The organism is Devosia sp. P1_H9 (assembly GCF_056405135.1).
Window position 1 is genome coordinate 1 of sequence record NZ_JBFUCQ010000008.1, and the last position, 57,428, is coordinate 57,428.

Below are 57,428 nucleotides of genomic sequence, written 5' to 3' on the forward strand. Positions count from 1 at the left end.
CTATGCCACCAGTGCCGGGGCGCATCCCCTGCCGCATCGCGAGAACGATGGGAAACTCGGTCGGCGGCCGGAGTGCCAGCACCGCCTTCGTTGCTCCCGCCCAGCTCATGCGTGCCAGGCTTCGTCCCTTGGGCCACTCCGCATCGAGCGACCCTCGCGTGATAGCGGCTTGACCGGCGAACCGGTCCTTGCCGTGATGGTTTCCGCCTGAACTGCAGCGACCCACAGCCCACCCGGTCTCCCCCGCACCAACCACTCGTCATGATCTCGCTTCGGTGCAGCGGATGGGTGGGAGAATCGCATGGCTGGGGAGTGGGGGGATAGAATCGTGCAAGATTCTCGCAACGCCTTGCCCGGCCTCGTGATTGTGGCTCCGCTCACCCCCTCCCATCCTCCCCCGTCAGAGGGGGAGGTGCCGGCTGGTGGCTGTGGCTTGATCGAACTCCAACCACGGCCGTCATCCCGGCGAAAGCCGGGACCCAGTGCTCAGTATGCTCCACCCGCGCGAGCACGTCCGACCTTGCTGTGATGGACCGGATGGGGTCGTGCCGAACCTACCCTCCGAGCAATGGGTCCCGGCTTTCGCCGGGATGACGGCCGGTGGGTGGAGACAAAGTGCCCTCCATCGACCCCCTCTCTTGCGAAAACTAAGGACTTAGCTGCGCTACGCCCAAGTTTTCGCTTTCCCCCCCAATGGGGGGAGGGGCCGGTGCGTAGGCACCATCTGCGCGGGAGATGGCGGCGGCCCGCTAGACCTGGCTGAGGCCGTAGTCCAGGTCTCTGATCAGGTCGTCCGCGTCCTCGAGACCGATCGACAGCCTGAGCAGCCCCGGCGTGATACCGGATTCCAGCCGCACTTCCTCGGTGAAGCGGGCATGTGTGGTCGTGCCCGGGTGGGTGATCAGCGATTTGGCGTCGCCGAGGTTGTTCGAGATCAGGATCACCGCCAGCGAATCCGACAGCGTGAATGCCGCATCGCGCCCGCCCTTCACGGTGAATGCGACCAGGGTCGAGCCGCTCTTCATCTGGCGCTTCGCCAGCTCATGCTGGGGATGCGACGGATGGAACGGATAGGAGATCTGCTCGATCTTGGGATGGTTGGCGAGGAAGTCGGCTACCTTGGCGGCGCTTTCGGTCATCTGCTTGACGCGGAGAGGCAGCGTTTCGATGCCTTTGAGCAGCACCCAGGCATTGAACGGCGACAGCGATGGGCCGGTCTGACGGAGCAGCGTGTGGACGTCCCCCTCGATCAGCGCCTTGCTGCCGAGCACGATCCCACCGAGCGTGCGACCTTGTCCGTCGATGTGCTTGGTTGCCGAGTAGGTGACGAGGTCGGCCCCGAGCTGCAGCGGCTTCTGGAACATGGGCGTGGCGAACACGTTATCGACGATCAGCTTGGCGCCATGCGCCTTGGCGATCTTGGCCACCGCCGCGATATCGACCAGCTCGAGCGTCGGGTTCGTCGGCGTCTCGATGAACACCACCTTGGTGTTCTTCTGCATCGCCCGCTCGAAATTCTCGGGGTCGCGGCCATCGACCAGCGTCGAAGGCACGCCGAACCGCGGCATCAGATCCTCGACCACATAACGGCAGCCGCCGAACAGCGCCCGCGCTGCGACGATATGGTCACCGGCCCGCACTTGGCTCATCACTGCATTGGTGACCGCCGACATGCCGGTGGAAAACGCGCGAGCCGCCTCGGCGCCTTCGAGCAGCGCCATCCGGTCCTGGAACATCTCCATGGTCGGGTTGGAGAAGCGCGAGTAGTTGTGCGCCGGCTTGTTGATCTTGTTGAGGAACAGGTCCTCGGCATATTGCGAGCTCGGGTAGGAGTAACCCGAGTTCATGAAGATCGCTTCCGAGGTCTCGTTGAACTGGCTGCGCTGCGTGCCGCCATGAACGAGCATCGTAGCCGCCGCGCGGCTCTTGGGGTCATTCAGCGGGTTCTTCGATTTCGACATATCTCGCCTCGAAAACAACAAAGCCGGCACGCGTTCGGGCGGCCGGCTCAACGGGTCTCTTTAGCGACTTGTTTTAGGTGGCTGCAATCAGACCGGCCAAATCACCACCATGTGCCTGAGCGTCACCGCAAAGGCGCATAGCGTCGATATACGACCCGAAGGTAGCGTGCGTCAATTCGGCTTGGCGTCAATCGCTGAGGTTGATAGGGGATGTGCCTAGGGTACGGGGTAGACCATTGGATAGTGAGCTTTGGGCCAAGGGCGTGTTTCCCGCCCGTTTCATCGAGCGACTGGCGGCACGCGGCGGCATCGTCAGCGATCGCCCGTTCGACGCTGACCAGGTCCAGCCGGCGAGTCTCGACCTGCGCCTCGGCAAGGTCGCCTACCGCATTCGCTCGAGCTTCTTGCCCGGTCCCGAGCACACCGTCGCCGAGCGCATCGAGACACTGAAGCTGCATGAGCTCGACCTGACCAACAGCGCCGTGCTCGAGCGCGGCTGCGTCTACCTGGTTCCGCTGCAGGAAAGCCTCAGCCTCCCCGACACCGTCTCCGCCGGCGCCAACCCCAAGAGCTCCACCGGTCGGCTCGACGTGTTCACCCGCGTCATCGGCGACCAAGCTCGCGGCTTCGACACGCTGCCGCACGGCTACAAGGGCCCGCTCTATCTCGAGATCAGCCCGCGCACCTTCCCGGTCCGCGTACGCACCGGCTCGCGCCTGAGCCAGATGCGGTTCCGCGTCGGCGACAGCCGGCTGACGGTGTTCGAGCACAAGTCGCTGCACAATGTCGAAACCCTGGTGTTCGACGCCAATGCTGAAGTCGGAGAGGGCGTGCTGCTGTCGATCGACCTGAAGGGCGAGGATCGTAACGGCCTCATCGGCTTCCGCTCGAAGCGCCATACGCCGGTCATCGACATGGACATCAAGGACAACCTCGATGTGCTCGATTACTGGGAGCCGCTGGTCAAGCGCGGCACCGACGAGTTCATCCTCGATCCCGATGAGTTCTACATCCTCGTGAGCCGCGAGAGCGTCCACGTGCCGCCCGCCTATGCCGCCGAGATGGTGCCGTTCGATCCGCTGGTCGGCGAGTTCCGCGTCCATTATGCCGGCTTCTTCGACCCTGGCTTCGGCCACTCCGCTGCCGGCGGCACCGGCAGCCGCGCCGTGCTCGAAGTGCGCAGCCGCGAAGTGCCGTTCCTGCTCGGCCACGGCCAGACCATCGGCCGGCTGATCTACGAGCGCCTCGCCGAGTCGCCCGACAGGCTCTACGGCACAGGCCTCGGCTCGAACTACCAGGCCCAGACGCTGAAGCTGAGCAAGCACTTCAAGCCCTTCGCGCTCTAGCGCAGGCGCATCGGCTTGCCGGGCGGCAACTCGGTGTCGTCGATGAAGCAGTAGCGCCAGTTCTCGCCGATCTCGTAGGACTGGATCACCGGGTGACCGGTGGCGTGGAAGTGGCGGCGGGCGTGGCGGTTCGGCGATTCGTCGCAGCAGCCGACATGACCGCAGACGAGGCACACTCGCAGGTGCACCCAGCCGTCGCCGCGCGCGACGCATTCGGGGCAGCTGTCGCGGGAGCTCGGCACGATGTCGCGGATCAGGCTGGCGTGAGCGCAGCCCCAGCTTTCATCGACACTGTCACTCATCGTGGGCAGGCTCCGTCACTGCCGGGCGGCTGAGCCGCAGCGGCAGCACGATGCGGAACTCCGTCCGCCCGGGCCGCGAAACGTAGCTGATGCGGCCGTGGTGGCGGTTGACCACGATGTTATGTGCGATGTGGAGGCCCAGCCCGGTGCCGACGCCCTGCGCCTTGGTGGTGAAGAACGGCTCGAAGATGCGCCGCCCGACGTCGTCGGGGATGCCCGGTCCGCTATCGGCGATAAGCACTTCGACCTCCTCGCCCAGCCGCTTGGCGCCCACCTCCAGCCGGCCCTCGCCGCCCATCGCCTGCACCGCGTTGTCGATGAGGTTGGTCCACACCTGGTTGAGCTCGCCGGCATAGGCCTCGATGCGGGGCAGGGCCGGCTCGTACATCCTCGTGACCGCAACGCCGTGCTTCAGCTTGTGGTTGAGGATCATCAGCGTGTCGTCGAGGCTCATGGCGAGGTCGACGTCCTGCACCGGCGCCTGGTCGAGATAGGCGTAGGATTTCACCGAGCGCACGATGCCGGAAATGGCCTTCGATGCAACTTCGATCTCCTCCATCAGCAGTTGTGCGGCGAGGCCCGACCCCAGCCATTGCAGCACCGGGGCCGCATGCGGCTGGGTGAAGGTGGCGAGCAGCGGCTCCAGCCGCTCGACCGACCAGCCATAGGCCGCCATCGCCGGCGCGATCTCCCAGGCGTCGGCGATACCAAGCGCCTCGAGCCGGTGGCTGAGCCGGGACTCCTGCTTCCGCGCTTCCGCGTCCGAACAGCGGGTCGCGCGGCAATCGGCGATGCTCCCCTCGAGTTCGACCAGCCCCTGCCGCTCTTCCGGCGTCATCTCCAGCATGGAGAGCTCGACCGTGCGGCGGCGCCACGCCTCGAACGCCTCGCTGAGATATCCGGTCGAGCGCTGGATTGCGGCCGCTGGATTGTTGAGCTCATGCGCCAGCCCGGCGGCAAGGGTGCCGAGCGCGGCTAGCTTGTCCGACTGCACCAGCGAGGCCTCGGTGCTCCGCAGCCGCGATGTGACCGTGCGCAACAGCGTCGCCGCCGCCTCGGGCCGGCGCGCCAGGAGCTGGCGAAAGGCCTCCTGGCCGATGGCCAAGAGCTCGCTCGGTTCGGTGGCGCGCACCGATGCCGTGCGCGGCGCCTGCTCGAGCAGCGACATCTCCCCCAGGAACTCTCCTGGTCCACGCGTCGCCAGGGTAACGTCGTGTTCGCCCTCGCGCTTGGTCACCTCCACGGCGCCCTTGAGGATGATGAACAGCGTGTCCCCATACGCGCCTTCCTCGATGAACACCTCACCGGGCCCCACGCCGACGCGGTGCCCCGCGTTCCAAAGTTCGCCCGCTTCGGCGTCGGTCAGCTCCGCGAACAGTGGCACCTGCCGGATCAGGTCGTTGGAACGCTCCGCGGTGGCGGCATCGGCGGGCATCGGTCAGCCGCCTTTCGGTCGCTGCGCCGGGGCAGGGCCGCGCAGATGCTGGTGCACGAAGGTCACTGCCATGGCGCCTTCGCCGACCGCCGAAGCGATGCGCTTGGTCGATTGCCGCCGCACGTCGCCGGCGACGAAGATGCCGGGCACGCTGGTCTCGAGCCAGAACGGTTCGCGCTCCGCCAGCCAGCCATTCGGTTTGCGGCCGGGTTCGCGCATCAGGTCCGCTCCGGAGAGGATGAAGCCCTGCTGGTCGAGCTGCAGCTTGTCCTTCAGCCAGTCGGTGCGCGGCGAGGCGCCGATGAACACGAATACGGCCCGCGCCGGCACCTCGGTCACCGCGCCGCTCGCACTATCGAGGACGGCCACTGCCTCGAGGCTCTCCTCTCCGATCAGCGCGTTGATCGAGGCGCCGGTCTGCACCGCCACGTTCTCGGCCTCGTCGATGCGCTCGACCAGGTATTGCGACATGCTCTCGGCCAGCGATTTGCCGCGCACCAGCAGCGTCACCGACCGGGCGTAGCGCGCGAGGTGCAGCGCCGCCTGGCCGGCGGAGTTGCCGGCCCCGACCACGAACACGTCCTGGTCCTTCACCCCCATCGCTTCAGTCATCGCCGCGCCATAGTAGAGCCCCGCGCCCGAGAGGCGCTCCGCACCCGGGACGTCGAGCAGCCGGTACGAGACGCCGGTCGCGACAATCAGCGCCTGTGCGGCGACCTTGCTGCCGTCGCTCAGCGTCAGGATGTGGTAGCCGTCCTGCGTTTCGAGGTTGACCGCCTCCACCGGCGTCAGGATTTCCGCCCCGAAACGCCGGGCCTGTTGCACCCCGCGACGCGTCAGGTCGGCGCCGCTGAGCCCTACCGGAAAGCCGAGATAGTTCTCGATCCGCGAGCTGGTCCCCGCCTGGCCGCCCGGAGCCTCGCGCTCGATCAGCAGCGTCCGCAACCCTTCCGACGCGCCATACACGGCTGCCGCCAACCCAGCCGGCCCGGTGCCGACCACCACCAGATCGTACGTCTCGGACACCGCATGGGTGTGCAGCCCGACCTTCTCGGCAAGTGCGGCGATGGTCGGCCGCGACAGCGCTGTGCCGTCTGCGAGGATCACCAGCGGCAAAGGCTCCGCCGCGGCGCCAGCGAGTTCGCGCAGCGTCGTCGCTTCCGCGTCGGTCTCGATATCGAGCCAGCGATAGGGGATAAGGTTGCGGGCAAGGAAATCGCGCACCCGGTGTCCGTCCGCCAGCCAGCGGTGGCCCACCACGCGCACCCCCTCGAACACCGGCTGGTAGTTGGCGCGCCAGTCGTCGAGCAGGTCGTCGAGCACGGGATAGAGCTGATCCTCCGGCGGGTGCCACGGTTTCATCAGGTAGTGGTCGAGCTTCACCTCGTTGATGGCCTTGATCGCTGCGTCGGTGTCGGCATAGGCGGTGAGCAGCACTCGCCGCGCGTCGGGGTAGAGCTCCATCGCCTTGGCGAGGAACTCGACGCCGCTCATTTCCGGCATCCGCTGGTCCGCCACGAACAGCGCCACCACCCGGTTGGCGAGCTTCAGTTCGCCGAGCAACTCTATCGCCTCGGCCCCGGATGCGGCGCGCTCCACGTCATAGGTCGCGGCGTAGTGCCGCCGCAGGTCACGCGTCACCGCGGCGAGAACCGAAGGCTCGTCGTCGACTGCAAGGATCACCGGTTTTTCCATCGGCTACGCCTGCATGACGTGCGGCTGGGGCGCAGTGGGCGGTGGGAGCCGGATCTCGTCGCGCAGGCTCGCCGCCTCTTCGCGTGCCTCCGCTGCTGCAGCTTGGTCGTGCAGCGCCTCGGCGATGTCGCCGAGAACGCTCAGCGCGTTGGCAAGGTAGGGCTTGAGATCCATGCGCCGGAAATAGACGATCGCGGCATCGATCGCCTCGCGCGCCTCTTGCGGCCGGTCGAGCCGCAGCAGCGCCCTGCCGAATGGCATGGCGAGGGCCGCCACGACGAAATCGTCGTCGGTCAACCGGGCGTTGTCGATCGCGTTGCGGATCTTGTCGACGGACTCCGCCGAACTGCCCTTCTCGAACTCGGCCTCGGCGACGCCGGCGCGGATCAGGTTGATGTAGTAGTCCATGCCCACCGCGTCGGCGATCTTCAGCGAGCGGCGGAACTGCGTCAGCGCGTCGTCGACCCGGTGCTTGTCGAGCTCGCCGCGGCCCACCCCGAAATAGCCGGCGCAGGCGCATTCGAGCCCATTAGCCGACATCGCCAGGTCCGCCCCGATCTTGGCGTGCTCGAGGCCCTTCTCGACCTCGCCCATATCGTAGTAGGCCATGCTTGCCCCGATATGGACGTCCGCCCGCTTCACCGGCGAGCCGATTGTCGACACCATCGCCAGCGCCTCGTCGATCAGTGCGTTGGCTTCGTCGAACTCTCCCAGCCGCGCCAGCGCCATCGCCCGATAGGTGAGAGCGTGGCCCAGCACGTCCGGCGCATCCTGCTTGCGCGCCATGTCGATCACCTCGGCGAGCTTCTCCTCGCCCGACCGGGCGTCGCGCTCGACCAGCGACCAGGTGGCGATGAACAGCGGCAGCAGCAGCACCTGGTCGTCGCCGGTCTCGGCTGCCAGGTCCTGTGCCTCCTGCAGGTACGGAAAGCCCTTGGACGGGAAGCCCGTGACCATGTGGACGTTGCCGTTCCAGGCCAGCGCCAGTCCCAGCCGCCGCTTGTCGCCCAGTTCCCGGGCGATCTGCACGGCCTGTTCGATCTTTTCCAGCACCCCCTCGAACTGGCCGCGCCGATTGCGCACCCAGGCCCATTCGAGGATCGCGTCGACGATGTCGGCCGGCATGGCGCCCGGCATCTTTTCGAGCGTGGCGAGAATCCGGTCGCGATGCTCCAGCTCCTCTCGCACGGCATATAGGCGCCGGGCTGTTTCCGCGGCGATCCGCGCGTATTTCAGCGTCCGTTCGAGGTCGCCCGCCTCTTCGAAATGGTGCGCCAGCATCGCGGCGAACTCATCGCGCCGCTCGGCAAACAGCAATTCCAGCGCGCCGCCGCAGCGTGCATGCAAATCCTTCCGGCGCGAGCGCAACAGCAGGTCGTAGGCTGCCTCGCAGGTCAGCGCGTGCTTGAAGATGTACTCCCGCTCGGGTTCGCGCGCCTTCTCGCGCACCAGCTGTTCGTAGGAGAGGGTGGCGAGGTGCGGCTCGACATGCTCGATCCGCTCCGCCTCCGGCCCGCCATGCAGCACCGTCTCCAGCACCCGGTGCTGGAACACCCGGCCGATCACCGCCGCTGTCTGCGCCACCCGCTTGGTGGCATCGGGCAGCCGGTCGATGCGCGAGCTGAGCACACCCGCGAGCGTGTCCGGGATCGTCGCTTCGAGGATCGCCCGCGTCGCCCGCCAGTGCTCGCCCTCGTGCACCACCTGACCGCCGTCGATCAGTGAGCGCAGCACCTCCTCGAGATAGAACGGGTTCCCCTCCGACCGCTCGAGGATCTGCAGCCGGATGCTCTCCGGAAGATCTTCGATATGGAGGAGGTTCCCCAGCAGCTCGCCCGACGCCGAGGCATCGAGCGGTTCGAGGTCGATCCGAGCAAAGCTGGAGCCCAGGCTCCCCTGCAGCCGGTCGATCAACTGCCAGCTCGCGGCCTTTCGGTCAGGCCGGAGGATGACGACGAGCAGCATCGGCTCGAACGCGGTGAGCGTTGCCACCTGCGCGATCAGTTCCAGCGTCGCGCTGTCCGACCAGTGGAGGTCGTCCAGCACCATGATGTAGGGGTGCATGCCGCCATCGGCGCGCATCACCGTCTTGATGGCGTTGACGATCGCCGCGGCCACCCCATTGACCACCTGGTCGCCGCTCATCGCGGAAAGTGCGATGCGGCTCGCCTCGCTTTCGACTGCCAGCATGGTCTCGTAGAACGGCACGTCGCTCTGCCGGAGCCCCAGTCGCTCGGCCCAGGCGGCGATCTTCTCGCGCACCTTGGGCGCCGCATCCATGTCGTCCGCGCCAACGATCTGCCGACCCAACTGCCGCCATGGGTAGTAGGGGATCGACTGCCCGTAGGAGATGGCGCGGGTTTCGCGCCAGATCGGCTGCGGCTCGGGCTTGGCGTCCCGCAAATGCTTGAGCTCAGCGATGAGCCGCGATTTGCCCAGCCCCGCCTCGCCCAGCACCGCGACGACCCCGCCGATCCCCCTGTCCAGGTCGTCCAGCTTGTCCTTGAGCAACCCGAGTTCGCGCTCGCGTCCCACCAGCGGTGAACTCAGGCCCTCGAGCCCGCGCATCGGCCCCGGCGCTGCCTTAACGCCCGTCACCTCGAAGCTCTCAACCGCCGCGGTCTTGCCCTTCATCTCGATCAGCCCGCGCGGCCGGAAATCGAACAGGGCATGCACCAGCTTGTGCGTATCGACGCTGATCAGCACCGTGCCCGGCTCGGCCGCTGATTGCAGGCGCGCCGCGACATTCGCCGCGTCGCCCAGCGCCGTGTACTCGGTCTTGATCGCATCGCCGACAAAGGCCAGCACCGCCATGCCGGTATTGATCCCGACGCGCAGGTCGAAGTCGATCCCGTAGCGCTGCTTGATCCCCTCGGCGTAGCTCATCGCCGCATTCTGGATTTCGAGCCCGGCCCGCACCGCGCGCTCGGCATCGTCCTCATGCGCAACGGGAGCGCCGAACAACGCCAGCACGGCGTCGCCCATCAGCCGCGAGACCGTGCCGCCATAGCGCGAGACCGCCGCGTTCATGAAGCCGAAGGCGCCGTTCATGATCTGCGCCCAGTCTTCCGGGTCGAGCTGTTCGGCGATCGAAGTCGAGCGCGCCACGTCGGCGAACAACACTGTTGCAAAGCGGCGCTCGCCTTCAAACTGTCGCGCCGCCTCCAGGGGGGATCCACAGTTGCTGCAGAAGCGTGCGCCTTCGGGATTACCGAATCCGCATTTCGAGCAAGTCAGCATTGCCATCTCGTTTCGGGCTCGAGATGTGTCACAGCGGCCGGAATTCTCGAGCGCAACCGGCCGAGATACTTGCGAGCATGATGCTAGCGCTCAACACCGGGCGGCACAAGCGGTGCGGGAATTCGCCGCAATTGACAAGACCGTGTTCGGGTGTATCGTTGCAAGCTAAGTATCGGTGGCTAAAGCAAATATGCCGCCGAATCGCGCTGACGTCTGACTATTCGGGCTGTATTCGGTCCTGCGGAATGCAGGGCGTGTGGCCGGAGACGGACAAGACACACGCCGCCGCATCTCTCGGTACATGGCCCGGACGCATGGGTTGTTGCCTTCTGTTTCATCGACGACCCAACCGGGTGAGGATGAACAAGAGATGGTCATAGCAGTCGTTCTCGTCCTGATCGTCGTCGGCTCGGTCGTGTTCCACTTCCTGAGCCCCTGGTGGTGGACGCCGATCGCCTCGAACTGGGGCTATATCGACAACACCATCATCATCACCTTCTGGATCACCGGCGCCGTGTTCGCCGCCGTGGTGCTGTTCGTTGCCTATTGTGTCTGGCGCTTCCGCCACAAGGAAGGGCAGAAGGCCGATTACGAACCCGAGAACAAGCGGCTCGAGAACTGGCTGATGGGCCTGACCGCAGTCGGCGTCGCGGCCATGCTGATCCCCGGCCTCTTCGTTTGGGGCCAGTTCATCAGCGTGCCCAAGGACGCCACCGAGGCCGAGGTGATGGGCGCACAATGGCAGTGGGCCTACCGGCTGCCGGGTGCGGACGGCAAGCTGGGGCTTTCCGATACCCGCCTGGTCGCCGCCGACAATCCCTATGGCATCAAGCCCGACGACCCCAACGGGCAGGACGACGTGCTGATCGAGGCCGACTACCTGCATCTGCCGATCGACAAGCCGGTCAAGATCCTCCTGCGCTCGGTCGATACCCTGCACGATTTCTACGTCGCCGAGTTCCGCTCCAAGATGGACATGATCCCCGGCGCCGTCACCTATTTCTGGTTCACCCCCACCCGCACCGGCCAGTTCGAAGTGCTCTGCGCCGAGCTCTGCGGCACGGGCCATCCCTACATGCGCGGCGGCGTGGTGGTCGACACCCAGGAAGACTACGACGCCTGGCTCGCCGGCCAGCAGACCTACGCCCAACTTTACGCTCCGGAGGTGCTCAAGACGGCCAATCTAGACTAAGGCCGCCGGCCTCCCGGGCGTTCCCCACATCAGACAAGTGCGAGGAGGCACTCTGATGGTCGACGCCACTCACGGGCCCGATGCCCACGCTGCCGAGTTTCCGGATGTCGAACTCTATCATCCGCGAAGCTGGTGGACGAAGTACGTCTTCTCGCAGGACGCCAAGATCATCGCGATCCAGTATGCGAGCACCGCGCTGGCGATCGGCATGCTGGCGCTGGTGCTGTCCTGGCTGATGCGCATGCAGCTGGCCTTCCCCGGCTTCCTCGAGTTCATCGACGCCGCGGCCTACTACCAGTTCATCACCATGCACGGCATGATCATGGTGATCTACCTGATCACCGCGCTGTTCCTCGGTGGCTTCGGCAACTACCTGATCCCGCTGATGCTGGGCGCCCGGGACATGGTGTTCCCCTACGTCAATATGCTGAGCTACTGGACCTATCTGCTCGCGGTGCTGGTGCTGGTGGCGAGCTGGTTCGCCCCTGGTGGACCGACCGGGGCGGGCTGGACGCTCTATCCGCCACAGGCGATCCTCTCCAACACGCCGGGGCAGGAAGCGGGCATCGTCCTGATGCTGGTGTCGCTCATCCTGTTCGTCATCGGCTTCACCATGGGGGGGCTCAACTACATCGTCACCGTGCTGCAAGGGCGCACCCGTGGCATGACGCTGATGCGCATGCCGCTGACGGTCTGGGGCATTTTCGTCGCCACCGTCATGGCCATGCTGGCCTTCCCGGCGCTGTTCGTTGCCTGCGTGATGATGCTGTTCGACAAGCTGCTCGGCACCAGCTTCTTCATGCCCGCGCTGGTCGAGATGGGCGCGCTGCTGCCGCACAATGGCGGCAGTCCGATCCTCTTCCAGCACCTGTTCTGGTTCTTCGGCCATCCCGAGGTCTACATCGTGGCGCTGCCCGCCTTCGGCATCGTCTCCGACCTGATCAGCACCCATGCGCGCAAGAACATCTTCGGCTATCGCATGATGGTCTGGGCCATCGTCATCATCGGTGCGCTGAGCTTCGTGGTCTGGGCCCACCACATGTATGTGAGCGGCATGAACCCCTATTTCGGGTTCTTCTTCGCCATCACCACGCTGATCATCGCGGTGCCCACCGCCATCAAGGTCTACAACTGGGTGCTGACCCTGTGGCGCGGTGACATCCACCTCAATCCGCCCATGCTGTTCGCGCTGGCCTTCATCGTCACCTTCGTCAATGGCGGGCTCACCGGCCTGTTCCTCGGCAACGTGGTGGTCGATGTGCCGCTGTCGGACACTATGTTCGTTGTGGCGCACTTCCACATGGTGATGGGCGTCGCGCCGATCCTCGTGATCTTTGGCGCCATCTACCACTGGTACCCCAAGATCACCGGCCGCATGCTCGACGACACGCTGGCCAAGCTCCATTTCTGGGTCACCTTCCTCGGCGCCTACCTGATCTTCTTCCCCATGCACTATCTGGGCATCATGGGCGTGCCGCGGCGCTACTTCGAGTCGGGCGACATCTCGTTCCAGCCGCCATCGGCGCACGATCTCAACGTCTTCATCACGGTGATGGCGCTGATCGTCGGGGCGGCGCAGCTGGTGTTCGTCTTCAACCTGATTTGGTCGATCCGGCACGGCAAACCCGCCGGCAGCAACCCCTGGCGGGCCACGACACTCGAGTGGCAGACGGCCGAGACGCCTCCGACCCACGGCAATTTCGGCCGCGAACTGCCGGTGGTCTACCGCTGGGCCTATGACTACAGCGTGCCCGGCGCGCCCGAGGATTTCATCCCGCAGAACCAGCCCGGTCCGACGCCCGCGCATCACGAGGGCAACAAATGACCGTGGTCATCATGCTGTTCGCGGGATTTGCCGCGTTCGCCGGCTGGTGGCTGGCGCGGCAGCGGCTCACCGCCAAACCCTGGCTGGAGCATGGCGTCCTCGAAGGCGTGCCCGATTTTGAGGCCTCGCACGATCCGGCCAAGCGCGCCGGCCTCGGCTTCTTCCTCGCGATCGTGGGCTCGCTGTTCGCACTGCTGACTGGTGCCTATTTCATGCGGCGCGAGCTCGGCGACTGGCAGCCGCTGCCGGTGCCGGCCATCCTGTGGTTCAACACCGGGGCGCTGGTGCTGTCGAGCCTCGCGCTCGAATGGTGCCAGCGGGCGGTGCGTCGCGGCGATCAGACCCAGCTTCGCGCCGGCCTCGCCGTGGCGGCGGCCTTTGCCGTGCTCTTCCTCGGTGGCCAGCTTATTGCGTGGCAGGAGCTTTCTGCGGCCGGCTACTACGTGTCCGGCAACCCCGCCAACAGCTTCTTCTACCTCGTCACTGGCCTCCACGGCCTCCACATCGTCGGTGGGCTGGTGGCGCTCGGCTGGGCCACGTTCAAGGCCTGGGGCAGGGGCCCCATCGCCAGCGTTCGCCTCAACGTCGAACTCTGCGCCACCTACTGGCTGTTCATGCTGTTCGTCTGGATGGTGCTGTTCAGCCTGCTGGCCGGTTGGGCCAGCGATTTCATCGAGCTATGCCGCCAGCTGCTGAGCTGATCGAGGGGAATGTCGACCATGTCTGATCCAGCCCTGACCCAACACCCCGACCCGCAGCCCGGGCTCGCCGGCTTCGTCTCCGATTGGTCGTCGGACAAGACCGCCTTCAAGACCGCGTCTTGGGGCAAGGCGATGATCTGGATATTCCTGCTCTCGGACACCTTCATCTTCAGCTGTTTTCTCCTCGCCTACATGACCGTTCGCATGTCGACGGCGGAGCCGTGGCCCAATCCCAGCGAGGTGTTCGCGCTCGAGATCTTCGGGGTGCATATCCCGCTGATCCTGATCGCCATCATGACCTTCGTCCTCATCTCCTCGAGCGGCACTATGGCGATGGCGGTCAACTTCGCCTATCGCCGCGACCGCAAGAAGACCGCCATCCTGATGCTGGTGACCGCCGCCTTCGGCGCCACCTTCGTCGGCATGCAGGCCTTCGAGTGGACCAAGCTGATCAGCGAGGGCGTTCGGCCCTGGGAGAACCCGTGGGGGGCGCCGCAGTTCGGCTCGGTGTTCTTCATGATCACCGGCTTTCACGGCACCCACGTCACCATCGGCGTGATCTTCCTCCTGATCATCGCGCGAAAAGTCTGGCGCGGCGATTTCGACACCGAGAAGAAGGGCTTCTTCACCTCGCGCAAGGGCCGCTACGAGATCGTCGAGATCACCGGCCTCTACTGGCACTTCGTCGATCTGGTCTGGGTGTTCATCTTCGCGCTGTTCTATCTGTGGTGAGATCCAATCATGGCTGAAGCACACATGAGCTCGGAAACCCTCGCTGCCCCCGCGGCCCATGCCGAGGGCCAGCAGCATCCCATCCGGCTCTATCTCATCGTCTGGTTCTGGCTGTTCGTCCTCAGCGCCTGCTCGTACCTGGTCGACCTGCTGCAGTTCCAGGGCTACCTGCGCTGGGGGCTGATCCTCATGCTGATGCTCGGCAAGGCCGGGCTGATCATCGCGGTGTTCATGCACATGGCCTGGGAACGGCTGGCGCTCATGTACGCCATCCTGGTGCCGCCAGTGCTGGTGCTGATCTTCGTCGTGATGATGGCCTTCGAGGCCGACTACACCTTCTTCACGCGCGCCGAGTTCTTCGGCGCGGGCCCATCTGTGCCCGCGCATGCTGTCGAGTGATGCTGGTGTGGACCGCCTACTGGGCGGGCGGCGCCGGCTTGAAGTCGGGCGAGAACGTCTGCAGATAGGCGATGACGTTGGCGATATCCTCGGGCTTGGCCAACCCCATGAAGCTCATCTTCGTGCCTTTGACGAAATCCTTGGGCTTGACCAGGAACTGTCCTACCGTTTCCGGCGTCCACACCAGTCCACCGGCTCCGGCATCCTTCATCGCCTGCGAGTAGTTGAAGCCTTCGAACGTCCCGGCGGTCCGCCCGAACACACCATTGAGCACAGGGCCAACCTTGCTCTTGGCGCCTTCGCCAACCGAGTGGCACACGGTGCACTTCTTGAACACCTGCTCGCCGGCCGCCATGTCGGCCTGGGCCAAAGCCCCGCCGGCGCTCAGCAAGAGAGCGGCAATTGCAATCGCAGTCCGAACCATCTCACGACCTCCCTGCCTGTCCCCGCGAAGCGAGATCAGCTCCCGGATCGTCGGTCAGCGCGAGCAGTATACCGCAAGCCGGTGTCCGACGCCAAAACACTGGAGCACGCCGGCATAACGGCTCCCGCAGTGGACGTGGCATAGGCCGCACCTTGACGACGCCATTCGCTTTCGGCACATACAACCCCGTCGCGGGTGTAGCTCAATGGTAGAGCAGAAGCTTCCCAAGCTTACGACGAGGGTTCGATTCCCTTCACCCGCTCCAGCTTCCTCCAGCAAATTAGAGCACCAGCGCATCAGGATGCGGAGATCTCTGCTCCCATGCCCGGCATGCGCCTCGCCCCGCAGATAGCGGCTCGCCCTTTGCAGGAGGAAGTGGCCCTGTTTGTGGTGAAAGGGCGACTGCAAGCACCTTTACCGTGCCCTCTTCCAACGGCGCCGATCTATCAGGCATAAGCAACGGATGAACCGATATTCCCGGCGGCTGCTGATCGCCGACCAGTCACTACGTGACCTCGATGGCCACCACTTCGAGTACGATTTCGCTGTCGCGGAGGCGGCCAAAACCCTTGGGCTTGAGCCCGTCATTCTCGCCAACCTTGGCTATCGGGCTGGCGATGCGCTTGGGGCGCCGGTTGTGCCATGGTTCCGACAGGACTGGCTCGCCGCACGGCGGAGCCCAGCCGCGCGCTATGTGCTCTATCTGCTTGCCCGGCTGCCGGTCGGCCTTCGTCGTCCGCTGATCGGAATCGGCGGCGGTGCCAAGCGCCTATTGGCGCGAAACAGCAGTCTTCGAAAGGCGCCAGCACTGCCGTCATTTGGGCGAGAGCTTCACGCGGGGCTCACTGCACAGGCAGTCGGCGCGGACGATCATGTCCTGGTCCACACCGTCGCCATCAGTGAATTGCACGCCATGGTCGAGGCACTCGAGGGGCAGTCGGTGCTTCCTCATGTGCACGTCGTACTGCGCCGCGATGCCGACGAGCCATTCGTGCGAGACGATCCGTGGGGCGGTGTCCGCGCAGCAATCCACCGTGCCAGGGCAACGCCAGAGTTGCGGCGCAAGATCCGTTTCTATTCCGACACGCAACAGCTTGCAGACCAGTACAATGACATCATCGGCGACAGCGACGTCGCCGTGTTGCCGGTTCCGCATGCCCTACCGCACTCGCCAGTTCCAGAACGGACCGCCCAGCCGCCGCTTCGCCTGGTCTACTTGGGCAACGCCCGGACCGAAAAGGGATTCCACCTGCTTGCCGCGGCAATGGACGAGCTGCGGGACACGCACCTCCGGTCGGGACGTATTCGGCTGATCGCCCAGGCAAATTCGCCCTCCAGCCTTGACCAAGAGCTGATCCTCAGCGCCCGGCGGCGATTGTCTTCGTACACCGACGAGCAGGTCCAACTGCTTGATGCGCAGCTTTCCATCGCGGATTTCCAGGATCTGCTGTTCAGCGCGGATATCGTTCTGCTCCCCTATGACGCGCGGCTCTACCGGCGGCGCAGCTCGGGCATCCTGGTCCAGGCGATGGTTGCAGGAAAGCCGGTCGTCGTACCGGCCGACAGCTGGCTGGCCTCGGAGGCGGGCCCGGCGATGAGCACGCAATTCTCGCCTTCTGTCCCCCTTTCGGCCGCCATTGCCGAAGCGGTGGAAACGTTTACCGAGCGTAGTGCGATGGCGCAGCGCGGGGCTGCGCAGGCCCGGGTGAAACATAGTGCCGAGGCTTTGGTAACGCAGCTGATCAGGGCCGCGCGCTAGCCTGAAAGGCGGTCGACAATCCGTCGGAGCAGCGTGCGCATCGAGCGCGACTGGGCAGTGGCGCTGAGCCGCTCGCGGATCCCTTCGAGCAACTCGGAGTCGCGGGCCAGCCGTTCGATCGCCGTGGCGAGGGCGTGCACATCCTGCCCCGGCGCGAGAACACCCGTCTCGCCGTCTGTCACCTGCTCGACGATCCCCCCGACGGGAAACGCGATAACCGGCAGGCCTGCCGCAAATGCGAGCGCTGCGACGCCCGATTGGCTTGCTTCGCGATAGGGCAGCACGATCGCGTCATGGGTATCGAGGAGTTCAGTGATCTCGGTTTCGCTGAGCCATCTGTCGATGAGGCGCGTTCCGGTCGCTGCCACGAGGGAGGCGAGCGGTTTCGCATCACCTTGTCCCGCAATGGTAAGGCGCGCCACCGGGTCGCTCGTGCCGAGTGACAGCATGGCCTCAAGCAGGGTGTCGACGCCCTTGTAGGCGTGGATACGGCCCAGAAAGAGCAGCGCGAGGGGGCCGCTGCGAGGCGGCCGCTGACGTTTGCCCGATCTTGGCAGCACCTCCATGTCCGGATGGAAAAGCGCCAGAACTCGGTCGCCGGGCGCCCCGGCAGCAACCAGCGTGTCGGCCACGCTCCGGGACAAAGTGATCGTCAGATCTGCTGCGAAGGCCTCGGAACGAAGCCAGCGCGTCAGGCGAGCCGCCGGATCGCCAGGGTGCGGGGCCGCGTCGTGGATGATGGTCGCATAGCGGATGCCAAGCGCGCGTATCGGAGCGATGAGCAGGGGCGTCCAGACATGCGGCATGACCGTGAGCACGACGTCAGGTCTCTCTCGGCGAAGGTAAGCCAGCAGCTTCCGTCGAGCCGCCCAGAAATTGAGAAAGGCGCCGATTGGCGCCTGTCGGCTGAACGTCCCGATCGTCTCAACCTTGGCGGCGAAGGGATCGAAGGCGTTGGGCAGTTCGTTCTGGGACGACAGCACCAGACGAACATCGAGGTCGTGCATGTCAGCAGCGGCCCGCAGCAAGCCAAGGCTGAGGTGCAGGGACGCTCCCCGTTTGCCGAGATTGAGGAGCACGAGTTTCACGACATCCTCCGCCTCACGCCTGAGCCCACCTGTGCCGTCACCTGCCTTCCGCCGTTCCCGCCGAACTCAGGCGTTGAGTACGACCGAACCCTGCGTGTCGAGGCCCAATCGGATGACCGAGTGGCCGCGTAGCGCCTCGGTGAAGCTGTCGAGGCGTTCTGCCGGCACAAGCATCAGCAGAAAACCGCCACCTCCGGCGCCACAGAGCTTGCCGCCGAGGGCGCCGGCCGCCCGGGCCGCGGCGTAGAGCTCGTCGATTTGTGGATTCGATACCTTGCTCGAGAGCTTCTTCTTGGTCTCCCAGCCGTCGTGCAGCATCTCGCCAAGATCGATGAGCATGCGGTCGGAACTGTCGCACTCGAGGACGTCCACTGCCTGGCTCGTGAGTGTCAGGAGGTGGCTGAGCTCGCGCTCCACCTTGTTCTCGCGGGTGGCCTTCAGCTGTTCGTTTACGGTGTCGGAGGCCGAGCGCTGCACGCCGGTGTAGACCAGGACCAGCGACGACATCAGACTCGCCTGGCAGTCCGAAGTCATTTGGATCGGAGAGATGCGGATGCGGTTGTCAGCGAAGTCGAAGCGATTGATGCCACCAAACGCCGCGTGCAATTGATCCTGCACGCCGACGTTCTCTTGAAGGATCTCGCGCTCCACCTTGATCGCCATCTTGCCAAGGTCGAGACGGGTCAGCGAGAGCTTCTTCAGTGCCGCAATCACGTTGATGAGGCCGACCGTGAAGCTCGACGAGCTGCCCAGGCCGCTACGCGCGGGCAAATCTGCCATGACGTTGATATCAAGCGGCTCGGTAACGCCGAAATACTCAAGCGTACTGCGGACCACCGGGTGCTGGATCTCCGAAATGGAGTGCACCGTCTCAAGCCGGCTGTAGCTCACCCGGTAGTGGTAGTCGATCAGGTTGCCGAGCCTTAGCGCGCTGACATAGATGTACTTGTCGATCGCCATGCCGACGACTGCGCCGGGATGCCGCTCAAAATACTCTGGATAGTCGGTACCGCCGCCAAACAGACTGACCCGGAGCGGCGTACGCGAAGTGAGGAGCATGGGCGCTGGTCAGACGTTGCCGAACTTGGCGTTTCGGATCATCCGATAGCCGCGTATCAGTTCCTGGATGCCGGCATCCAGCGAATGGTCCGGCCTGAAGCCAGTGGCTTCGATCTTGGCGTTGGAGACGATGTAGTCGCGCTTGTCCGGATCCTCGCCGATCGGCGCCTCGATCGGCACGAACTCCGGCACGTACTTCTGGATGCGCTGGCAGAGTTCGTTTTTGGAGAGGTTCGCGTCGGACAGTCCCACATTGTAGGCGTTGCCTCGCATCGTCTCGAAATTCGCGATGGTGTGAAGAAAGGCCTTCGTGACGTCGCGAACGTGGATGTAGTTGCGCTTGAAGTGACCTTCGAAGATCACCACGGCGCGGTCGGTGACGGCGCGATAGGTGAAATCGTTGACCAGCAGGTCGAGCCGCATCCGCGGCGCCATGCCGAAGACGGTGGCGAGGCGCAGGCTCGCGCCGTTCTCGCGCCCGAGCACGGCCTTCTCGGCCTCGACCTTGGTGACGCCATAGAGCGAGATCGGGTTGAGCGGCGTCTCCTCGGTGCAGTACTCTCCCTGCGTGCCGATGCCATAGCCCGAGTTGGTGGTCGGATAGAGGATCCGCTGCGCCGGGCTCATCATGCCGATGATGTCGACGATGGCGTCCTGGTTGATGGTCTGGGCGTTGAGCGGATCCTGCTTGCAGAGCGGCGCACCGACGAGGGCCGCCAAGGGGATCACGATATCTGCCTTGGCGACGAGGCGCTCGACCAGCGGCTTGTCGCGCGTGTCCCCGCGAATCGGTTCGAACGCCGGGTGGGCCGCGACCGCGTTCAGCGCGCCGTCATTGCGAGCAAATGTATCAAGGGCGGTGACGGAAAAGCCTTGCGCCAGCAGCTCCGGCACGAGGATGGAGCCAAGATAGCCCGCCGCGCCGGTGACCAATACCCTATCGCTCATTATGTGCTTGCCCGCCCCGAGGTTAGTAACCGGCGCATGCCTACAGAAAAAGCCTATGGGAGGCAACGTGGCCGATATGTTCGCTTGCCAGCTTCCGATGATGCGTGGCAATGCGATCACGCCTCTACGGCGATGTGACCTTGGCGTCCCGGGAGGGCGCTCGCGGGAGATCAAATGAGCATTTCCGACTATCTTGCGGGTTCGGCGAAGATACTCGACGAAGCTGCCAACTACGCTGGTTCGCGGCGGGTCGACGAGGCCGTGGCGGCGATGGTTGCTGCCGTTCGGGCCGGCGCACCGATCCTGGTTTGCGGCAATGGCGGCTCGGCCAGCGATGCCATGCACATCAGCGGCGAGCTGGTTGGGCGCTTCCTCAGGGAACGCCGCGCCATCAACTGCATCTGCCTGTCGTCAAACACGGCTGTGCTCACGGCCTGGTCGAACGACTACGCCTTCGAAACCGTCTTCGCGCGCCAGGTCGAGGCCTACGGCGCCGCGGGCGGCGTGCTGGTCGGGTTGAGCACCTCGGGCAACTCAAGCAACATCATAGCCGCCTTCGAGGCGGCCTCCGCCGCCGGGATGACCACCGTTGCGTTCACCGGCCAGGGTGGCGGCAAGCTTGCGGCGGCTGCCGACGTGCTGATCGACGTTCCATCGCGTTCCACACCGATGATCCAGCAGGTGCACATCTGCCTTTATCACTACCTGTGCGAGCAGGTCGAAGCCGCGTTGTTTCCAGACGCATGACCGCTGGCGCAAACCTCGATGTTTCGGTCCTTGTCCTAGCCGGGGGCAGGGGGACGCGCATCCAGGCGATACATCCCGAGACGCCCAAACCGATGATCGCTGTGGCCGGCAAGCCATTTCTCCACTGGCTGACGACGTTTCTCGGCGGCTTCGGCCTCGGCCATTTCGTCTATTCCACCGGCTATCGCTCGGAAGCGATTGAGGCCTGGTGCGCCGATGACTCCCTCCCCGGGATCGACCGTGTCGCCTGCCGCGAGCCGGCCCCGCTCGGCACCGGGGGCGGCGTGCTCAACTGCCTGCACCTCTGCAGGGATTGGGTGCTGGTCGCCAATGGCGACGGGCTCTGCATCGGCGGCATTCCGGAGCTGTTGGCGCTGCGCGTGAAGCCGGGCCTTGCCGGGGGCATCATCGGCGTCGAAGTGCCGGATGCAGGACGCTATGGCAGCCTGGCCTTCGACGGCACAAATCGGCTGACCGCGTTCCGCGAGAAGGTGCCCGGGCACGGCCACATCAACAGTGGGCTCTACCTGTTCAGGCGCACGGCACTCGAGGCGCTGCGGCGTGACGGAGCCTGCAGCATGGAGCAGGATCTGGTGCCCGAATTGATCGCCGCCGGCGCCGACCTTCGTGTCGTGCCCCTCGGTGAGGCCGCCTTCATCGACATTGGCACGCCGGAAACGCTGGCCCAGGCGGAAGCTTTCGTCAGGCAGAACCTCTAGGCCGCCGGCTGGGCAGCCAGCCAATCGCCAATGGCCGTTGCAGCATCGGCGCGAACCGTAGCCTCCCGCCAAGCCGCGAGCGCGCTTCCGTGCTCCACCAGGTGTTGCGCACCATGGCCGGTCGTAACCAGCGTCAGGCGGCCAAGGCCAGCTCGTTTCCCGGCCTCGAGATCGGTAATGGTATCGCCGATCAGGCAGGAGGCTGCGAGGTCGACGCCCAGCATGCCGGCGGCCGCGACCAGCATGCCGGCCTGCGGCTTGCGCCAGGCGTGACCACTGATCCGGTAGGGCTCGTGGCCCTCGCCGTGATAGGCGCAGGCGAACACGGCATCGAGGTGCGCCCCGCCGGCCGCGAGGTGGCGGGAGATCTCCGCCTGGACCGCTGCAAAGCCGCTCCAGTCATAGTAGCCGCGCGCGATTCCCGCCTGATTGGTCACCAGCACGACAGCGATGTGCCGGCGGTTGACCTCGGCGATGGCTTCGGCAACGCCCGGGATCATGACGACATCCTCGGCCCGACCCAGGTAGTGCGATTCCTCGACCACCACCCCATCGCGATCGAGGAACAATGCAGGAGCACCAGCATAGTCGATGGCCGACAGCCGCTCTGCCCAACAGCCCGGATCAATCAGTGGGTACGCGTGCTCCACCATCAGGCCACCCGCGCCGTCACCTTCTCGGCGATCATCTGGCCGATCGGCAGGGCCGACGTCGCGGCCGGCGATGGTGCGTTGCAGACGTGCAGCATCCGGTCCGTCTCCTTGATCAGGAAATCATGGAAGGCCTTGCCGTCCCTGGTGACGATCTGCGCCCTGATCCCCGCCTGATACGGCAGCAGGTCCTCGAGCTCGAGCGACGGGCAGTATTTGCGGCATTCCTCGAGGTAGGCGCGCTTCGAGAGCGAGCCCTTGAGCTCGTGCAAGGCATGGTTGCGGTTGGCAAAGATCAGCTTCCAGAAGCCAGGGAAGCTGGCGATGCTCCAGGCGTCGGACGGGTCGATCGAAAACTTCGGGTAGCCCTCGCGCGCCAGCCCGAGCACGGCGTTGGGACCCACCGTCACACTGCCATCGATCATCCGCGTCAGGTGGATGCCGAGGAACGGCAGCTCGGGATCGGGGGCCGGATAGATCAGGTGCTTGATGATCTCGCTCTTTTCCGGTTTGAGCCGGAAGTACTCACCGCGGAACGGCACGATCCGGAAGTCGATATCGAGGCCCGCGAGGGTGGCCAGTCGATCAGCCTGGAGGCCGCCGCAGACGACCAGCCTGCGAGCAATCCAGAGGTCCCCACCGGCACCGATTTCAACGCTGTCTGGACCTTCCTTGATATGGTCCACCGCAACGCCGAAGCGTATTTCCGCACCGGCCAACCGTGCGGTCTCGGCCAGCTTCTCGCAGACCCGCGTATAGTCGACGATGCCTGTTTCGGGGCTGAGCAGCGCGGCGATGCCGGTGATATGCGGCTCGCGTTCGCGCAACTCGGCCTGGTCGATGCGGGTGATCGCAAGGCCGTTGGCCGCGGCGCGCGCGTATAGCGCGTCGATGCGCGCGACCTCGGCGGCATTCGTCGCGACGATCAGCTTGCCGCACTGCTCGAAGGGGATCTGATGCTCGGTGCAGAACGCTCGCGTCATATGCGCGCCGGCACGGCAGAGCTTGGCCTTCAGGCTTCCCGGCTCATAGTAAATTCCGGCATGGATGACGCCGCTATTGTGCCCGGTCTGGTGAACTGCAACCCGCTCCTCCTTGTCGAGCAGGAGCAGGCTGGCGCCTGGATTGGCCTCGAGGATCTTGTTGGCGGAAGCGAGGCCAACAATCCCTGCGCCGATGACGCAGTAGTCGAACCGCATGTGCGTGCATCCAGTTAGGTAGACTCGTCGGCCCGTCTACGCTATCCGAACCCACCGGTCTATCATCGTGGTCCGCTTGAGGAGTCAGAACCGATTGTGACGGCGCGCAAGAAGCTGGTGTTCCTGCTCACCGAGGACTGGTTCTTCTTGTCGCATTTCCTCGATCGGGCTCACGCCGCGCGCGGTGCCGGCTATGAGGTTGTGGTTGCGGCGCGAGACAATGGCGACGGCGCCACCATTCGGGAGCATGGCTACCGGTTCGTCGAGGTTCCCTTCCGCCGTGGCGGGCTCAATCCGCTGCGCGAGCTGCGGACGCTGCTGGCCATCTGGCGCCTCTATCGCTCCGAGCGCCCGGATATTGTCCATCACGTCGCCCTGAAGCCGATCATTTACGGTTCGCTCGCGGCCGGCAACACCGCGGTGGTGAATGCGCCGGTCGGCATGGGGTTCGTGTTCTCGTCGCAGGCGCCGCTCGCTCGGCTGCTCCGCCCCCTCATCCGCGCCGTGCTGCGCCGGCTGCTGAATCCTCCCCGCAGCCGGGTGGTGTTCGAGAACCCCGACGATCTGGCGACCTCAACAGCGGACGGTTCGGTCGACCCTGCCGAAGCCGTGCTGATCCGCGGGGCAGGGGTCGACGTCGAAGCGATCAGGCCATCGCCCGAGCGGCCGGGACCGATCCGGGTGGTCCTCGTCGCCCGCATGTTGAAGGACAAGGGCGTTGGCGAGTTCATCGAGGCGGCGCGCCTGCTCGCCACCAGCGGGCACGACATCCGCTTTACCCTGGTCGGCGCCCCCGATCCGCAGAATCCTTCCTCCATGACCGAGGCCGAGCTCAGGGCGCTCGACCAGGCGGGCATTGTCGAATGGCTCGGCTTTCGTCGCGATGTCCCGGACATCCTGGCCCAGAGCCATATTGTGGCTCTGCCCTCATATCGGGAAGGTCTGCCCAAGACCCTGCTCGAGGCCATGGCAGCGGAACGCGCCATCGTCACCACTGACGTCCCGGGTTGCCGTGAGGTGGTGACCGACGAGGTAACCGGCCTGCTCGTTCCCCCCCGCGATGCCAAGGCGCTTGCCGCCGCCATCGTAAGGCTGGCTGAAGACCAGACGCTGCGCCGAACCATCGCTCAGGCGGGCAGGCGCAAGGCCGAGACGGAGTTTCCGACCACGGTGGTGGCCGCCGCAACCATCGCGGTGTATCGCAGTTTGGTTCCTTAGGGCGAGGTTGTTGGCGGACGGTCCGCAGTTACCTCTCCGGGCCGCTCGCGCGGTGCCGTGTACAGGATCCGCTGATCCAATCAGTCGCCGCGGCGTGACAGGTTCGACAAAAGTGTTACGATTGCTCACCATTTTGCGGGAGGGCGATGTTGCATCAGAACTCCGCGGCGGCAATTGCCAAGCTTCATTTGCGTCGGGGCGACATCGCCTTCGACATCGGGGCTAATTCAGGAGACGTTACCCGTGCTTTGGCGGACATTGCCCGCCACGTCTATGCGTTCGAGCCCAATGTGGAGGTCATCGCCGGGTTGAAAGGGGAACGTCGTCGTAACGTAACGATCATCGAGAAGGCGGTTTCGGACACTCCTGGAGAAGCGACGTTCTATGTGGACCGGCGCGACGGAGTGGGGGCGGTTGCGTCATCCCTTATGCGGCTGTCGGGCATGGAAGGGCAGACCATCGAGCGCAAGGTGCCAGTTACAACGATAGACGAGTTCTGTCGGGCGACAGGCGTGCGGCCCGATTTGATCAAGATCGACGTTGAGGGCCTTGAACCGAAGGTCATTTCCGGTGCCCGCGAGATCATCGATGCCGGCACGCCGATCATCATCTTCGAGCTGTGGGAGAGTCGCTGGCAGCTGTACCAGGAGATGATCAGCTTCCTTACCGAGAGGTACCACCTCGTTAAGACCTCCGACGGATCGCCCGCGCTTCCCTACTACGAGACTCCACGCAGCGATATCGATGACATCCTTTGCTTGCCGAGGGTGCGCACCGCCATGCGGCGCGGCCTGTTTTCCCGCCTGCTGGGGATCTAGGCCCAGACACTGCGCCAAGCTTCCGCTGACCTCATGATCGGGGCGGATTTGCACGTGTGAGGTTGGCATCGTCGAAAAGGCCTCGGTCCATACCCAAGGTCCGTGGTCTTGCCGCTGTGCCAGCCGGAACGTAGAGGTGTAGGGGTTAGACTAGTCGGCCCATCTGGTGAGGCGTATGCGCATATTTGTCGTCGGGTACTATGGTTTCGGGCTGGTCAGCGACGACGCCGTCCTTCAGTCTCTCGTAGACGATCTTAGGCGGATTTTTGGTGGAGCAGAGATTTCAGTCACCGCCCTCCGTCAGCCCGGCGTAACAGGGGTCGACGTCGTTCCAATATCCAGCTTCTCGGCAATCGTCGCCGAGATCGAGCGGTCGGACTTGGTGTTGATCGGTGGCGGCGGCGTCTACAATGAAGACAACAATTACAATCCGACCGCTTTTCTTACACCGCGGCAGCAGTTCAACGACCTGTGTGCAGCGGTGCCTGTCCTATGCGTGGGCGCCGAGAAACCGTGCGTGATAGTTGGGGTTGGCGTCTTTTCGATTCACAATCGATCCCTGGCGGAGCGGGTGCAGCAGGCTTTCCGTTCTGCCAGCGCTGCGACGTTGCGCGATAAGGGCTCGCTCCAGAACCTTCTCGTTGGGTCCTCGCGCAACATTCGGGCGATAGCGACCGCGGATCCCGTTTTTCGGCTCGCTCCCAGGGAGCCAGCTACTCCGATCGCAGAGTTCGTCTCTGCCGAACGCCGCATCGTGGTCTCTCTCAGGCACTGGAACCTTCGACAACACGACACCAAGGGCAGCGCCAATGACTGGGAACAGGAGGTGGCTGCGGCTTTGGATCGCTTCCTGGCGGAGCACGACAGTCATTGCTTCTTCCTGCCGTTTCAGAACGAGCCGGAGCTTGGGCCGTTCTCGGACGACGTTCCGGTTATGCGGCGGGTTCAGGAACTGATGGCTGCCAGCCCCCGCACGACGCTGTTGCCGGTGGTTACCGCCCCTGCAGAGATGGCCTGGTATATTGCGCAATCGGATATGGCACTGTGTACCCGCTATCACTCGCTCATTATGGCCATAGCGCAGGCTAAGCCTGTGGTGGCAATCGGTTACAGCGAGAAGATCGCCAACACACTCTTGGACATGAAACGTCAAGGTGTCGTGGTGCCTCTTGATGGCCTCACTCGGGATCGCCTGTTCGCCTCCCTTCACCGCGAGTATTCAGGCCGTCACCGACAGGCCGCGGCGAGGCAACGCCAAGCACGTCGGCAGTTCGACATCGCGGGTATTAATGTCGATTGTATTCGTCGAGTGGCGCTCGCTAACAAGGTCGGAAAGATCGATCCTAATTATGCCGTATCATTGCTTGGCTCAGCAGTGCGGAGGGCTGTCGCAATGGAAGAGATGATCACAAGTACGGAGCCGCAAAGCGACGCCGCCCTTCGCGTCCGATATGCGCGGTGGTTGGCCGATGATAATCCTGACGACGCCGACGCCCAACTGAGCTTGGGCCGACTGCTGGTTGAGCGACATTCAAAGGGGGAGGGCCAGCCGGGGGATGTCGAGCGAGCAGATCAATACCTTAGTAAGGCACTTGAGCTGGGTGCAGATTCCTATTGGACAAGGTACTATCGAGCCGCTGCCAGGCTCCACTTGGGCAGGTACGATCAAGCCCTGGAGGATATCGGCATAGCTGGACGCTTGCGGCCTGATCGGTCCGATTGGGCTTCGATTAAGTACGATGCCGAAGCTGCCCTTCGCGCGCAAACCAATTCCCACGAGTAGATCTGGCTGTGACGGCTATCCCCTAACGGCAGGGGAGGCGGTCTCGGTCGCCGCCGCCTGCGCATAAGGCGCAAACAGCGTTCCGTAGTCGTACCCCGCGCCAAATTGTGCTGCAGCCGAGCGGATGGCTCGCGATTTCTCTGGGTCGTTCAACAGATCCCGGATTCGTTTCGGATAAAGCGAAAGATCATCCTCGACTATGCAATGCACCTCACTGATCACGTCCAAGCCGCGCATGCCGATCGACGTGGAAATAATCAGTGCACCCTTGGCAAGGGCTTCGATACTCTTGATCGAAGTTCCTGTTCCCTCGGTCAGCGGAACAAGAACGATGTCCGCCTCTTCGTATAGAGCAGTCAGCACGGGACGCTCCACGATCCCCAAGGATACAAAATTCTCGTCTTGATCGGGCGCCATGCACCCGCCAGCGACGACAAAATGGAGCCCAGGGGTTTGCGGGTCGCTGCGCATTTGGCCCGCGATCTCGCGTACACGTTCAGCGGCCGCCTTGTTTGGACCGTAGTTGCTGCCGACGAAGAAACACACCCTATGGTCTGGATCGCGTACACCCACAGCCTTCTCGAGGATCGCTGCGCGCTCCTCAGGGAGAGTGAGGGAACGACCCTCGTCAATATCGATAGGATGCGGAATGAGCTCGGCCGAAATGCCCTCATTCAGCAGTGCTGTTTGGTCCTTCTTGCTAACCGCATAGAGGGCAGAAATCTGTCGCAATGAACCGAACTCGAGCGCTCGGGTAGCCCGACCAACGACTGGGACGTCGCCCGCCTGCTCGGAAACGATGTCATACTGCGTTACGTGGAGGCGCTTGCCCTCTCGTTCGCAGATGGATCGAAGAACGGGCGCGAAGTAGCTATACTCGCAGTAGACCTCATCAGCCCACTTCACCAGATCGCGGCACTTGTCACGGAAGCGCCGATCCAATCGTGGCCAGAGGTGGTACCAGAGATGGAAACTCTCATCTCGCTTACCGCCAAGTAGACGTGAGGCGGCTCTAAGACCGAAGCGAAGTGCTTTTGATTGGTTATTGTAGTAGTGATACGCCTCAGCCTCTGAGCGGAGCCCAATCGGCCCGCTTACTTCACCGGAGGCCGCAAATAGAACTCGCACCTCACTAAAGTGCTGCTCCAGGTAGGTGACCATAAGTCGCAGCCGGCGGGCCGCTCCAGAATTTCCACCTAACGCATCGCCCCATGGAAAGAAGATGACGGCCCTCTTTCCCTCGGCGGCAGTAACGGGGCGGCCCGTGCGACCAATGAGATGTGCGACCAGATTCTCGGCGGAGTGAATAGGCGCCCAATATGCTGCTGCCGTGTGCGCGTTATCGGAGAAGTGCGCGTATCTCTGAAGAATGTCCCCGATAGCGCGACAGATCGCCTCTGGCGATCGGTCCTCAACGGCGATGCCACCACCGTGCTTGACGAGGAGATCGTGCATCCACGTGTCTTTGGTGCAGATAGTGAGCTTGCCGGCAAGAAGTGCCTCTAAGAAGACGCCGGATGTACGATCCCGATAGATGTTTCGGTGATACGGGGTGAGAACCACGTCCGCGTCGGCGAGCAGCTGGTAATATGCGTCGCTATCGAGCGCATCACTGATCAGTGTTACGCGAGGGTCGGCATCCTTTAGCAAGGCTGCCGCCACATCCTCGGCCTCATATGGTTCGTTGATTTGAATGCTGAAACGAACGTCGTTGGCCCACGGCTTGCTGGCACTTAGTCTGATAGCGTCGTGGATATCACGGATGCCCTTCTCGCCACGCGCGTTGCCGAGGCTGACAAGATGCAGGGGTGGGGGCGTTCGTTCATCAGTGCGGCTGCGGCTCACATGATCCGTGTGCGGTATGGGAACAACTGTGAACGGTATCGGGCAGAGGGCGGACAACTCATCTGCGAGGCGGTGACTGTCGGTGCATAAGAAAATCAGGCCTGAAGCCGCCGCTGCTTCCAGACGGCGAAAGGCCTCTTCTGCAACGCCCCCGAGGAAGAACCCGCTGGGGTACCTAAACATATAGCAGAGGCGGACGCCCTGCGAAGCATACTCCTCGGCCAGTAACGCCGCCGCCATCAAGTGCGGCTTGGCGATGTTCGGCATAAAAATGGTGTCGCCGGGCTTCGGTGGAAACCGCGTCAGCAAGTTGCGGGTCTCCGCAACGAAGCGTTCGCTGACACCACGAAGATTCACTGGAGAGTCATACGTCTCACCGGGCAGCGTAGCCCAAACGTCGTCAGAGTATATCGGGTGCAGAGCGCCCAAGGCGAGTTTGCCGCCCGCAGCCGTAGCGTGACAGCCGATGATGGTATCGATGCCTTCAAGAGCCGCGGCAGCTTGAATTGATCGCACGTACTCGAAGTAGTGTCCGCCGACGCCCTTCAGGCCCTGATCGAGGATGTATAATGTTGTCCTCATTACGCGTATTCGCTATCCGGACGTTTGTGCGGTGGGTCGGAACTGCTGGCCGAGGGATAGCAGATGTCGTGGTGCGGATGCCCCCTCATTCGGTCATCGGTCCAGCTGACACAGCCGATCTCCATCCGGCGAGCACTTCTGACAGGGTTTGCCTAAAGTCCCGCACCGGCGTCCATCCGAATCGCTGCCTGAATTTGTCCGAGTCGCCTACGATTCTGGGAATTTCATCCGGTCGCATCCGCGATGGGTCTTGCTCAATCCTGATCGGGACCGCGCTCAAGCTGACCAAATCGTCGAGCAGATCAGCGATGCGCCGCGGCTGACCGCTCGCAATGTTGAAAATCTCCCCAGACCTTACCCCCTCCGAGTCGCGCACTGCCAGCGCATAGGCATCGGCGACATCTCGCACGTCGAGAAAGTCCCTCTCGGCGTCGAGAGTTCCTACCTTGATGACCGGTGACGCCAGCCCTGCCTCGATGCGTGCGATCTGGGCGGCAAACGCTGGCAGGACGAAGGCTTCGCTTTGGCCGGGGCCGCTGTGGTTGAACGGACGCAGGCGCAGGCACCGGAGATCTTTCTCAGCGAGCGCACCCAAGGCTGTGTCCGCGGCAGCCTTGCTGGCGGCGTAGTCGCCTACCGGCGCAAGAGGTGCATCCTCAGCCAGCGGATAGCCGTTCCGTCCGGTTTCTCCATAGACGAGTCCGCTACTGACATGGATCAGGACGCACTCCGGGACAGAGTCGATGATCGCGCGAGCCAGGTTCAGCGTCCCATCGACATGGACACGCCGATAGGCCCCGGGGTTCGTCTCCGGCCCGGTGGCTGCAACGCCGGCCAGATGCAGAACCTGTGTCGGCCTATACCGTTTCAGAGCAGCGCTGATGGAGCTTTCATCCGTCACATCGAGCACATGGAGTTGCCCTAGGTCGCGGTGTGTCGCCGGCACACGTGAAGTAGCGATAATTACTGCGTCGGGACCAAGCGTGCGGCGAAGCGCCGCTATCGCATAAGGGCCGACGAAGCCGCTGGCTCCGGTGACCAGAACCGTCATCGCCATCAAAGGCGCTCGTGGCGTTTGATGCGCGCTATGTCCGCGTCGACCATTTCGGCGACCAGCTGTTCGAGACTTGTCTTCGGCATCCAGCCCAGCGCCCCTCGAGCCTTCGATGCATCGCCCAGCAGGACGTCGACCTCGGCCGGGCGCAGGAAGCGTGGATCGGTCTCGACATGCTCCTGCATATCCAGGCCGACATGAGCGAATGCCAACTCACAGAAGGTTCTGACCGATGTGGTTCGGCCGGTAGCGATCACATAGTCCCCGGGCGTATCCTGCTGCAGCATCAGCCACATCGCCTCGACATAGTCGCGTGCATGTCCCCAATCGCGCTTGGCGTCGAGATTGCCGAGCACCAGTCTGTCGGTTTGTCCGAGCTTGATCCGCGCGACCCCATCCGTGATCTTGCGCGTGACGAACTCGATGCCGCGCAGCGGTGACTCATGGTTGAAGAGAATGCCGCTCGACGCGTGGATGCCGAAGCTCTCGCGGTAGTTCACGGTCATCCAGTGCGCATAGAGCTTGGCGGCGCCGTACGGAGACCGCGGGTAGAATGGCGTGGTCTCTGATTGCACTTCTTGCTGGATCAGACCGAACATCTCTGACGACGACGCCTGATAGAACCGTGCCTCGGGACAGGCGAGACGCATCGCCTCGAGGACGTTGGCCGCACCAAGCGCCGTAACCTGCCCGGTCAGCAAGGGCTGTGCCCACGATGACTTGACGAAGGATTGCGCCCCTAGGTTGTAGATTTCCGAGGGACGAACCTCCTGGAGGATTCGGATGATGCTGGACAGGTCGATCAGGTTACCGTCGTGGAGGACGACGCGGTCTGCGATCCCTAGCCAGGTCAACCTGGCCCCGACGACATCCGCAGAAGCGCTGCGCCGCACTAGGCCATGGACCTCATATCCCTTGTCGAGAAGGACGCTCGACAGATATGCCCCATCTTGCCCCGTCACGCCGGTTATGAGGGCTCGTTTCGCTTCCATCCTGGGCCTTCCCGAAGTGACTGGTTAGTATGCCTTGGCACCGTAGAACCAGCGGATCGTGCTCTCGAGTCCTTCGTGCAGCGCCGTCAGTTCATACGGAACGGCCGCTTTGGCCTTGTCGACATTGAGGCATTTCGAGGTCGCGCCGACATAGCGGCTGGTATCATACTGGATCTTGCCGGCGTCGTAGCCGACGATAGTGGAGATCTGTTCGGCGAAAGTGCGGATCGAAAACTCCTGGCCGGCGCCGATGTTGAAGATGTCGTTGTCGAACTTGTCCGTCAGGGCCCAGAGAATGCGCACAAAATCGTCTACCAGCACGATCTCGCGCTTCTGGTGGCCATCACCCCACAGGACGACGGGTTCCCCGAACTCCTTGCCGCGGATGATCTTGCGGATCAGATCGAAGATGAAGTGCATCTGCCGTCCGTCCGTATGGTATCCCGGCCCATAGAGGGTGGAGGGAACGGCGCAGAGGTAGCGCAGGCCAAACTGGCGGTGCAACGCGCGAGCGCCCTGGTAGAGCATGCGCTTGGTCATGGCGTAGGTGTAGAGGCTGTCGATCGGCTCACCCGCCATGTAGTCCGCTTCGCGCAGGTCCGATCCCGGCGCGTAGGCGCAACTGGTGCCCATGAAGACCAGCTTGGCTTGCGGCTGCTGGCTGGCCCAGAAATCCAGCACGTGCGTGTTGATCTTCTGGTTGATGATCCACTGCTCACCCGGATGCCGGAGGCAGAAGTCGCCGGCCTGCGTCCAGGCGGCGAGATGAAAGATCAAGTCGTAGCGGTCCGGCGCCGCCGCCGGCAGGCTGTCAGGCTGCGTCAGGTCGCAGTTGCGCGAATTGAGCCGCGTCAGCACCGCGCCCTGCCGCTCGAGGAAGGAGCAAAGCGCCGTTCCCAGGAATCCTGAGGCGCCCGTGACCAGAATATTCATGCACTTACCTTCGGGTCGACCGGGAAGTAGAACTCGACGCCGCTTTCAATCAGGTCACGGTTGTTGGCCAGGATCTCTTTTTTGAAGTTCCATGCCAGCACATAGTAGATGTCGGGCTGCTGCTCGAGCTCGCCTTCGATCTCGATCGGGATGTGCATGCCCGGCGAGTAGAGACCGCGCCGTAGCGTGTTCTTTTCCACCAGACACTGGATGCGCTCGGGCCCCACGCCGAAGTAGTTGAGCATGGTGTTGCCTTTCACTGGGGCGCCCATGCCGAAGACGCGCTTGCCGGCGGCGCGGGCGGTGTCGAGATAGGCGACATTGTCCTGCTTCATGCGCTTGATGCGCTCGTCGAGGAGCCGATAGGCCTCGATTGTGTTGCACTCGGACGTCTCTTCCTCCGCCCGCATCTGGGCGAGTCGCTCCGAAACGGGGCGTCCGCCGGCATGGCCGATGAAGCCGATGATCGAGCCGCCGTGGATGGGGGCGAGGCGCGCATCGAACATGGCCAAACCGTGCCGGTTCAGCAGCGTCTCGATCGTCTTGAGCGTATAGTAGAGCAGGTGCTCGTGGTAAATCTGGTCGAACGCCAGATTCTCCATGATGCTCTTCATGTAGAGGAACTGGACGACGAACACTCCATCGTCCTTCAGCCCCTGTTTGATCGCCTCACAGACCGAATGCAGTTCTTCAAGGTGAAAGAACACGCCCGAGGCATTGAACGCATCGAACTTGTGGCCGATGCCGGCCATCGTCTCGCTGTTGAAAAAGGCATTGAGGGTCGGAACGCCTGCGTCGTTGGCGGCCTTCGCGGTCCCCTTGGATGATTCGACGCCGAGCACCTCATAGCCGAGCTTCTGGAAATGCTTGAGCTGAGTGCCGTCGTTGGAGCCGATATCAAGGATCGACTTTTCCGTCCGGCCCTGGAAGAAGCGCTCGTCCACTTCGCTCGCCACGCTAGCGAAGTGATCGGACAGGGCTTTCGTCACACCTGAAAGATAGGTGTGATCCCCGAACATGATTTCCTTCTTGACGGTGAAGTCGAGCTGCGCCGTCGAGCAGTCATGGCAATAGACGACACGCAGCGGATAGAAAGGTTCGGTGCCAACCTCTTCCTTGCGGAGGAAGTGATTGCACCAGGGCTGCTCACCCAGATCGACCACCGGCTCGAGCCGAAGTCCATCGCACACACGGCACTTCATGCCACTATCCTTCGACGCCATTGGGTCGTATCGCCTTGCTCAAATGTACCGAGCGCCGCGACGCGCATACCGCGTGCCAGCAGCGCTGGAACAGGATCCTTGCTCGTGACAGACAGCCGGCCCGAAAGTCTGGGGCCGATCCGCGGACATCCCCTTTACCTAGCCTAAGCCGCAATGGCAATATGCCTATCCAGCCGGCGGCGCCAAGTTCCGATCAGCAAAACTTAGACAACATCTTTGCGAATACACACATAGGTGGTGAATCTTGGTAGTAACACCAATGCGGATATCAAGAGACATCAACGAAACGGACGAGATGTATCAAAGATCAGTTCGAATCTATTGAGATAGCGGGGAGCTGTCGGGGTTCATGCTCGATTTAGCACAGGCAAACCGCGAGCAGGCGACCACCGTCTATTGCGCGCAGCAATAAGCTATATGAAGTTCTTGCCGGAGAATTCGATAACTGGCTGATTGCAGCAGACATGTTCACCGCGTCCGCGGCACATTGACCTGTGCCCGGCGTATCCGTTGTTCCGCCTTCGATCGCAGTCACGACACGAGGGGTTACGGCCGTTGTCGACCTGATGCCCGCGTCTGGATGCCGACCGTCTGCCGGCAGTGCGAGGTTCTCGCGGCGGGGCGAGCGATGCTGAAATCCACTTCGAGGCGCCCCTCCGTCATCGCGAACCTAGCCCGCCGGTGCTGCTTCCGTGTCGGGCACCGTGACCCATGCGCCTGGTACGAAGCCGCGCTCGTCGACTGGCCAACGGGCGTCGGTGGGGAGCTGCGGTTGCCCGTCGGCGCATGACCAGGTGCCGCTGGGTGCCATCAGCTGGTCAACATTGGGGTTTCGCTCGCAGAACTCGCGCATTTCGAGCACCGTGGGCGCCATGTCGCAGATCGGCCCGATATAGGACGTGCAAGCGAGCACCGTGCCGTTGAAGCAGCGCCAGTGGACGCGGTCGCGGGCCGAGCCCAGCGGGATCAGCAAGGCGCGGGTCATCGCCTCGGTGAAGGCGGGTCCCGCGTAGCGATAGTCGACATAGTCGATCGTTCCGACCGCCCGGCAATAGCTCGATGGGTCGTCGTAGAGCTCCGGCGCCGGGGCGGCGGCGACGCGCAGCGGCACGGTGGACGGTTCGGCGACCACGGGAGCCGGTGCCGCTGCCCCCGATGTGGCGGCCGGCGTTGCCGGCCCCGCGGGAAGGTCGACTTTCGCCGGCTCCGTCGCCAACGAGGCTGCCGGCGCCGGGACGGCCGGCTTCGGCGTCTGCTCTGTTGCAGCCTCCTTGGTGACGGCGCTCGGGGCGGACGGTGATGCACTCGGTAGTGCCGTGAGATTTCCGTCGCGATAGAACAGATAAGCGCCCGCGCCCAGCACCAGGCCGAGCACCAGCACCGCGGCCACCGCTGCCATGGCGGCGATCAGCCCGCTGCCACGGCGTTCGCGCCGGGTTGGGGGCGCCCGCCGGGGACGGGGTTCGGGTTCAGGCTCGGGTTCGGCCCATGTTTCGGCTCGCCGCGCCTCGATCACCGGTTCGGGCTCGCGGCGCGGTCGGGGCGCATCCACTGCCGGCGGTGCCGGCTCGCGCCGGGCTTCGGCCCAGATATCAGGATCGCGGCTGCGTGGTCCCGGCGGCGCGTCGAGGTCCTGCCAGCGCGGCGGCTCGGCAGCGGGTCGCGAAGTCACCGTCACGTCGCTGAGCGTCAGCGGGATCCCTCGCTTGGGCGCCGGCAGATCCTGCCGCGGCATCAGCAGTGGATCCGCCCGGTACGCCGCCTCGCGCTCGATCTCGTCATTGGCCGGTGCTGCTTCCACCGCAAGCCTGCGGCTGCGCCTTGCCTCGCGTCGACGCCGGATCTGGAGCTCGCCGGCGAGGAACGCCAACGCCGCCGCCACCGCGGCAGCACCCGCCGGAGCGAGCAGGTGGTAGGTGAACAGTTGCGGCACGGAAATGCCGATGCCGAGCCAGCCAACCGCAGCGCCCAGCAGCAGCAGCGCCGCAAAGCCGGGCGTTACCGTGGCCAGCAGGCCACCCAGCATCGCCGCGCCGGCCAGGGCATACCAGCCGATCGTGCCGAGCAATCGTTCGCTGGTGCTGTTGGCCCAGAAATCGAGAAATGGCGATATCAGGTCGGTGCGCAGCGCACTGGGCACCAGCAACACAAACAACCCGGCAATCAGCCCCAAGAACAGTGCCGCAATTCTCACCGTTGTTCCCCGACGGTCTATTCGCGCCCCGTGCCGATGAACATGCCCAGCGCCGGGCCGGAGTGCAAGTCACGTGTCAGCCGATCGCAGCGCGGCCATGCTGCTGTCCCGGCTTGCCTTTCGGCGCGCGCTCATGAACATGAGCGCATGAAAGTCCTCATCCTTGGTTCGGGTGTCATCGGTACCACCTCCGCCTACTACCTGGCGCGGGCGGGTCACGAGGTGACCGTGGTCGATCGCCAGCCGGGGGCAGGGCTCGAAACCAGCTATGCCAATGCCGGCGAGCTCTCCTACGGTTACGCCTCGCCCTGGGCCGGCCCGGGCATCCCGGTCAAGGCCATCAAGTGGCTGCTGATGACCGACGGCCCGCTGGTGCTCCGCCCCAAGCTCGATCCGCGCATGTGGATCTGGGGCCTGCAGCTGCTGATGAACTGCACCGAGCGCGCCTACGCGGTGAACAAGGGCCGCATGGTACGGCTGGCCGAATACTCGCGCGACATGATGATCGCGCTGCGCGCCGAGACCGGCCTCGCCTTCGACGGCCGGCAGCAGGGCACCGTGCAGCTGTTCCGCGAGCAGAAGCAGCTGGATCACGCCGCTGACGATATCGCGGTGCTCAAGCAGTATGGCGTGCCCTACGAGGTGCTCGACCCGAAAGGCTGTGTCGCTGCCGAACCCGGGCTGGCCACCGCCACCGTGCCTTTCGTCGGCGGGTTGCGCCTCGCCAATGACGACACCGGCGACTGCAAGATGTTCACCGAGGGGCTTGCTGCCCTCGCCGCCAGCCAGGGCGTCGGCTTCCGCTATGGCACCGGCATCGACCACATCATCACCTCGGGTGGTGTCGTGACCGGGGTGGCGACCGACAAGGGCGTGCTCACTGCCGACGCCTATGTAGTGGCCCTCGGAAGCTATTCGCCGCTGTTGCTGCGTTCGCTCGGCATCGGCCTGCCGGTCTATCCGATCAAGGGCTACTCGCTCACCGTGCCGATCACCGACGCTTCGGTGGCGCCGTTGTCCACGGTGATGGACGAGACCTACAAGGTGGCGACCACCCGCCTGGGCGATCGCATCCGGGTCGGCGGCACTGCCGAGATCGCCGGCTACGATACGAACCTCCATGGCTCGCGCCGCGGCCCGCTCGATCGCTCGCTGCGCGAGCTGTTCCCCAATGCCGGCGATGCCAGCAAGGCCAGCTTCTGGTGCGGTTTGCGCCCGATGACCCCCGATGGCACTCCGGTGCTCGGCCGCTCGAAGCTGCCCAACCTCTATCTGAACACCGGCCACGGCACGCTCGGCTGGACCATGGCGGCCGGTTCCGGCCGGGTGCTGGCCGATATCATCTCCGGCAAGGCGCCGGACATCGAGGTCGGCGACCTCGGGCTAAGCCGTTACGCTTAGACCCCGGCTTAGGCCACTACGCTTCCTGATCGCGCCGCTGCTCCACGGTCGCCCGGCGCAGCCGCGTTTTGCCGTGGGCAGTCTTGGCCCAGAAATGCGGCTGGCGAACCAGCTCGACCAACGCCAGCGCCACTGCCACCGAATGCAGCATCCAGTAGATCGGCAGCGCCAGTTGCTGCAGCATCAGGTCGTAGCGGCCGAGCCGCTTCAGGCCCATGAACACCAGCATCGCCGGCCCGGCATAGCCAACAACGAAGATGAAACCGGCGAGCCCGTCCCACGCGTCGAACGACGGCGCGCGGTATCCGGCGATGGCAGCCCACAGCAGCGACAGCAGGAACATCGAGTGCAGCGGCGCCGATAGCACCATGCTGCCCACATAGATCTGGAACCCGAGGAAACCGCGCCAGCCGAGGTCGCGCAACAGCCCGCGGGGATCGCTGTTGTGGACGATCAGGGTTTGCATCCAGCCTTTCATCCATCGCGTTCGCTGCTTCAGCCAGGCGTCCGCAGTCAGCGGCGCCTCCTCGCCCGTCTGGCTGGCGATCGTCGCCGTCCCAAGTCCGCTGCGCGCCAGCCGCACGCCCAGATCGGCGTCCTCGGTGACGTTGAACGAATCCCAGCCCCCGAGCTGCCGCAGCGTCTCGGTGCGAAAGTGGTTGCTGGTGCCACCGAGCGGCATCGGCAGGCCGAGCCGGGCCAGGAGCGGCAGCATCAGCCCGAACTGGCCGGCGTACTCGCCGGCGAATTGTGCAGCGAGCAAGCTTTCACGGGCATTGTCGATCACCAGTTCGGCCTGCAGGCACTCGAGCTCAGGGTGCGCGGCAAAGGTGCTCGCGGCCAGCCGAAGCTGGCCCGGATCGGGAATGTCCTCGGCGTCGTACACCACGACGAACTGGCCGCTCACCAGCGGCATTGCGTAGTTCATCGCCTTGGGCTTGGTGCGGGGGAGGGCGTCCGGCACCACCAGGAGCTCGAAGCGCGGATCATAGAGCTCGTGCTGCACCGCGGTGATGGTCGCGGGGCTGCGCGATTCGACCACGAACCGCACATCCAGCTTTTCCGGCGGATAGTCGAGCGCCCGCATCCCCCGCGCCAGCTGTCCCACCATCTGTGCCTCGTCGCGTAGCGGCACCAGCACGGTGTAGACCGGCAGTTCGGCGTCGCTCAGCAGCCGCGGCGCCACCGGCATGGCGGCCGGCATGACCGACGCCCATAGCCGCAGCAGGGCGGGAATGATCAGGATGGCGCCGACGATCGGCAGGAACACCGGCCGCGAGATGCTCGGCGCTGCCACGGCAAACAGCATCAGCAGCGCCACTCCGACGGCGAACGCGATCCGCACCGGTTTGGGCGTGCCGAGGCTGACGCTGGCCCGCGGCCAGCTGCGCGCCAGCCGCTGCCGTGCTTCGACCAGCAGCGCCTCCGCGCTGGCCGCCGCCAGCTCGGCGCGCAGCGCCACCAAAGGCACGATGCAGAGGTTCCGCCGGATTTCCGGATGCCGCGCCGCATAGCGCCTGAGCTTGAGGAACGCCTCGAACCGCGGCGCGCAGTAGATCACCTCGCGCTCGAACAGCTTTGCGCGCACCGCGCGGACCTCGCCGAGCCGCTCGATGCGGGCGATGATCGGGCTCCCCGGCAGTGTGTTGGGGATGCGCTCTGAGAACACAAGGCCGGCCCACGCGGCGGCGCGCTCCATCACCATCGCCTCGCCGAGCCCGAAGCGATGCGCGCAATAGTCGAGCGGATCCACCTCGAGCGCCAGCGCGGCCTCCAGGTGAATCAAGGCTTCAGCCTCGCCGTTTACATGCCCGGCAAGTATTGCGTGAAGAAGCGCCCCCGCCCCCGACACTGCGCCCACCAAATGACGTGCAATAGAATTTAAGTCTGAGCCCGGGATTAGTTATCACGGCGGCGTTATCGTCAATCGAAATCGAGCCTTGGGAAGTCGGCCGGACAGGCCTCGCCTTTGCCCGCGAATTGGGCCATAAGCCGGGGAACGCCCGCCCCGGAACGCCATGCGCGCCTTACTGTTCGCCCTCGCTCTGCTGCTCGCCCCGTCGGCGCCGGTGATGGCGCAGGCCCTGCCGTATCATATCGATCCCGGCGCCCGCGAAATCGTCCCCAGCCTCGCCGCCGTGCCGTCGATCCGGTTCCTCACCACCGCGGATTTCCCGCCCTTCAACTTCCGCGACGACAAGGGCGAACTGGTCGGCTTCAACGTCGACTTGGCGCGGGCGCTGTGCGCCGATCTCGGCATTACCTGCACGGTGCAGGCCTGGCCCTGGGACCAGGCGGCCAAGGCGCTCGAGGACAAGCAGGGCGACGCGCTGATCGCCGGCCTGGCGCTCACTCCGGCCAATGGCGCGTTGTTCGATTTCTCGCAGATCTACCTGATGCTGCCCGGCCGCTTCGTTACGCCCGTTGCAGCCGCTCCCGGCTTCGATCCGGCGTCACTGAACGGCAAGCGCGTCGCCGTACGCCGCGGCTCGACCCATGCCGAGTTCATCCGCCGCTACCTGCCGGCTGCCGGGCTGATCCAGTTCGACAGCGAGATCCTGGCGCTCGATGCGCTTTCGAAGGGCGAGGCCGACGCCTATTTCGGCGACGCCATGCGCGCCTCGTTCTGGCTCAACGAACATGTCGGCTGCTGCGATTTCGCCGGTGAGCCGTATTTCCGCCCGGACCTGTTCGGCGATGGTCTCGCCGTGGCGGTCCCCGCCGGCCACGACGCGGTGCGGCAGGCGATTGACTATGGCCTTGCCCGGCTGAAGCGCTCGGGCGTCTACGACGAACTCTACCTCAGGTGGTTCCCGGTCAGCTTCTACTAGGCCGCGCGCATCCGGGCCCGGGCGCTGGCCTCGATCGCCGCCGTGACCAGCCGATCGACATCCAGCCGGTCGCGCACCATCTCGAGCAGCCGCAGCTCTTCCTGCGGCAGCTGTACGTCCACTACCGCGACCTCCACTGCCAGCGCATAGGCCGTGTCATGCAGCCGCTTCGGCACTGCCGCCACGGCATCGTCGAGCACGCTGTCGAGGCCGCTGCTGTTGGTCTTGTCGACGGCTTCATTGGCGACGGTCGAGAGCCGGTCCAGGTCGAAATCGGCGAACACCGGCGAGCGCACCACGAGGCCGGCGATCACGTCCAGTTCATGGTCCGAGATGCCCTCGTCGGACGAGGCGGTGACCACCATGATGTGGATGAGAGCGTCCTGCAGGGAGATGGCCATCGGGTCCTCTGGAGCGTGATCAGGAAAAGTTGCAGACTTTTCCGGTTCGATCTCGCGACAAGCAAGACCGGATACGAAAGTCCCGCATAACTAGGCACCGCGCCGCCGCTTGGCAAGGCGGAGCAGGGGCCGTTCCCATTGACGCCCGTGGCAGGCTGGTGCAATTGAGCGCCTTCTCCCATCCAGCATCTGAGGCCTGCCGTGCCCGCGCCGCTTCCAACCCTCGACCCCGCCTTCTTCGACGCCGCCCAGACGGCGCGTGCCTGGCCGTTCGAGGAAGCGCGGAAACTTGTCGCGCGGGTCGAGAAGCGCGGCCTCACCGAAGTGCTGTTCGAGACCGGCTACGGCCCCTCGGGCCTGCCGCATATCGGCACGTTCGGCGAAGTGGCGCGCACCACCATGGTTCGCACGGCCTTCCGGCTGCTCACGCGTGACGAGATTCCGACGCGGCTGCTTTGCTTCTCCGACGACATGGACGGAATGCGGAAGATCCCGGAGAACGTGCCGGATCGCGCCGCGCTCGAGCCCTACGTGCAAATGCCGCTGACGTCAGTGCCGAACCCATTCGGCGGCGACTACAAGAGTTTTGGCGACCACAACAACACCATGCTGCGGCGCTTCCTCGATACCTTCGAGTTCAACTACGAGTTCGCCAGCGCTACCGAATACTACAAGGCCGGCAAGTTCGACGAAGTGCTGCTGCACGCCGCCGAGCGCTACGACGACATCATGAAGGTGATGCTGCCCTCGCTCGGCGAAGAGCGTCAGGCGACCTACTCGCCCTTCCTGCCGATCTCGCCGCAGTCGGGCCGCGTGCTCTATGTGCCGATGAAGCACGTCGATGCGAAGGCCGGCACCGTCACCTTCAACGACGAGGATGGCACCGAGACCACGCTGCCGGTCACCGGCGGCCATGTGAAGCTGCAGTGGAAGCCGGATTTCGGCATGCGCTGGGCCGCGCTCGGCGTCGACTACGAGATGTTCGGCAAGGACCACCAGACCAACCAGGGGATTTACGACCGTATCTGCGCCATCCTCGGCGGCATCCCGCCCGAGCATTATACATTCGAGCTGTTCCTCGACGAAAACGGTCAGAAGATCTCGAAGTCGAAGGGCAACGGGCTGACCATCGACGAGTGGCTGACCTATGCAGGTACCGAGAGTCTCGCGCTCTACATGTTCCAGAAGCCGCGGGTGGCCAAGCGCCTCTACTTCGACGTGATCCCGCGCGCCGTCGACGAGTACTACCAGTATGTCGCGGCCTATAACGGACAGGACGCTGCTGCGGCGCTCGAGAACCCGGCCTTCCACATCCATTCGGGCAAGGTGCCGGTGGTCGACATGCCGGTCACCTTCGGCCTGTTGCTCAACCTCGCCTCGGCCGCCAACGCCCACGAGAAGTCGGCGCTGTGGAACTACATCTCCCGCCGTCTGCCCGGTGAGACGCCGATGACTAACCCCGAGCTCGACCGGCTCGCGGGCTATGCGGTGCGCTACTTCAACGACGAGGTAAAGCCCACCAAGACGTTCCGCGCCCCGACCGACAAGGAGCGCGCGGCGCTGGCCGACCTCGCCGAGCAACTCGCCGGCAAGGACACGCTCGACGCCAAGGAGCTGCAGGACATCGTCTATGCGGTTGGCAACGCTCACACGTTCGACCCGCTGCGCGACTGGTTCGGCGCCATCTACCAGGTCCTCCTTGGCGCCGACCAGGGCCCCCGCTTCGGCTCGTTCATTGCGCTGTACGGCGTAGAAGAGACGCGGAAGCTCATCGCCGATGCGTTGGCAGGGAAACTGGTGACGGCCGCCTGAGATCCATCAGTCGGTGCCTTCTCCCATTGTGGGAGAAGGTGAGTTGAGAGAGCAGGCCAGCCTACTGGCTCGCCCACACGATCCGGCCCATGCCCTCGACGTCCTTCATCTCGACCACCCTCGGGCCGTGCGCGGGGTTGAGCGAGTGCAGCTCCAAGAGTTTCGGTGTTTGGCGGTGCAGGATCTTCACCAGCACTTCGCCATCCTTGGTCCTGACCACCACGCGATCACCGCGCCGCATCTGCACAGTGGGCGAAACCACGATGATGTCGCCATCGCGATAGAGCGGCTGCATCGAGTCGCCCGCCACTTCCAGCGCGTAGCTTCCATCCTCGGGCGCCGAGGGGAACGCTACCTCGTCCCAGCCTTGTCCCTGCGGGAATCCAGCCGAGTCGAAAAACCCACCCGAGCCGGCCTGCCCGAGGCCCAGCAGCGGCACGAACGAGCGCACCACGTTCGTTGCCTGCATCTGCACGTAGGCGCCGCCGCCGCTGAGGAACGCGTCGAAACTCTCGTTCGTCGCCTCGAGGATCTTCGCAACGCTCTCCGTCGAGGGCCAACGCTCGCGTCCGTCCTTGCTCACCCGCTTCGATTTGTTGAACGCCGTTGCATCCAGCCCGGCAAGCCGAGCCAGCCCGGACGCCGAGAGTCCGTGCCGTTCAGCAATCGCATCGATCGCGCTCCAGATGTCGCCGTGTGACAGCACGTGCCTAGCCGCTTTACGAGGAAACTTGTCCCATGAGGAAACTAGTCCTATTGTACGGATCGCCGTCCGGCTTGTAAAGCCGGAGTGCCACCGGGGAGGGAGTGCGACGGGCATGATGGATCTCGTGACTCGCCTCGCCGTCGCCCTGGCCGTCGGCCTGCTTGTCGGGCTGGAACGAGGGTGGAAGACCCGCGAGGAGGAGGACGGCCAGCGCGCGGCCGGCTTCCGCACTTTCGCGCTGTCGGGGCTTTTGGGCGGCATCGCCGCAGCCCTCTCTTCAGTCAGCGATCCGATCGTGCTCGCCGCGATCTTCCTCGGCTATCTCGCCGTCTTCGCCGCCTTCCACTGGCTCGAGGCAAAGCGCGAACAGAACTTCAGCGTCACCTCGGTCGTCGCCGGCGCGCTCACCTTTGCGCTCGGCGCCTATGCCGTGCTCGGCGAGTTGACCGTGGCGATAGGCGCTGCCGTGGCCATGACCCTGCTGCTGGCGCTGCGCACCCAGCTGCACGAGTGGGTCGCCTCGCTCAAGTGGGAGGAGCTGCGCTCCGTCCTGATCCTCCTCGCCATGACCTTCCTGCTGCTGCCATTCCTGCCGCAGAAGCCGGTCGATCCCTGGGGCGTGCTCAACCTGTTCGAGATCTGGCTGTTCGCCATCATGATCGCCGCCATCTCGTTCGGCGGGTACATCGCGGTGCGCATCTTCGGCGATCAGCTCGGCGTGCTGATGGCGGCTGCCGCCGGCGGACTTGCTTCGTCTACCGCGGCGACGCTCTCGCTCGCCCGGCTCGGCAAGGCGCATCCGGAATCCGCCAAGCTCCTCTCGTCTGGCATCCTCATTGCCGGGCTGGTCATGGCGCTGCGCGTCGGCGTCCTCGCGGCACTGCTCAATCCGGCGCTGGTCGTGCCGCTCGCCGCTCCCATTGGCGCGCTGGCCCTCGGCCTTGGCGCTGCCGCGGCCTTCCTGCTGCTCACCGGCAACCGCGAAAAGCGCTCGCCAAAACTCGAGATCACCAACCCACTCGAGATCGGCACGGCCCTGAAGCTCGCGGCGTTCATCGCCATCGTCACCATCGCCGCTGAGTTCGCCCGCCGGTTGATCGGCGCCGGTGCGGTGCTCGCCGTCGCGGCGATCTCGGGCATCGCAGATGTCGATGCGGTCACCGTGTCGATGGCGCGCCAGGCCGGCAATCTGGGGCTCGACGTCGCAACGCTCGCCATCATCATCGCGGTCGGGGTCAACACGATCTCCAAGGCCGTCATCGCCGCCGTAACGGGCGGCCGCGCCATCGGGCTTTACGTCGGCGCCGCCAGCACAGTGGGCCTTATTGCAGCTGGGCTCGGCTGGTTTTTCTTCCGCTGAGCTTGTCATCGCCGCCTCGCTCGCCCAAAAGGCTAGGCATGGTCACCTCGATGCAAACCCCCGATTTCATCTACAAGGTCGCGAGCCGCGAGATCTATGACGCCTCGCTCGCCGCCGGCCATTTCGTCGGCCAGCCGATCGACCTGAAGGACGGCTACATCCACTTTTCCAGCGCCCCGCAACTGGCCGAAACCATCCGGCTCTACTTCGCCGGTCTCAGCGACCAGGTGTTGTTCCAGGTCCCGTGCGCGCCACTCGGCGACGCGCTGAAATGGGAAGCCTCGCGGGGCGGCGACCTGTTCCCGCATCTCTTCGCCACGCTGGCGATGTCCGCTGTCTCCAACATGACGCCCCTCGACGTTCCCGCCGGTGGTCGCGTCAAGCTGCCGGATTGGGTCAAATGATCTTCACGCGCCTCTCGCCGCTGCTCCGCATGCCGCTGCTCGCGGGCCTCACCCGCGACGCGCTGCTGAAGATGGACCCCGAGATCGCGCACGGCGCCACCATCAGCGCCCTGCGCCTCGGCCTCGCGCCCGAGCAGGAAGGCGTCGATCCGCCGGAACTGCGCATCACCCTATGCGGCCTCGACCTCAAGAACCCGATCGGCATGGCCGCCGGTTTCGACAAGAACGCCGAGGTGCCCAAGCCACTCGCTCGCATGGGCTTCGGGATGGTCGAAGTCGGCACCGTCACGCCGCGCCCGCAGACCGGAAATCCCAAGCCGCGCCTGTTCCGCGTCGGCCCCGCCGAAGGCGTCATTAACCGCATGGGCTTCAACAACGAGGGCCACGAAGCGGCCTTCGCGCGCCTCAAGGGCGCCCATGTCGGCGCCATCCTCGGGGTGAACATCGGGGCCAACAAGGACAGCGAGGATTTCGTCACCGACTACGTCAAGGGCGTCACCCGCTTCGCCGAAGTCGCCGATTACCTGACGGTCAACATCTCGTCGCCCAACACGCCGGGGCTGCGGAACCTGCAGGCCGATGAAGCCCTGACCCGCCTGTTGGCGGCGGTGCTGAAGGCCCGCTCCAAGGCCTCGGTCCGCGTCCCGGTGCTGCTGAAGATCGCCCCCGATCTGGACGAGAAGGCCCTCGACGGCATCGCCAAGGTGGTGCTCGCCACCGATCTCGACGGCCTCATCGTCTCCAACACCACGCTGTCGCGCGACCCGGTCCTCGGGATGGAAAACGCCACCGAGACCGGCGGGCTGAGCGGCAAACCGCTGTTCAACCTCTCCACCCAGAAGCTGGCGCAGGTCCGCCAGCGCGTCGGCAAGCTGCCGATCATCGGGGTAGGGGGCATCCATTCGCCGGAGAGCGCGGTGGCGAAGTTCGAAGCCGGCGCGGACGCGATCCAGCTTTACTCGGCGCTGGTGTTTGGTGGGCTCGATATGCTCGACCGGCTGAAGCGCGGGCTGAGTGCGGCGGTGCGCAGCAAGGGACTGAAGTCGGTGTCGGAACTGACGGGCCGGACGACGGCGGAGTGGGCTTCGGGAAAGGCTAGCCTCTAGCATCGAGCATAGAAGATACCCACCCTGTCCCTCCCGCCAGGGGGAGGAGACGCTCTCACCGACGTCAGTGTTTTGGTCTCCCTCCCCCTTGCGGCGAGGGGACAGGGGTGGGGGTGCGTTTCCCGCACCAGCCCTTTGGCAAGCTAGGCCGAAAACAACCCCGCCTTCTTCCGCTCCAGCGCCCACCAGTAGAACCCAGCGCGGAAGAGGAAGAACAGGTGGATCGACGCCCACAGCCCGGTATTCCCGAACGCCCCCTGCAGCACCACCGCGGCGACCAGGAACAGTGCCAGCGCCAGCACCATGCCGTTGCGCATCACGGTGTTGAGGGTCACGCCGACCAGTATTCCATCGAACACGAAGGCCGGCATGCCGGTGAGCGATGATAGCGCCGCGATCCACAGGAACATCCGGGCATATTCCCGCACCGGTTCGCTCGTCGTCATGAAGTCGATCAGGTACCAGCCGCCCGCGAACCACACGATCGCCAGCCCCACCGCGATGACGGTCCCCCACTGGAACCCGAGCGCGTAGGCGCGATCGAACGCCGGCCGCCAGTTCGCGCCGACCGCCTTGCCGCAAAGTTGCTCCGCCGCCTGCGCGATGCCGTCGAGGAAAAAGCCCGAGATCATCAGGAAGTTGAGGAGGATTGCATTGGCCGCGAGCGGCACCTCGCCCAGCCGCGAGCCCTGCGCCGCGAAATAGCCGTAGGCTCCCATCAGCGCGATCGAGCGGATCATCAAGTCACGGCTCAGCCCGAACATCCGCCTCAGTGCATGGCCGTGGAACAGATCGTCCGGCACGATCAGCGCCGCGACCTTGGCGAACCCGCCGAAATGCCGGATCATCAGCACCAGCCCGAGCAGGCACGCCGCCGCCTGTCCGATCACCGTCGCCAGTGCCGCGCCATGCGGCCCCCAGCCCAGGTTCATCACGAAAATGATCGACAGCGGGATATCGAGCCCGTGGATCACCATCTGCAGCATCATGCCGGTCTTGGCCCGCGCCCGCCCATAGAACCAGCCGAGCAGCGCGTAGTTGATCAGCGAGAATGGCGCGGCCCAGATGCGCACCTCGAAATACTGCCGCATCGCATCGGCAACGCCCGGCGTCGGCGCCATCGCCAGGTTGGCGAGCCCCAGCAACGGCACCTGCAGCGCTATCATCAGCGCCGCAGCGATCACCCCGATGCCGATCGCTCGCGCCAGATGCAGCAGGCCGTCGCGCGGATCGCGCGCCCCGATCGCCTGCGCGGTCAGCCCGGCGGTGCCGGTCCTCAGGAAATACGCCATCGAGAAGATGAAATCGAACACCAGCGCGCCCAGCACCACGCCGCCAAGCATCGCCGCATCGCCTTGCCGGCCGATCACGGTGATATCGACCAGCCCGGCCAGCGGCTCGGTGATGAAGGCCACGGACGCAGGCAAGGCGATGGCCCAGACGTCGCGCGAGCGCACGTCGAACGGATAGCTCGGTCGGGTCAAGTTCAGCGCTCGGTGAGAAGGTCTATCGCGATATCGGCACGGCCACGCGACCGTTTCACCAGGTCGTAATTGGCGAGGTCCACACGCTCGACATGCTGGCGGTTGCGCTCTGCGGTGAACAACCCGTGTTCCGCATGCCGCGCCAGCAGCCGCGCCTTCACCGTAGCGCGCGGCAGGTCGATGAACACAGCGAGATCGAGCAGCGGCCGCACCTGCCACCACGGCGCGTTGGCGAGCAGGAGGTAATTGCCCTCGACCACCAGCACCCGCACGCCGGCAGGCACGATGAACGCATCGATCACCACGTCCTCGATCTCGCGCGAATAGCCCGGCCCGCTCACCTGCATCGTAGCCGCCTTCACCCCGGCGAGAAACTCGGCAAATGCCGCCCCCTCGAAGGTGTGCGGCGCACCCTTGTCCTTCACGGTGCCGAGGCTTTCGAGCTTGGCGTGGCGCATGTGGAAGCCGTCCATCGGCACATAGGCGGCAAGGCCGGGAGTGCCTGCGTTCAGCGCCTCCACCAGCTTCACCGCCAGCGTCGATTTGCCGACGCCCGGCCCACCGGCAAGCCCGATGGCGATGCGCCCGTCATAGGTCGACAGCATCCGCTGCGCCCGTTCCACAAGCAACGCGAGCGCCGCCTCCGGCTTCAGCTGCAACACCTGCTGTTCGTTGTCGTTCACGGCGAGTCCTCCCGGCGGCACCTTCACTATCGGATTCCGCGGCTGGCAGACACCCCTTGCCGCCCAAACGGCGCGCCCCCATACTGTGCACAAACCGGGAACGTCCCTTGCCCCTCCACCGTGAGATCACCGACTGGTTCGCCGGCAAGGGCTGGGCCCCGCGCGCCCATCAGCTGAGCGTGCTGGAGGCCACCGAGGCTGGCGACTCCGCGCTGCTGATCGCCCCCACCGGCGCCGGCAAGACGCTGGCGGGGTTCCTCCCCACCATCAACGACCTGATCGAGAACCCGCGCCCCGGCCTCCACACGCTCTACCTCTCGCCGCTGAAGGCGCTGGCGGTCGACGTGCAGCGCAACCTGATGACGCCGATCAGCGAGATGGGCTTGCCGATCAAGGTCGAGGCCCGCACCGGCGATACCCCTTCGCACCGGCGCCAGCGCCAGCGCTACGACCCGCCGCAGATCCTGCTGACGACGCCCGAGCAGCTGGCCCTGCTGCTCAGCCACGGCGATGCCGACAAGCTGTTCGGCAACCTGAAGCGCGTCGTGCTCGACGAACTGCATGCCATGGTCACCAACAAGCGCGGCGAGCTGATGTCGCTCGGCATCGCCCGCCTTGGCACCATCGCGCTGCAACTACGGATCACCGCGCTCAGCGCCACAGTCGCCCGCCCCGACCTGCTGCGCGACTGGATCGCCAGCCCCGTCCCCGGCGCCGATGCGCGGCTGCTGATGGGGCAGGGCGGCGCCAAGCCGCATATCGAAATCCTCAAGTCCGAGCAGGTGATCCCCTGGGCCGGCCACTCCTCGCTCTACGCCATCCCTGACCTCTACCGCACCATCAAGGACCACAAAACCACGCTGCTGTTCGTCAACACGCGAAGCCAGGCCGAAATGCTGTTCCAGGAGCTGTGGCAGGCCAACGAGGACATGCTGCCCATCGCCATGCACCACGGCTCGCTCGCCGTCGAACAGCGCCGGAAGGTCGAGGCGGCGATGTCGGAGGGGCGGCTGCGGGCGGTGGTCTGCACCTCCACCCTCGATCTCGGCATCGACTGGGGCGATGTGGATCTCGTGGTGCAGGTCGGCGCCCCCAAGGGCTCGTCCCGTATGCTGCAGCGCATCGGCCGCGCCAACCACCGGCTCGATGAACCATCGAAGGCGCTGTTCGTCCCCTCCAACCGCTTCGAAGTGCTGGAATGCGAGGCTGCGCTGGAGGCGGTGGAGAACAACCATCAGGACAGCGAGGACCCGGTCTCGGGGGGGCTCGACGTGCTGGCCCAGCACATCCTCGGCACGGCCTGCGCCAACGCCTTCGATCCGGTAGCGCTGCATGCCGAAATCCGTCGCGCCTGGCCCTATCGCGATCTCAGCTGGGAGCAGTTCGAGCGCACCGTCGATTTCGTCGCTACCGGCGGCTACGCGCTCCGCGCGTACGAGCGCTACGCCAAGCTGAGGAAAACCGCCGACGGCAAGTTCCGCATCTCCAACCCGGGCATCGCCCAGCAATACCGGCTCAACGTCGGCACCATCGTCGAGGAGCCGATGGTGAAAGTCCGGCTGGTCAAGGGCCGCGGCTTCACCCGCGGCGCCACCACCGGCCCGATCGGCCGGTTCGGCAGGGTGCTAGGGGAGATGGAGGAGTATTTCTTCACCACCCTCACCAGGGGCGACACCTTCCTTTTCGGCTCCGAAATCGTCGCCTACGAGGGGATGTTCGAGAGCGAGGCTTATGTCAGCCGCTCGCAGGGCAAGGACCCGAAAATCCCCTCCTATATGGGCGGCAAGTTCCCGCTCTCCACCTTCCTCGCGGATGGGGTGCGAAAGCTCCTCGCGCATCCCGACGAATGGCACCTGCTGCCCGACCAGGTTTCGGACTGGCTTCGCCTCCAGCAGGAGGCCTCGATCCTGCCGCAGCCGGATAGCCTGCTGGTCGAAACCTTCCCCCGCGGCGCGCAGAACTACCTTGTCTGCTACCCCTTCGAGGGCCGGCTCGCGCACCAAACCCTCGGTATGCTGCTGACGCGCCGGCTGGAACGCGCCCGCGCCCGCCCGCTCGGCTTCGTCGCTTCCGACTATTCACTCGCCGTCTGGGGCCTCGGCGATTTCTCGGGCCTGATCCGCACCGGCCGGCTCTCGCTCGACGAACTGTTCGACGAAGACATGCTGGGCGACGATCTCGAGGAATGGCTCGATGAGAGCCAGTTGATGCGCCGCACCTTCCGCAACTGCGCCATCATCGCCGGCCTGATCGAGCGCCGGCATCCGGGGCAGAAGGAAAAGACTGGCCGCCAGATCACGGTCTCGTCCGACATTATCTACGACGTGCTCTACCAGCACGAGCCCGACCACATCCTGATCCAGGCCACCCGCCGCGACGCGGCACGCGGCCTGCTCGATATCGAGCGGCTCGGCCACATGCTCGCCCGCATCAAGCGTCACATCGTACACAAGCCGCTCGACCGAATCTCGCCATTGGCGGTACCGGTATTGCTCGATATCGGCAAAGTTCCCGTCGTCGGCGAGGCCCGCGAGAGCACCATGGCCGAAGCCGCCGAGGAACTGATCGCCGAGGCCATGGGCGTGAGCCCGGAAATGAGGAAGCGGGCGAATTGACTTCAGCCTGGGCGGCGCGCACCGCCCCGATCGACGACAAAGGCGACCCCGTGCACCTGCACTTCGCCGGTCATAGCTTTGAACCGCTCCCCTCTGGCGCCCTCTACTGGGCCGCCGAGAACGCGCTGCTGGTCGCCGATCTGCACCTCGAAAAGCTGTCGTCCTACGCCAAGCGCGGCAGTCTTCTCCCGCCCTACGACACTGGCCTCACCCTCCGCCGTCTGGAAGCCGACATCGCCGCGACCGGTGCCACCGAGGTGATCGCACTCGGTGACAGCTTCCACCGCGACGAAGGCAGCTCGACCCTGCTCGATGCCGATCACCTGCGCCTCACCAGCCTGATGGGCAAGGCCCGCTGGACCTGGATCTCCGGCAACCACGATCCCGCCCCGCACAGCCTCGGCGGCACCTGCGTCACCGGCCTTACCCGCGCCGGCCTGACCCTGACGCACGAGCCGAAACCGGGGCAGGGGCTGATCGCCGGCCACCTCCACCCCGCCGCGCATGTGGCGATGAACGGCCGCTCCGTCCGACGCCCGTGCTTCGTCCACGATGGCCGCCTGATGGTGCTCCCCGCCTATGGCTCCGCCACCGGCAGCCTCAACATCCTCAGTCCCGCCTTCGTCGGCCTGCTGCACTGGCCGACGGTGGAGGTCGCGATGATCGGGCGGGGGAGGGTATATCCGGTCAGCCCGCGGCGGCTGGTGCAGGGTTACGACGCCTGGTGAGGGCGCCGAGAGTCCCGCGCCGCCAGCCACTCGAGCGTAGCTCTCGGACTCGTGGGGGGCCGTCTGCCCCAGTCATCCCCCCGAAAATATTCCGCTCCCGAACCCTTGTTCTGCATGTAACACACCACCCACGTGTCAGCCTCAAACGGGAATGGGAACCTCGACATGCATGGGATCACGAAGCTCGCCGCCGCCTCCGCGGCTCTGCTGCTCCTCGCGGCGCCGGCCCTCGCCGAGACGCGCACCATCGAACTGCCGGCTTTCACCGCGCTCGATGTCTCCTCGGGCATCGATGCCGTCGTCACCGTCGGCGGCACGCAGTCGATCACCGCCGAGGCCACCGACAAGCGCCTGCTCGATGATCTGAAGCTCAAGGTCGAGGGCAACACTCTCAAGGCCTATTACGACTGGAGCTTCTTCGACCTTTTCGCCTTCGGCAACCGCGACCAGATCAAGCTCACCATCGCCGTCCCGGCCCTCACCAAGGTCGAAGCCAGCGCCGGCTCCGATGTCGAGGCGACCGGCGTCACCGGTGACGCGCTAGAGTTCAACTCGTCGAGCGGCGCCGATCTCTCGCTGAAGGCTGTCGCCGGCAAGTCGATCGACCTCAACGCCTCGTCTGGCGCCGGCCTGGAGATCGAAGGCACCTGCGAGACCGGCACAGCCAATGCCTCCTCCGGCTCCGACCTCGAAGCCGACGACCTGCTCTGCGTCACGATGGACGCAAACGCCTCGAGCGGCTCGGACCTCGACGCCTATGCCAGTAAATCGGTCAAGGCCAACGCCTCCTCCGGCTCCGACCTCACCATCCACGGCAACCCCGCCGAAGTGGAGCAGGAATCGAGCAGCGGCAGCGACGTCAAGATCGAGAAGTGATCGAGGCGCCTACCGCTTGAACACCACGCCGCCGAGCCACCCGGTGAACAGCGCCAGCGCCACACAGACCAACCCGTAAAGCAGCGGCTGCGTTCGCGCCGATTGCCCCAGGAACCGCTCGAAGCCAATCTTGCGCACCGAAAACCCGTCCGATTTCTCGGCGATGACGGCGCCGTTCTTGAACAGATAGGTGTGCGCCAGATACGGCCCCGGCGGGGCATCCGATGGCAGCACCACCTGGGCGAAGTAGAACGTGTCCGAGCGGAACACCACGCCGTTCTCGTTGAGCTTGAACAGGCCCTTGTCCTGCATCAGCCGGGTCAGTTCGCCGCCAAACACCGTCGCATCCCACCAGCCGGCTTTCGCGGTGTAGCGCGCCTGGCTGTCGAGCGGGATTTCCTTCTCGGCAAGCGTGATCGGGTCGGTGATGTTGCTCAGCTGAGCATCGCTCAGCACCTGGTAGAACGACGGGAAGCGCTCGAACTCAGCCTGTGCGGAGTTGAGCCAGATGCCGAACTGGTTGGTCTTCCTGCGTGCCACGCGGTTCTGCAGCGGCCCGGTGATGGTGATGATGATGTGATACGGCCCCGCGACGAAGCGCTGCTCTGCCCCGGCCTCGGGCTCGACGGAGCCGAACAGCGTCAGGGTCTGGCCCGCGAAGCTCGAGGTGATCGACACCTCGTCCTGGCTCACCTGCGTAACCAACCGCTCCGCCCCCGCGGGCGAGGCCGCAAGGATGAGCGTCAGCGCGAGCAGCAGCCGGCGCATCAGATCACCCCCGACGCGCCGATCACGGCGGTCGAATAGACGTCGTTGGGCGCCATGATCAGGCTGATGCCGAAGCGGATGGCGACCGCAAGGACGAGGATGGCAAGCAGCGCGCGCAGCTGTTCGCCGCGCAGGTATTTGCCGGCCGAGGCGCCGAACTGCGCCCCCACCGTGCCGCCCACCATCAGGCAGAAGGCGAGGAGGATATCGACGCTCTGGCTCGATACGGCGTGGAGGATGGTGGTTGCCGCCATCATCGCCACCACCTGCAGCAGTGAGGTGCCGATCACCATGTTGCCCGGCATCCGCAGGATGTAAACCAATGCCGGCACGAGGATGAAGCCGCCGCCGATACCGAGCAGCGAGCCGACGAAGCCGATGGCGACGCCCAGCGCCAGCACCGGGATCACCGAGATATAGAGCCGCGACTTCTTGAACCGCACCCGCCACGGCAGCCCGTGGAACCAGTTGTGCTGGTTGGGCAGCTTTTCGCGGACGACGATACCCGCACGCCGCTTCATGATCGCCCGCGCCGCCTCGAACAGCATCAGCGTGCCGACGAAGCCTAGGAGGATCAGGAACCCGAGCGAGATGACGAGATCGAGCTGCCCTGCCGCCCGCAGCACCTGGAACGTCGCAACGCCGCCGAACGCCCCGAGCACGCCCGACAACACCAGGTACATCGCCATATGCAGGTCGATCTGCCCGCGACGGTAGTAGCTGAGCGCGCCCGAGGTCGAAGCCGCCACCACCTGCCCAGTCACCGACGCCACCGCCACCGAGGACGGCACGCCCGAAAAGATCAAGAGCGGCGTCAACAGGAACCCGCCGCCCACCCCGAACAGCCCAGAGAGGAACCCGACCGCGCCCCCGATCCCCACAAGGAAGAACAGGTTCATCGAAAGCTCGGCGATCGGCAGATAGACCTGCACGGGAGGGCGTCCAATAGCTCTAGGGCATTCCCGTGGCTCTAGCGTGAGGCCGCGACGGAAATGCGACGACTTTTCGCGAAATGCTACCGAGCACTAGCAGCAAAATACGAAGGCGAAGTTAGCCTACCGGACGGGTCGGGAATTGGGGATGGCGCTCACATCTTTGGTCTCAGCCAGGGCTGTGTCCGCTTTGCGCCACAAGCGGACGCTTGCCGATCTGGACGCTCCGCCTCCCGTCTTGAACAGCAGCGGCTGCAAGGGCGTGACCTGCACCACTCCCGCGTTCTTTCTGTTCAAATACTCCAGGAAATGCTAAGGAAAAGGGCGGCCAAACGTTTGGTGGGTGCACTGATGTGGACACCTAGGCGCTTCACGTGGCTCAAGTCGCTCTTATCCCTGATACTGCTCATCGGACTGTCGACCCCCACGCCAGCTGAGGATGATGGCATCCCAGACATGAGCGTGGTCGAGATGGCATTCTGGATATGCCTGCAAGACCATGAAGCAACAATAACTGAGAACGGCGCTCAGTGTTGCGATGGAGCGGCTTGCTACACTTGCTTTAGGGACTTTTCAGAATGTTGGATATCTAACGATACCAGCAGCAGTTCGTCGCAAAGGACGGGACTCGAGTCGCTGAGGCCGCATATAAGGCCGATGCAGGAACGCCCAAGCGAGGGTCAGCTGCAGAGCATTTGCACTAGTGTAAAGGCGAATTTCACGAAGTTTGAAGGCTTTGGCTATTCGTGCTTGAAGCCCAGCTGCAATGGTAAGGGCGAGTATTGCGCGATCATCTGTCATACGGATAGCTGTACAGCCCAGACGCCCGACGTCCTCAGAGGCGCCGCATCGCTGCGCGGTATCCTGCAAAACGGCGACAACATTGACCGCAACAACTCTAGCTCCGCAACCGAGAGCCAGGGCGGCGGAGGTGGCGGCGACGAGGATGATGATGAGGAGGACCCTTGCTACGGCTGTCTCTACTAAGATGCCCGTGTTTCTCAGACGACATAGAGACAAGCGAGCGCGGACTGACAGCTTCGTAGCGACACAGCGTAGCTGCGATGTCTGTTTCGAGCCAGAAGCGGACGCCCCGGGTCAGGGCATCCAAAGCCCGCCAAACCTTCGCCTTAAACCGGCTGGCTTCCCAAGACCGCCAGCAACCGCGGGTTGATCTCGCCGCTTTCGCTCATGCCGGTCTGCCGCTCGAAGCTCTTGATTGCCTCGGCCGTCTTAGGGCCCGCCACTCCGTCGGGCGTACCGATGTCGAAGCCGAGCTGGTTCAGCGCCCGCTGCACGCCGGTCACCACCTTGATGTTGGTGATCGCCGCGCCGGGGTCGAATTTGGCGCTCCAGGTGCCGATCGGGGCGAAGTTGGCGACGAAGTCGATCGGCTCCGGCTTGAACGACGCAACCTCGGCGATCACCTTCTGCACCGTCGCCGCGTCGAGCGAAGCCGCGATGTCGTCGCGCGACTTGGCCGCGTCCTTGTCGCCCTTGTTGGCGGCCAGCGAGAACCACTTGAACGAGGCCGCGAGGTCCTGCTTCACGCCCAGCCCGCGGGCATAGAGCATGCCCAGGTTGAACTGGCTGTCCTTCATGCCGCGGCTCGCCGCTTCCTCGAACCACTTGGCCGCCGCGTCGAACTGCTGGTTGCCCAGCCCGCCGCCGGCATAGAGCGCCGCGAGATTGTGCATCGCCATGCGGTTGCCGGCTTCCGCCGCCTGCTGATACCAGAGCCGCGCCTGGGCGAGATCCTTTTCCACCCCGCGGCCGTTCTCGTAGAGGTTGCCGAGCCGGTACTGCGCCGGGGCAAAGCCCTGGCCCGCCGCCCGTTCGTACCACATCGCCGCGGCCTTCAGGTCTTCCGGCACGGCACGGCCTTCGGTGTAGATCGCCGCCACCTCGAACTGTGCCCGCGCATCGCCATCGCCGGCAGCCGCCAGCAGCGGCTCGGGGCCGACTTCGGCCGGCGGCCGGTCGACCTTCACCGGGCTTTCCATCTTGTCGAGCAGCGGCTCGACCTTGGAACTTAGGCTCGCGACCTCGGTCGCATCACCGGCAGCGGCGGCGCTGGCGGCTTCGAAGGCCGCCGGCATCTTCGGCATTTCGGCCGAGGCGACGAACTTCTGCGGCGTCGCTCCGCCGATCGAGGCGGTGGTCAGCTTGTCGACCGTCGGGATCACCCGTGGCGCGGCCTTGGCATCCGTGCGCGCTTCAAACCCCTGCTGGGCCAGCGGCACCGGCGTCAGTGCGGCATCGCCGACATTCTGCGCCGCCGTGGTCGAGGTCTCGGCCGGCTTCGTCCGCTGGTTGATCAGGTTGATGGTCAGGCACGCCAATGCCACGACGCTCGCTGCGAGCAGGATCGGCTGCTTGTGGCGCAGCAGGAAGCTCTGCCGCTTGGGCGCAGCATCGTCGGCCGTCGGGCTGGTTTCCTCGGCGCCAAGCGCCACGAGGCTCGGCTCGGGCGCCACCGGCAGCACGCGCGCCGCGGGCTCGTCGGGCTGCCACTGGCTCGCCGGCTCCTTGTCGCCCGCCAACTGGCGCGGCGCCTTCGATTTGAACAGCCCGAACGGCCCGGCCTTGGCGCTTTCGTCCTTTGCCGGCTTCGCGGGTCTCGCCTCTTTGACGATCTTCTCGGCCTTCACCGGCTTCTGCTTTTCCACCGCCGGCTTGACCGGCATCGACACCGATGGAGCTTCGGCCACGGCAGCGGCCTCGTTGCGCGTCGCCTGGAAGCGGGCGAATGCCTTGCCGATCAGCGAGCCGCTGGCGGCCGAGATCGGCTCGGCTTTCCCGGCCGCGGCCTGGCGCGCCGCACGGCGATGTGCCTCGATGAAGGTATTGCGGCTCGGCATCGGCGGCTCGTCGGACACCGGCGCCACCGCCGTGACTTCGGGCCCTGGCGTTGCAACGAACACATCCTCGGCGGGCAGGTCGAGCGTCGATTTGGGCTGCGGCGGGCGCTCGGCGAGGCTGGGGTCGAACACCGGCCTGGCCGGCGCTTCGGGGATTTCGAACGCCGATGTCGGCGCCGGCGGTAGCTCCGGCTCGGCGGCCGATGCACGCCGGCGCGGCCCGTTCTTGGCCTCGAGCGCCGTGCGCAGCGGGTTGGGATCGTCGCCGAACGGCTTGTCGACCAGCGGCGCCTCGGCGATCGGGTCGCTCGGCATGCTGTCGCCGAGCTCGACGCGCTGCGGCCGAGACACCGGCTCGTCCTCGAACGACAGCTCCTCGATCAGCGGCGCGACAAGG

46 protein-coding genes, 1 tRNA gene, 1 pseudogene and 1 riboswitch (1 of these 49 running past the window's edge) are annotated in these 57,428 nt (G+C 64.9%); of the genes and pseudogenes, 22 read left to right on the forward strand and 26 right to left on the reverse strand.

Features of this window, described 5'->3' with window-relative positions; genetic code table 11:
• Positions 1-749 precede the first annotated feature (749 nt).
• On the reverse strand, positions 750-1,961 hold the full coding sequence (metZ, locus tag AC1DYL_RS16485) for an O-succinylhomoserine sulfhydrylase (protein WP_477150359.1): 1,212 nt from the start codon (positions 1,959-1,961) through the stop codon (positions 750-752).
• A gap of 39 nt (positions 1,962-2,000) precedes the next feature.
• A riboswitch (SAM riboswitch) is annotated at positions 2,001-2,079 on the reverse strand.
• Positions 2,080-2,197: 118 nt separating this feature from the next.
• Here metZ and AC1DYL_RS16490 point away from each other — a divergent pair.
• Complete coding sequence (locus tag AC1DYL_RS16490; RefSeq protein WP_477174007.1) at positions 2,198-3,307, forward strand: 2'-deoxycytidine 5'-triphosphate deaminase; 1,110 nt, start codon at positions 2,198-2,200, stop codon at positions 3,305-3,307.
• On the opposite strand, the gene AC1DYL_RS16495 is transcribed toward AC1DYL_RS16490, so the two are convergent.
• From AC1DYL_RS16495 to AC1DYL_RS16515, 5 genes and pseudogenes are all read right to left on the reverse strand, one after another.
• Positions 3,304-3,609: a UBP-type zinc finger domain-containing protein gene (locus AC1DYL_RS16495; protein WP_477150361.1), complete on the reverse strand. Its 306-nt coding sequence runs from the start codon at positions 3,607-3,609 to the stop codon at positions 3,304-3,306. The two genes, AC1DYL_RS16490 and AC1DYL_RS16495, sit on opposite strands and share 4 nt — an antisense overlap.
• Complete coding sequence (locus tag AC1DYL_RS16500) at positions 3,602-5,044, reverse strand: sensor histidine kinase (RefSeq protein WP_477150362.1); 1,443 nt, start codon at positions 5,042-5,044, stop codon at positions 3,602-3,604. Before AC1DYL_RS16500 ends, AC1DYL_RS16495 begins: the two co-directional genes overlap by 8 nt.
• Before the next feature lie 3 nt (positions 5,045-5,047).
• Positions 5,048-6,739, reverse strand: coding sequence for an FAD-dependent oxidoreductase (locus AC1DYL_RS16505; protein WP_477158636.1), 1,692 nt, complete (start codon positions 6,737-6,739; stop codon positions 5,048-5,050).
• Between the two features lie 3 nt (positions 6,740-6,742).
• Positions 6,743-9,859 (reverse strand): ATP-binding protein, encoded by a 3,117-nt coding sequence (locus AC1DYL_RS16510; RefSeq protein WP_477174106.1) that lies wholly within the window; start codon positions 9,857-9,859, stop codon positions 6,743-6,745.
• Positions 9,860-9,910: 51 nt separating this feature from the next.
• A pseudogene (locus AC1DYL_RS16515) lies at positions 9,911-9,985 on the reverse strand (zinc-ribbon domain-containing protein); the annotation flags it as partial.
• A 364-nt stretch (positions 9,986-10,349) separates the two neighbouring features.
• Between AC1DYL_RS16515 and AC1DYL_RS16520 the strand changes: the two are divergent.
• The 5 genes from AC1DYL_RS16520 to AC1DYL_RS16540 are packed head-to-tail and all read left to right on the forward strand — an operon-like array spanning position 10,350 to position 14,828.
• On the forward strand, positions 10,350-11,171 hold the full coding sequence (locus AC1DYL_RS16520; protein WP_477150364.1) for a cytochrome c oxidase subunit II: 822 nt from the start codon (positions 10,350-10,352) through the stop codon (positions 11,169-11,171).
• Positions 11,172-11,226: 55 nt separating this feature from the next.
• Entirely contained in the window at positions 11,227-12,996 is a 1,770-nt protein-coding gene (locus tag AC1DYL_RS16525; protein ID WP_477158637.1) for a cytochrome c oxidase subunit I, read from the forward strand.
• On the forward strand, positions 12,993-13,697 hold the full coding sequence (locus tag AC1DYL_RS16530; RefSeq protein WP_477174008.1) for a cytochrome c oxidase subunit 3: 705 nt from the start codon (positions 12,993-12,995) through the stop codon (positions 13,695-13,697). Before AC1DYL_RS16525 ends, AC1DYL_RS16530 begins: the two co-directional genes overlap by 4 nt.
• 18 nt (positions 13,698-13,715) lie before the next feature.
• On the forward strand, positions 13,716-14,429 hold the full coding sequence (locus tag AC1DYL_RS16535) for a heme-copper oxidase subunit III family protein (RefSeq protein ID WP_477150367.1): 714 nt from the start codon (positions 13,716-13,718) through the stop codon (positions 14,427-14,429).
• 9 nt (positions 14,430-14,438) lie between these two features.
• Entirely contained in the window at positions 14,439-14,828 is a 390-nt protein-coding gene (locus AC1DYL_RS16540) for a cytochrome C oxidase subunit IV family protein (protein ID WP_477174009.1), read from the forward strand.
• Between the two features lie 16 nt (positions 14,829-14,844).
• On the opposite strand, the gene AC1DYL_RS16545 is transcribed toward AC1DYL_RS16540, so the two are convergent.
• A complete protein-coding gene (locus tag AC1DYL_RS16545; RefSeq protein ID WP_477174010.1) occupies positions 14,845-15,252 on the reverse strand; it encodes a c-type cytochrome in 408 nt (135 codons plus the stop codon).
• Positions 15,253-15,443: 191 nt separating this feature from the next.
• Here AC1DYL_RS16545 and AC1DYL_RS16550 point away from each other — a divergent pair.
• Together AC1DYL_RS16550 and AC1DYL_RS16555 are read left to right on the forward strand one after the other, a co-directional pair.
• A tRNA-Gly gene (locus AC1DYL_RS16550) sits at positions 15,444-15,517 on the forward strand.
• 198 nt (positions 15,518-15,715) lie between these two features.
• Entirely contained in the window at positions 15,716-17,011 is a 1,296-nt protein-coding gene (locus tag AC1DYL_RS16555; protein WP_477174011.1) for a glycosyltransferase, read from the forward strand.
• Here the strand turns inward: AC1DYL_RS16555 and AC1DYL_RS16560 are convergent.
• From AC1DYL_RS16560 to AC1DYL_RS16570, 3 genes are all read right to left on the reverse strand, one after another.
• Entirely contained in the window at positions 17,008-18,099 is a 1,092-nt protein-coding gene (locus AC1DYL_RS16560; RefSeq protein ID WP_477174012.1) for a glycosyltransferase family 4 protein, read from the reverse strand. The two genes, AC1DYL_RS16555 and AC1DYL_RS16560, sit on opposite strands and share 4 nt — an antisense overlap.
• Before the next feature lie 66 nt (positions 18,100-18,165).
• Entirely contained in the window at positions 18,166-19,158 is a 993-nt protein-coding gene (locus tag AC1DYL_RS16565; RefSeq protein ID WP_477150372.1) for a GHMP family kinase ATP-binding protein, read from the reverse strand.
• A 9-nt stretch (positions 19,159-19,167) separates the two neighbouring features.
• On the reverse strand, positions 19,168-20,106 hold the full coding sequence (locus AC1DYL_RS16570) for an NAD-dependent epimerase/dehydratase family protein (protein WP_477150373.1): 939 nt from the start codon (positions 20,104-20,106) through the stop codon (positions 19,168-19,170).
• A gap of 174 nt (positions 20,107-20,280) precedes the next feature.
• Between AC1DYL_RS16570 and AC1DYL_RS16575 the strand changes: the two genes are divergently transcribed.
• On the forward strand, positions 20,281-20,853 hold the full coding sequence (locus tag AC1DYL_RS16575) for a D-sedoheptulose-7-phosphate isomerase (RefSeq protein ID WP_477174013.1): 573 nt from the start codon (positions 20,281-20,283) through the stop codon (positions 20,851-20,853).
• Positions 20,850-21,572 (forward strand): sugar phosphate nucleotidyltransferase, encoded by a 723-nt coding sequence (locus AC1DYL_RS16580; RefSeq protein WP_477174014.1) that lies wholly within the window; start codon positions 20,850-20,852, stop codon positions 21,570-21,572. Before AC1DYL_RS16575 ends, AC1DYL_RS16580 begins: the two co-directional genes overlap by 4 nt.
• Here AC1DYL_RS16580 and AC1DYL_RS16585 read toward each other — a convergent pair.
• A complete protein-coding gene (locus AC1DYL_RS16585) occupies positions 21,569-22,225 on the reverse strand; it encodes a D-glycero-alpha-D-manno-heptose-1,7-bisphosphate 7-phosphatase (protein ID WP_477174015.1) in 657 nt (218 codons plus the stop codon). The genes AC1DYL_RS16580 and AC1DYL_RS16585 overlap by 4 nt on opposite strands.
• Positions 22,225-23,421: an L-2-hydroxyglutarate oxidase gene (lhgO, locus tag AC1DYL_RS16590; RefSeq protein WP_477174016.1), complete on the reverse strand. Its 1,197-nt coding sequence runs from the start codon at positions 23,419-23,421 to the stop codon at positions 22,225-22,227. Before lhgO ends, AC1DYL_RS16585 begins: the two co-directional genes overlap by 1 nt.
• Before the next feature lie 96 nt (positions 23,422-23,517).
• On the opposite strand from lhgO, the gene AC1DYL_RS16595 reads away from it, so the two are divergent.
• The 3 genes from AC1DYL_RS16595 (at position 23,518) to AC1DYL_RS16605 (ending at position 27,240) form a co-directional block, all read left to right on the forward strand.
• Positions 23,518-24,639 carry a glycosyltransferase family 4 protein gene (locus AC1DYL_RS16595; RefSeq protein ID WP_477174017.1) on the forward strand — a complete coding sequence of 374 codons (1,122 nt, stop codon included), beginning with the start codon at positions 23,518-23,520 and terminating at the stop codon, positions 24,637-24,639.
• Positions 24,640-24,785: 146 nt separating this feature from the next.
• Positions 24,786-25,457 carry an FkbM family methyltransferase gene (locus AC1DYL_RS16600; RefSeq protein ID WP_477174018.1) on the forward strand — a complete coding sequence of 224 codons (672 nt, stop codon included), beginning with the start codon at positions 24,786-24,788 and terminating at the stop codon, positions 25,455-25,457.
• A gap of 175 nt (positions 25,458-25,632) precedes the next feature.
• Positions 25,633-27,240 carry a polysaccharide pyruvyl transferase family protein gene (locus AC1DYL_RS16605; protein ID WP_477174019.1) on the forward strand — a complete coding sequence of 536 codons (1,608 nt, stop codon included), beginning with the start codon at positions 25,633-25,635 and terminating at the stop codon, positions 27,238-27,240.
• Between the two features lie 15 nt (positions 27,241-27,255).
• On the opposite strand, the gene AC1DYL_RS16610 is transcribed toward AC1DYL_RS16605, so the two are convergent.
• The 6 genes from AC1DYL_RS16610 to AC1DYL_RS16635 all read right to left on the reverse strand — a co-directional run bounded on the left by AC1DYL_RS16610 (position 27,256) and on the right by AC1DYL_RS16635 (position 36,063).
• Positions 27,256-29,667 (reverse strand): glycosyltransferase, encoded by a 2,412-nt coding sequence (locus tag AC1DYL_RS16610; protein WP_477174020.1) that lies wholly within the window; start codon positions 29,665-29,667, stop codon positions 27,256-27,258.
• Positions 29,668-29,752: 85 nt separating this feature from the next.
• The gene (locus AC1DYL_RS16615; RefSeq protein WP_477174021.1) at positions 29,753-30,724 is read right to left on the reverse strand and encodes an NAD-dependent epimerase/dehydratase family protein; all 972 of its coding nucleotides are present in this window, start codon (positions 30,722-30,724) and stop codon (positions 29,753-29,755) included.
• Complete coding sequence (gene gmd, locus AC1DYL_RS16620; RefSeq protein ID WP_477174022.1) at positions 30,724-31,713, reverse strand: GDP-mannose 4,6-dehydratase; 990 nt, start codon at positions 31,711-31,713, stop codon at positions 30,724-30,726. Before gmd ends, AC1DYL_RS16615 begins: the two co-directional genes overlap by 1 nt.
• Before the next feature lie 24 nt (positions 31,714-31,737).
• The gene (locus AC1DYL_RS16625; protein WP_477150383.1) at positions 31,738-32,646 is read right to left on the reverse strand and encodes an NAD-dependent epimerase/dehydratase family protein; all 909 of its coding nucleotides are present in this window, start codon (positions 32,644-32,646) and stop codon (positions 31,738-31,740) included.
• Positions 32,643-33,848 (reverse strand): methyltransferase domain-containing protein, encoded by a 1,206-nt coding sequence (locus tag AC1DYL_RS16630; RefSeq protein ID WP_477150384.1) that lies wholly within the window; start codon positions 33,846-33,848, stop codon positions 32,643-32,645. The genes AC1DYL_RS16625 and AC1DYL_RS16630 overlap by 4 nt, the downstream gene beginning before the upstream one ends.
• 691 nt (positions 33,849-34,539) lie before the next feature.
• A complete protein-coding gene (locus AC1DYL_RS16635; protein WP_477174023.1) occupies positions 34,540-36,063 on the reverse strand; it encodes a hypothetical protein in 1,524 nt (507 codons plus the stop codon).
• 147 nt (positions 36,064-36,210) lie between these two features.
• On the opposite strand from AC1DYL_RS16635, the gene AC1DYL_RS16640 reads away from it, so the two are divergent.
• Positions 36,211-37,464: a D-amino acid dehydrogenase gene (locus tag AC1DYL_RS16640; protein ID WP_477174024.1), complete on the forward strand. Its 1,254-nt coding sequence runs from the start codon at positions 36,211-36,213 to the stop codon at positions 37,462-37,464.
• Positions 37,465-37,480: 16 nt separating this feature from the next.
• Here the strand turns inward: AC1DYL_RS16640 and AC1DYL_RS16645 are convergent, their stop codons facing one another.
• On the reverse strand, positions 37,481-39,250 hold the full coding sequence (locus AC1DYL_RS16645; protein ID WP_477174025.1) for a glycosyltransferase family 2 protein: 1,770 nt from the start codon (positions 39,248-39,250) through the stop codon (positions 37,481-37,483).
• Between the two features lie 232 nt (positions 39,251-39,482).
• Here AC1DYL_RS16645 and AC1DYL_RS16650 point away from each other — a divergent pair, with 232 nt between their 5' ends.
• The gene (locus AC1DYL_RS16650) at positions 39,483-40,295 is read left to right on the forward strand and encodes a transporter substrate-binding domain-containing protein (RefSeq protein WP_477174026.1); all 813 of its coding nucleotides are present in this window, start codon (positions 39,483-39,485) and stop codon (positions 40,293-40,295) included.
• Here AC1DYL_RS16650 and AC1DYL_RS16655 read toward each other — a convergent pair.
• Entirely contained in the window at positions 40,292-40,696 is a 405-nt protein-coding gene (locus AC1DYL_RS16655; protein WP_477150389.1) for a tellurite resistance TerB family protein, read from the reverse strand. The genes AC1DYL_RS16650 and AC1DYL_RS16655 overlap by 4 nt on opposite strands.
• A gap of 201 nt (positions 40,697-40,897) precedes the next feature.
• Here AC1DYL_RS16655 and AC1DYL_RS16660 point away from each other — a divergent pair, with 201 nt between their 5' ends.
• A complete protein-coding gene (locus tag AC1DYL_RS16660; RefSeq protein ID WP_477174027.1) occupies positions 40,898-42,508 on the forward strand; it encodes a lysine--tRNA ligase in 1,611 nt (536 codons plus the stop codon).
• Positions 42,509-42,569: 61 nt separating this feature from the next.
• On the opposite strand, the gene AC1DYL_RS16665 is transcribed toward AC1DYL_RS16660, so the two are convergent.
• A complete protein-coding gene (locus AC1DYL_RS16665) occupies positions 42,570-43,214 on the reverse strand; it encodes a S24 family peptidase (RefSeq protein ID WP_477174028.1) in 645 nt (214 codons plus the stop codon).
• Between the two features lie 112 nt (positions 43,215-43,326).
• Between AC1DYL_RS16665 and AC1DYL_RS16670 the strand changes: the two genes are divergently transcribed.
• The 3 genes from AC1DYL_RS16670 to AC1DYL_RS16680 are packed head-to-tail and all read left to right on the forward strand — an operon-like array spanning position 43,327 to position 46,084.
• Positions 43,327-44,574, forward strand: a complete 1,248-nt coding sequence (locus tag AC1DYL_RS16670; protein WP_477174029.1) for an MgtC/SapB family protein — start codon at positions 43,327-43,329, stop codon at positions 44,572-44,574.
• A gap of 50 nt (positions 44,575-44,624) precedes the next feature.
• Complete coding sequence (locus AC1DYL_RS16675; protein ID WP_477174030.1) at positions 44,625-44,978, forward strand: DUF952 domain-containing protein; 354 nt, start codon at positions 44,625-44,627, stop codon at positions 44,976-44,978.
• A 29-nt stretch (positions 44,979-45,007) separates the two neighbouring features.
• Positions 45,008-46,084, forward strand: coding sequence for a quinone-dependent dihydroorotate dehydrogenase (locus tag AC1DYL_RS16680; protein WP_477174107.1), 1,077 nt, complete (start codon positions 45,008-45,010; stop codon positions 46,082-46,084).
• 143 nt (positions 46,085-46,227) lie between these two features.
• On the opposite strand, the gene AC1DYL_RS16685 is transcribed toward AC1DYL_RS16680, so the two are convergent.
• The gene (locus AC1DYL_RS16685; RefSeq protein ID WP_477174031.1) at positions 46,228-47,568 is read right to left on the reverse strand and encodes an MATE family efflux transporter; all 1,341 of its coding nucleotides are present in this window, start codon (positions 47,566-47,568) and stop codon (positions 46,228-46,230) included.
• 2 nt (positions 47,569-47,570) lie between these two features.
• Complete coding sequence (locus AC1DYL_RS16690; protein WP_477174032.1) at positions 47,571-48,251, reverse strand: nucleoside/nucleotide kinase family protein; 681 nt, start codon at positions 48,249-48,251, stop codon at positions 47,571-47,573.
• 80 nt (positions 48,252-48,331) lie between these two features.
• On the opposite strand from AC1DYL_RS16690, the gene AC1DYL_RS16695 reads away from it, so the two are divergent.
• The 3 genes from AC1DYL_RS16695 to AC1DYL_RS16705 all read left to right on the forward strand — a co-directional run bounded on the left by AC1DYL_RS16695 (position 48,332) and on the right by AC1DYL_RS16705 (position 52,470).
• The gene (locus tag AC1DYL_RS16695) at positions 48,332-50,866 is read left to right on the forward strand and encodes a ligase-associated DNA damage response DEXH box helicase (protein ID WP_477174108.1); all 2,535 of its coding nucleotides are present in this window, start codon (positions 48,332-48,334) and stop codon (positions 50,864-50,866) included.
• The gene (gene pdeM, locus AC1DYL_RS16700; protein WP_477174033.1) at positions 50,863-51,594 is read left to right on the forward strand and encodes a ligase-associated DNA damage response endonuclease PdeM; all 732 of its coding nucleotides are present in this window, start codon (positions 50,863-50,865) and stop codon (positions 51,592-51,594) included. The genes AC1DYL_RS16695 and pdeM overlap by 4 nt, the downstream gene beginning before the upstream one ends.
• Positions 51,595-51,759: 165 nt before the next feature.
• Positions 51,760-52,470 (forward strand): head GIN domain-containing protein, encoded by a 711-nt coding sequence (locus AC1DYL_RS16705; RefSeq protein ID WP_477174034.1) that lies wholly within the window; start codon positions 51,760-51,762, stop codon positions 52,468-52,470.
• Between the two features lie 9 nt (positions 52,471-52,479).
• Here AC1DYL_RS16705 and AC1DYL_RS16710 read toward each other — a convergent pair whose 3' ends face one another.
• The 3 genes from AC1DYL_RS16710 to AC1DYL_RS16720 all read right to left on the reverse strand — a co-directional run.
• Positions 52,480-53,238: a TIGR02186 family protein gene (locus tag AC1DYL_RS16710; RefSeq protein WP_477174035.1), complete on the reverse strand. Its 759-nt coding sequence runs from the start codon at positions 53,236-53,238 to the stop codon at positions 52,480-52,482.
• Positions 53,238-54,170, reverse strand: a complete 933-nt coding sequence (locus AC1DYL_RS16715; RefSeq protein ID WP_477150399.1) for a sulfite exporter TauE/SafE family protein — start codon at positions 54,168-54,170, stop codon at positions 53,238-53,240. The genes AC1DYL_RS16710 and AC1DYL_RS16715 overlap by 1 nt, the downstream gene beginning before the upstream one ends.
• A 1,130-nt stretch (positions 54,171-55,300) precedes the next feature.
• Positions 55,301-57,428 carry the 3' portion of a peptidoglycan-binding protein gene (locus AC1DYL_RS16720; protein WP_477174036.1) on the reverse strand. The gene runs 1,688 nt beyond the window's last position, so 2,128 of the gene's 3,816 nt are visible here — the last part of the coding sequence; the start codon falls outside the window, past its right edge; the stop codon is at positions 55,301-55,303.

Excerpts from the sequence above, each read along its gene's own strand:
- metZ (WP_477150359.1), bottom strand. The coding sequence starts at position 1,961 with ATGTCGAAATCGAAGAACCCGCTGAATGACCCCAAGAGCCGCGCGGCG.
- AC1DYL_RS16495 (WP_477150361.1), bottom strand. The coding sequence starts at position 3,609 with ATGAGTGACAGTGTCGATGAAAGCTGGGGCTGCGCTCACGCCAGCCTG.
- AC1DYL_RS16500 (WP_477150362.1), bottom strand. The coding sequence starts at position 5,044 with ATGCCCGCCGATGCCGCCACCGCGGAGCGTTCCAACGACCTGATCCGG.
- AC1DYL_RS16505 (WP_477158636.1), bottom strand. The coding sequence starts at position 6,739 with ATGGAAAAACCGGTGATCCTTGCAGTCGACGACGAGCCTTCGGTTCTC.
- AC1DYL_RS16520 (WP_477150364.1), top strand. The coding sequence starts at position 10,350 with ATGGTCATAGCAGTCGTTCTCGTCCTGATCGTCGTCGGCTCGGTCGTG.
- AC1DYL_RS16525 (WP_477158637.1), top strand. The coding sequence starts at position 11,227 with ATGGTCGACGCCACTCACGGGCCCGATGCCCACGCTGCCGAGTTTCCG.
- AC1DYL_RS16530 (WP_477174008.1), top strand. The coding sequence starts at position 12,993 with ATGACCGTGGTCATCATGCTGTTCGCGGGATTTGCCGCGTTCGCCGGC.
- AC1DYL_RS16535 (WP_477150367.1), top strand. The coding sequence starts at position 13,716 with ATGTCTGATCCAGCCCTGACCCAACACCCCGACCCGCAGCCCGGGCTC.
- AC1DYL_RS16540 (WP_477174009.1), top strand. The coding sequence starts at position 14,439 with ATGGCTGAAGCACACATGAGCTCGGAAACCCTCGCTGCCCCCGCGGCC.
- AC1DYL_RS16545 (WP_477174010.1), bottom strand. The coding sequence starts at position 15,252 with ATGGTTCGGACTGCGATTGCAATTGCCGCTCTCTTGCTGAGCGCCGGC.
- AC1DYL_RS16555 (WP_477174011.1), top strand. The coding sequence starts at position 15,716 with ATGAACCGATATTCCCGGCGGCTGCTGATCGCCGACCAGTCACTACGT.
- AC1DYL_RS16565 (WP_477150372.1), bottom strand. The coding sequence starts at position 19,158 with ATGCTCCTCACTTCGCGTACGCCGCTCCGGGTCAGTCTGTTTGGCGGC.
- AC1DYL_RS16570 (WP_477150373.1), bottom strand. The coding sequence starts at position 20,106 with ATGAGCGATAGGGTATTGGTCACCGGCGCGGCGGGCTATCTTGGCTCC.
- AC1DYL_RS16575 (WP_477174013.1), top strand. The coding sequence starts at position 20,281 with ATGAGCATTTCCGACTATCTTGCGGGTTCGGCGAAGATACTCGACGAA.
- AC1DYL_RS16580 (WP_477174014.1), top strand. The coding sequence starts at position 20,850 with ATGACCGCTGGCGCAAACCTCGATGTTTCGGTCCTTGTCCTAGCCGGG.
- AC1DYL_RS16585 (WP_477174015.1), bottom strand. The coding sequence starts at position 22,225 with ATGGTGGAGCACGCGTACCCACTGATTGATCCGGGCTGTTGGGCAGAG.
- lhgO (WP_477174016.1), bottom strand. The coding sequence starts at position 23,421 with ATGCGGTTCGACTACTGCGTCATCGGCGCAGGGATTGTTGGCCTCGCT.
- AC1DYL_RS16600 (WP_477174018.1), top strand. The coding sequence starts at position 24,786 with ATGTTGCATCAGAACTCCGCGGCGGCAATTGCCAAGCTTCATTTGCGT.
- AC1DYL_RS16605 (WP_477174019.1), top strand. The coding sequence starts at position 25,633 with ATGCGCATATTTGTCGTCGGGTACTATGGTTTCGGGCTGGTCAGCGAC.
- AC1DYL_RS16610 (WP_477174020.1), bottom strand. The coding sequence starts at position 29,667 with ATGAGGACAACATTATACATCCTCGATCAGGGCCTGAAGGGCGTCGGC.
- AC1DYL_RS16615 (WP_477174021.1), bottom strand. The coding sequence starts at position 30,724 with ATGGCGATGACGGTTCTGGTCACCGGAGCCAGCGGCTTCGTCGGCCCT.
- gmd (WP_477174022.1), bottom strand. The coding sequence starts at position 31,713 with ATGGAAGCGAAACGAGCCCTCATAACCGGCGTGACGGGGCAAGATGGG.
- AC1DYL_RS16625 (WP_477150383.1), bottom strand. The coding sequence starts at position 32,646 with ATGAATATTCTGGTCACGGGCGCCTCAGGATTCCTGGGAACGGCGCTT.
- AC1DYL_RS16630 (WP_477150384.1), bottom strand. The coding sequence starts at position 33,848 with ATGAAGTGCCGTGTGTGCGATGGACTTCGGCTCGAGCCGGTGGTCGAT.
- AC1DYL_RS16640 (WP_477174024.1), top strand. The coding sequence starts at position 36,211 with ATGAAAGTCCTCATCCTTGGTTCGGGTGTCATCGGTACCACCTCCGCC.
- AC1DYL_RS16650 (WP_477174026.1), top strand. The coding sequence starts at position 39,483 with ATGCGCGCCTTACTGTTCGCCCTCGCTCTGCTGCTCGCCCCGTCGGCG.
- AC1DYL_RS16655 (WP_477150389.1), bottom strand. The coding sequence starts at position 40,696 with ATGGCCATCTCCCTGCAGGACGCTCTCATCCACATCATGGTGGTCACC.
- AC1DYL_RS16670 (WP_477174029.1), top strand. The coding sequence starts at position 43,327 with ATGATGGATCTCGTGACTCGCCTCGCCGTCGCCCTGGCCGTCGGCCTG.
- AC1DYL_RS16675 (WP_477174030.1), top strand. The coding sequence starts at position 44,625 with ATGCAAACCCCCGATTTCATCTACAAGGTCGCGAGCCGCGAGATCTAT.
- AC1DYL_RS16680 (WP_477174107.1), top strand. The coding sequence starts at position 45,008 with ATGCCGCTGCTCGCGGGCCTCACCCGCGACGCGCTGCTGAAGATGGAC.
- AC1DYL_RS16705 (WP_477174034.1), top strand. The coding sequence starts at position 51,760 with ATGCATGGGATCACGAAGCTCGCCGCCGCCTCCGCGGCTCTGCTGCTC.
- AC1DYL_RS16710 (WP_477174035.1), bottom strand. The coding sequence starts at position 53,238 with ATGCGCCGGCTGCTGCTCGCGCTGACGCTCATCCTTGCGGCCTCGCCC.